Origin of the sequence: Vibrio sp. B1FIG11 (genome assembly GCF_905175335.1) — a bacterium.
GTDB classification, from domain to species: Bacteria; Pseudomonadota; Gammaproteobacteria; order Enterobacterales; family Vibrionaceae; genus Vibrio; species Vibrio campbellii.
In genome coordinates this window covers 1,845,069-1,902,739 of record NZ_HG992752.1, presented here as the reverse complement: position 1 = coordinate 1,902,739, position 57,671 = coordinate 1,845,069, and the positions used below count along the sequence as shown (strand labels likewise).

Sequence of the window (57,671 nt, the reverse complement as noted above, 5' to 3'; positions counted from 1 at the left end):
TATGGCGAGGCTTGGTTTAGTTAGTTTTAGAAGCATCATATCCTCACCTTTAAAACCGCTTCTGACGTAAGTTCACCCAATCGATATCCTCGTAGGTTTGCTTGCATTGATTTATCGCTTCGAACACGTTCCGTTTTAAATTCAGCAAGATATAAAAACCAGCTATCTCTGAATAAGCGTAGTCAGATAAATCCAACTCACTAAAGAAATCTTCCAGTTTATTTTCAAAGGATTGGTAATCCTGGCTGTATTTTTCGAACACAGAATCGAGTTCGTCGGTCGCCTGATGGCTTGCGAGTGCGCCTGCCATCAGAGGTAATATGGAATCGGTATGTTTGCTACGTAACTGTTTGATAAGTGGGTTACTTAATAGCTTTTGCTCGGCGGCAATCAAGATGTTTACGTGGTTGCTTAAGGCGTCACAAGACTTGCTGAATGCACCAATTGCTTCTGGCGGTGTCTTGTCGAACAGCTTGTGGTTGATCTTCGACCCCCACACTTTGAGCTTTTTAGAGGAAACGTTCAGCGTCACCAAGTGCAGTGAGCGTTTCATCTTATTAAATGTGGATTCAGACTGTTCATGGTAGCTGGTAAATAGGTCGCCAACGTGCCTGAAATAGCGCTCTTTCAGTGTTAAGAACAAGTGTTCTGGACGAGAACTGAAAGGGAAGTAGTGCGCGAAGATGATCATGAACACCACCATGTAGAACAAAGTCATGATCGTCATCAGAATACCAAAGTGATAGGTCATGTTGTTGTCCAGACCGAGGACAAACAAGCCAATCATGTAGAAGATGGTCACTGGCCCTTTAAACAGGTAGAAACCGATAAAGGTGTAGATGAAGATGAACAAGCCGAGTTCGCCTCCGAGTTCCAATCCCGGCAGTATGAAGACGTATGAAGGCACCGCAAACAAGAAGCCAAACGTAAACAAGATCAGCAACATAAATGGGTGAACCGGAACAAACGACAGCAGTGACATGAAGATGGTGGAGAAGGTAACAAACGAGTAGCCACCGGGTGGATTGAAGTAAATCCAAATCAATCCTGCTACCCAATAGGTGGTGAAGGTTTTTACTGCGGTTTTGAAGTTCTCTGCATCCCACCAAAGGAACTTACTCTTCTGCTTCGGCAGATCTTGTTTGAACGAGACATTATTGGTGACCGAATCAATACAGCTGATGCTCTCCGCAAGGCGAGATAAGCTCTGATGCATTAGCTTGAGTAAGTGACCCAGTGTCAGGGCAGAGCCTTTGACTAGATGGGGAGCGTCTGACAAAGCTTGTTGGTTGTAATCAACCTTAAATTCCTGAGCACGGTAAGCTGGCCCTTCGTTGTCCCACATTTCTTGGCAGGTTTTGAATAGCGCTTGAATTTCTTCGATGGCTTGATCGAAGTTATTGATGCAGCCTCGGTCTTGCTGGTGGCTAAAGTGGCTGTGTGCTGCCACGCTGAGTTCTTGGGTAATTTGCTTGTTGAAGTGAACAGCGAGTTGCCATTCTTTCATGTAGGCCGACACGTCACTGCACTCGACACTTACGGCTGCGAAGCGTTGCTCTAACGCGTTTTGTGCGGCGAATACTTTGTCTAATAGGTCTTCTATGGTGGGTTGAGGCTCTTCATCCTCCTCTTCAGTATCTTGTTTACCTGAAGCTGGGACTAACCCTTGTTGCTGAGCTTGCCTCTCTTCGAAGTTCTGTAAGATTGCCGCGAACAGCGCTTGCTGAGCTTGGTTGAGCTGTTCAATTAGCTGACGAAGATTTTGTTCTGTCTTCGTCGGCCATAAGAAAGTACCCACCAAAGTGTAAAGCACTACGCCAAAGATGGTCATGTAAGCGCGGTCAACCCCATACATGAAGGCACCTTCTGCATCGCCACCGTTTGACATCATCAAGGTCATCACACCGGTTAGCGCCAGCAAGGTTGGGTCTTTTTGATAGGCGTTACGGAAATAAAAGATAAAGGACACGACCACAGAAACGCTGAGCATGTACATAATGCGGTCTTGAGCGAACATGCCCACGAGCAATAAACCAATAACAGCCCCAACCAGGGTGCCAAGCACACGCAAAGTACCTTTAGCTAAAGACTCACGTCGGCTGCCTGTTGAAGCGATCAGCATAACAGTGGTCGCCGCCGTAGACGCTTGTGGCCAACCCATTGAAAACGGGATAAGATAAGCCAGAGTCAGGCTAAGCGCTACTTTTGTGGCGAATTTGCTTTTATCGTTCATAGTGTCACAGTTAGCTCAGGCTTATGGTTATAAGTCGATGAATTTATTCAATCAATAATCAGAATTTCGTTCTGAATAAATCGCGGAGGCGGAATATAGCGATTGAAAAGAAGTGGTTTGTAAATCCTTTGTCAAAACCAAATGAGGTAAAAGTGCCCAAATCACCGTTCACTCCCCACCGCTTATGGCATGAGGGAAAAATGAGCAAGAAAACGTTTAACTAGAAAATCTCATTACTGATACATATTTGCAGGAATTACCACACCAAATTTCAAATCAATATAAGTCGCCAGCGTCTTAGGTATTGAACACTTCCAACATTTTGTGAAAACAAATACCTAATAAAAGCATAGATGATGCTCTTGAAGTTTAGAGGAAAGTTTCGATTTTTTATTGGCTTGTCTGAGTGTTAAGCACTTTTTTGAGAGCGAGATAAAAATACCAAACTGATACCGCCAAGAATGACTGAGCTGGTAGTGATGGAATGTACAGTCAGCACTTCACCCAACAGAAAGCTTCCTAGCACTAAAGCAATAACTGGCACGGAAAGTTGGCTTACCGCCGCTTGCAATAATGTTAGTTTCTTCATCACTTGATACCAAAGCACGTAACCGCAACCAGAAGCGATGGCTCCTGATGCCACTGCTAACAGTATGCCTTTCGGCGTAAATTGCATCGTTCCAAGTAAGAAAGGTGAGAGCAAAAGCCCTAAGATAGAAGCAGTAATGAATCCCCAAGTAATGCCGCTGGTTGGTGTTGGCGCTTGCTTACCTAAGGCGGTAAACCCTGCCCAACAGATACCAGAAACCACCATTAATAGGGCAGACCAAACATCTGGGCGTGTTGCAGATGGCAACATTAGCCACGCAAACCCAATCAAAGAAACGGCAATACCGATCACTTCGAGGGGTTTAAAGCGCTCTCCTTGCCACCAGTAAATCACGAGTAGAGTCAGTTGTACGGCACCAAAAAGTAGCAGTGCGCCCGTTCCGGCTGCTAGTTTTACATAAGCAAAAGAGAACAGTGCAGCATAGCCAAATAAGGTCATCCCAGCGAATAAACTGAATCGACGAGAAGGGATCTGGCTGCGCCAGTTTCCGCGCAGAAGTATGATGACCATTAAAGTGACTGCGCCAGAGAACAAACGGATAAGAGTGAAACTGCCCGCGTCAATCAAATCGGCTGCCAGTGCCAAACGGCAGAGCAACGAGTTAGCAGCAAACGCCAACATAGCAATTGCGGTCAGTAAAAATGTCGACATTCCTTATCCTCACGTTCGGTCAGAGCTGCAGTGTAGCGTTAAACAGAAAGCGTTAATTAGTTGATAAAGCGATTAGTTATAGCTGAAAACATAGTGCAGCATTGAGTCAAAAAGTCATCATTTTGCGAAATTGAGTAACAACGGCAAGTGTTATAGTATAACAATTTGATTTTAATGCTCGATATAGAATGAGGAATTCAGATTGAATCTATTTGTTAACGATCTCACGGTTATTGATGCTTCATACCTGTGTCAAACACGAGGCATGGTGGGTGAGAGTTGGATTCTGGACGTAGTAATGCATGGTGATCTCAATGAGATGAGCATGGTGCTGGATTTCTCTAAAGTGAAAAAACAAATCAAGCAATTGGTGGATCAATATGTTGATCACCGTTTGCTTATACCCGTAAAGAACGAGGCGGTGGAGATTACCAATGCCAAAGTGGGCTATTCTCAAGTCGATCTCATGCGCGGAGAAAAGAGTATTCACCTGAATTGCCCAGATGAAGCGTTTTGTTTTGTGAACGCGGAAGACATCTCAATAGAGAGCGTAACGCAACACATCCACGACATCCTGCAAGGTCATCTGCCAAGTAATGTCGCATCGATTGATCTGACCTTGCGTCATGAAAAATTTGATGGTGCGTATTATCACTACACCCACGGTTTGAAAAAACACGACGGTAACTGCCAGCGCATTGCGCACGGGCATCGTTCACCGATCCACATTCTGGTTGATGGTCAGCGAGATACCGCTCGTGAGCACGCTTTTGCACAGCGTTGGCAAGATATCTACCTCGCATCCATCGAAGACCTAGTCGAGATTGGCCACCTGGAGCTAAGCGAACATGCAAGCCTCATCAACTGTGACACGCATTTTGGCTTCCGATACACCACTTCACAAGGTGACTTCCAACTTGCTATCGCGCACAGCGAAACCGAGGTATTGAACACCGATACGACGGTAGAGTTGTTGGCTGTGTTTATCGCCAATGAAATCGCTCCTTCATTGGATGAAGGACAGTCGTTACAAATCATTGCTTATGAAGGCGTAGGGAAAGGAGCAATGGCGTTTCGCTAAGAAGGCGCCGCCGAATCTCAATCTAGACTCACTTTTACTCAATATTTGGAATATCACTTTTATGGACAAACTTAATCGTGTTCTGCTCGTAGCAGGTACGCATGGTAATGAGCTTTCTGGCATTTATCTTCAAAAGCTCATCAAAGATCGTCTTTACGATGCTGAACGCTCAACGTTCAGCACTCACTGTGTGCTTGGCAACCCGGAAGCGGTAAAGCAAAACGTTCGTTATGTTGAGACGGATTTAAACCGCGAGTTTGCGCTTGCGAATTCATCAGCCTCTTCTCATGGTGAAGGCGGGAGCCTGCAAGAGACAGAATTGGCAAAGCAATTTACCCAAACTCATGCCGCTGAAGAAAAGCAACTTATTGTCGACCTACATAACACCACCAGTAACATGGGCGCGACCTTGATTTTGGTTTCTAACGACGTGTTCTATCGCAAGATGGGGGCTTATGTGAAGCAACGCATGCCAGAAGCCAACATCTTGTTTGAAGACAGAAAAGCGTGGGATGACCAACCTTACTTGTGCACCACAGGGCAGCATGGCGTGATGATCGAAGTTGGAGCTCAAGCGCATGGCTCACTGAAGTACGACACTCTAGAGTTAATGAAGAAGATGCTGACCATGGTATTGGATTACTTTGAGCAGCATAACCTTGGTCAAGTTGGTGAGTTGAACGACTACGACGCGTATTTTTACACCGAAGAAGTGATGATCCCTGTCGACCACGATGGTATGCGTGCCGCGATAGTGCACCCTATGATCTGTGGACGAGATTTCGAAGTGGTGAAACCCGGAGAGCCCTTGCTTGCGACTTTCTTTGGTTACGACATTTTTTGGGAAGGCAAACAGGATATCTATCCGCATTTCATTAACGAGAGTGCGTACAGCAAAGCCAATATCGCTATGGCACTTGCTGAGAAAAAATGCGTTCGTACGAGTGATTGAAACCGAGCTTAGCTTGAATGTTCGCCCTCAATTCTGAACTGTTTATAGTGCTCTTCGAATCGTTCGCTTATCCAGTCCATAAGCATTTTGACTCTTGGTAGTTGATATTTGACTGGCGGACAGACGAGCGAAAGTAAGGTTTTTTCTGACCATTCAGGGAGTACTTCGATAAGTCTCCCTGATGCCAAATCAGCATGGCAGTACACATCGGTTAGTCGCGTTACCCCTAGTCCAGAAACCGCCGCATGCCGCATGGTTCTGCCAGTTGCCGCTTTAATGCCTTGCCCTACGTTGATGATGCGCTGCTCATTGTGATTCTTCATGATCCAATGTTCCACACTGCCATGAATCAAAGGTAAGGCTTTAAGATCTTCTGGCACGAGGGGGGGCGGGTGTCGTTCAAGAAAATCTGGGCTTGCGACATAGTGCGTGCGAAGTGTGGTGAGTCGGCGCGCGATGAGAGTGGAGTCTGGCATTTCACCAACTCGGAGGACTAAGTCGTAGCTATCTTCAATAAGATCAACGCGATGTTTTGAGAAATCGAGCTCTACTTCTACGTTCGGGTAGGCGGATTGAAAACTCATTACCAATGGTGCAATGAGCTCTTCGCCAATCGGACCTCCGACAGAATTCATGTGGATCCGACCCTTAATTTCGCTGGTGGTTTGCTGTGCCCACTCTGCGGCGGCATCCAGTTGTAGCATTGCTTCTTTGCACTTGCGAAAGTAACCATCGCCAATTTCAGTAAGGCGAAGCTGACGTGTGGTTCTATAAAGCAATTGAACACCTAGCGAGGACTCTAATTCACTCACGAGCTGACTCACGTTTGCCTTTGATGCGCCCATCGCTTCGGCTGCGGAGGTAAAGCTTCCACATTCCGCCACATAAATAAACGCTCGAATACCTCGCCAAGATAGATTGTTCATGTAAACCTAACAGTGTTTTCATAATGCCTATATATATCCGAATAATAGCGCTCCTTATACTGGTTTTAAAGAGAGGAGCAGAGTCCAAATGTTTGTGAATGCTCGTCTCTATTGTCTAAAAAACCGTTAACCATAGAGAGTGAATCGAGTGACAGTAACAAGATATGAGGCTTCATTTTTCAGCAATGGCAACCGACTTGCAGCGGAAATTCATCGTCCATCCGTAGTGGAGAATCCTTTACCCGCGGTTTTGATTGCAGCGCCACAGGCGGGTGTGAAAGAGCAGACGGTAAGAATCTACGCCGAGAAAATTGCGGCCAAGGGATTTGTGGTATTAACGTTTGATCATGCCAGTTTTGGCGCGAGTGAAGGTGCACCAAGATTTCATGAGAATCCATACAATAAAGCGGAAGATTGCCGCAATGGGGTCACTTATTTACGTTCTTTAACGTATGTGAACAACGAGCAAATCCATGGGTTAGGTGTTTGTTCTGGCGGCGGGTATTTAGCTCATGCCGTTGCGACAGATAGACGCGTAAAATCACTTGCGACCGTGAGTGCTTACTTTGACCACCGAGGTTTTTATCATAGCGTGATTGGTCGAGAGGGGTTGTTAGATATACTGCTTAAAGGTAATGAAGCGAGAGAACGTTATCTTGCTACTGGGCAGATTGATTTTCTGCCTCATGCACCAACTGAAGACAGTGAGGGAATGCCGCGTCTGTTTAGAGAGTTCTACCAGTACTACATGACAGAGCGCGGAGCAAAAGGCTTATACGAAAGCAAGTTTTTGCCTTGGTCTTATGAGACGTTGGCTAACTTTTCTGCGTTGGATATTGCTGCAAACCTGACACCGACACCACTGCTGATGATTGTCGGTACAGAAGCGGATTCCGCATACGAAAGTGAGCAAATGTTTGATGCGGCTTCGCAGCCTAAACAATTGATTAGAATTGAAGGTGCGAATCACATTGGGCTCTATGACGAAGACGAATACGTTGATCAAGCTGTTGAGCAGATCATCGAGTTTTTTAGCTCATCACACCATTAGAAGAAAAAAGGGGCGAGAATATCGCCCCTTTTGCTATTAATCGATGTCACAGGAACAACCATAAAGTGACTTAATGGTATTTCGTAACCACACCAGCTTTGGGTTGTAAGCATTACGTTTGTGCCAAATCATGGTGAATGGGATCAGCAGTTTATCTTGTTGAGTTTGTTCCAATGGAATGGGTAAGCACACCAAATCTGGATGTAGCTTCTTGGTGTAACTCTCGCAGTACTGCGGCGCTGTGGTCAGCATATTGTGGTGTGGTTGCGCGGCCATAAACAGAGACTGCTCGAAGCTCGACATGGTTAAGCCAATAGAGCGCTGTAGGCCAAGTTCACTCAACACTTCATCCAGTGCCCACGTTTCACTCTTTTCCCAAACAATGTTGATGTGTTGATAGCTCAAAAAGGTCTCAAGATTCCATTCCTGCTCCAAAGCAGGGTGATTCTTGTGCAAGTAGACCATAGGTAGGTCTGAGAACAGCACTTCAAAATCAAGGAAGTAAGGGAGCAGGTCGAGTGACTCTTTCGAGCGAGGATGGCTCTCTCTTCCGGTAAAGCCGATATCAGCCTCTCCACGCACAATCGCATCGAGTGAATCGTAATCCCAGTTACTGGTTTTGACTTTGGCGTCTGGGTAACGCTGGTGGATTGCAACAAGAAGATCATCAAGAATCGTCAGCACTAACGGGGATTCAATGGTCAGATCAAAGCGCACGCCTTTTGGTGCGATATCGCTGCGCTTCTCAACAATTTGGCTGCCAATTTGTAGCCATTCCGCCAGATCTTGCTCCATGCTTTGCGCTAATGGAGTGGGTGCTAATCCCTTTGGTGTTTTGACGAACAGAGGATCATCAAACCAGTCACGAAGCTTATTAAGCGATTTACTCACCGTTGACGGCGTGACGTTTAATTTCTTCGACGCTTTAGAAACACTCTGCTCTTGCAGCAGCAATTGCAGAGTGAACAACAAGTTGAGATCAAGACGGGCTAGAGATTTCTTCATAGTGGCTTTCATAAGCATGCTTAGGAGTAAATAGTATTAGAGCCAGGCTGATTGCGCCACCTGTAGCTAACACAAACACCAACATATTCAGCGCATTAACGCCGATAAAACCCATAAACCAGATGTAGAGGGCAGAGCAACATACTTGAGCGATGCCCAGCAGTGAGCTTGCTAAACCAGCACGCAGAGAGAAAGGGTTGAGCGCTTGACTCATGGCCACGCCAAAGCCAATCGAGAAGCCAGCGCAAATTAGCCCAAATCCGAATAAGTAAAATGGGATCCCCATTGGTTTAGATGTGCAAAACCAATCACCATCGCAGCACTGACAAGCAAGGTTTGCGAAATCAGCATCAGAGTACGTTGCTTAAAGTAAGACAAAGCCAATGGCGCAGAGAAAGAAGTGATCATACTGACTAATGCCGTGCCTGCCATGATCGAAGAGTAGCCACCACGATCAAAACCAAGTTCGCCCATCACCAGCATTGGAGAGACATTCACGTAGGTAAGAATGGTGGTCACGCCAATAGCAGTAATGATGAGTCGGCTGATAAAAAAGCGTTCACAGAAGGTTTCTTGGTTAGAAGCTGAAGCGGTGTTTTGTTGTGGGATGACGCTAGGTTTTGATTCTTTCAGCACCAAGACTGAAAGCAAACAAACCACCACACCCATGCCTGCCATAGTGGTAAACAGACTTTGCCAAGGGAATTTAAGCATGATCAAGTGCCCAATCACTGGCGCGATGACCGGAATGATGCAGGTAATGCCGTTGAGCATAGATAGCACTTTAGCGCGGCGTTTGTCATCCAACGTGTCTCGTAGAATGGCAAAAGCAACCACATAGCAAGAGCCTGCTCCAATACCCTGGGCAAAACGTGCGATTAAAAATGCAGTGGATTGCTCAGCCATGCTACCAAGCAGTGATGCCGCAATGAAGATCGCAGCGCCAGCCATAGCCACGGGTTTGCGGCCAATGGAATCGGCGATCTTGCCTGCAAATAGCATAGTGGCTGCCATTCCCGCGAGATAGATAGAGAACGCGATATGTAATTGTGACTCGTTGGCGTGTAAATCGGCTGCAATTTGTGGCAAACCTACAAGGTAAAGATCAATCGCGGTAGGATAGAGTAATACAAGGGAAAAACTACAAAGCAGAAAACGGAACATAATAACCTCACTGACAATTGGCGAGGATAATAAAATGTGAAACGTTTGCCTGCGAGTGGGAATTACGACCGTAGGTATTTCCATTTACGACATACCCTGTATGAATCGAATGTAAATTAAACAAGGATGACCATGATTACTGTTGAAAAGTATACGCCATGTCGACACGCCCAAACCATTGAGCTGCAAGTCTTAGAAGATCAAGCTCAGTTTACGGTTGAGAATATTGGTAAGCGGTTGGAAAGTCTTAAACCGACAGAGCTGCCTCATTTGATCCTTGAAGATGCTCGTGTGGTCGGGTTCTTTTTATTTGATGCTGCGTACAGTGAAGATTATGACTTTTGCCCTCAAAGAAGTTTAGGTGTTCGCTCATTACTGGTGGATCATCGCCATCAAGGCAAAGGTATTGCGAAGCAAGCAATCGGACTGTTTGGGGATTTTGTTAAGTTGCATTATCCAACGTTTGAATTTCTCTACCTAACGGTTAATTGTCGAAACGTCCCCGCCTATCAGTGTTACCTCAAAGCTGGTTTTGAAGATACTAACGAGCTGTATCATGGGGGGCCAGTTGGCCCCCAACACATCATGCGACAAGCCTTGTAATTATTTTTCCAGATACTAAAAAGCCGCCAGTTCCACACTGTGCGGCTTTGCTTTAGGCATATTGTTGGATTAGCGAATGAAGGCTTTGCGGCCAGCAAACATCGCCATTGAGCCTAACTCGTCTTCAATGCGCATGAGCTGGTTGTATTTTTCGACACGTTCACCACGGCATGGTGCGCCTGTTTTGAGGTGACCTGTGCGAAGAGCAACGGTCATATCAGCAATGAAGCTGTCTGTGGTTTCGCCCGAGCGGTGAGATACAAACGCGCCCCATGCAGCGTGGTGACACATTTGAATCGCTTCAATGGTTTCGGTTAAAGAGCCAATCTGATTCAGTTTGATCAATGCTGAGTTGGCTGCATTCATCTCAATCGCTTTCTGTATGTACTTGGTATTAGTAACGAGAAGATCGTCACCGACGATTTCGATCTTACCGCCAAGCTTCTCATTTAGTAGTGGCCAGTTGTCCCAATCGTCTTCTGCCAAGCCATCTTCAAGAAGGACGACCGGAAAATCTTCAACCAATTTCTCGTAGTATTCAATCATCTCTGTGGAGGTCAGTTCACGGTTCTCTGAGCGCAACATGTATTTACCATTCTCATAGAATTCACTAGAGGCTGGGTCCATACAGATACCGACATCGACACCTGGTTTCAGTCCAGCTCTCTCGATGCCTTTGACAATCAGCTCCAATGGCTCGCGGTTTGATTTCACTGCAGGAGCAAAGCCACCTTCATCACCGACACCAACAGAGTAATCTGACTCAAGCAGAACCTGACGTAGGGCATGATAGACTTCGCTGCCCCATTGCACAGCTTGTCTGAAGTTTTTAGCTCCATATGGCGCGATCATGTATTCCTGAAAATCCGGGCCTTGCCAGCGAGCATGTACACCACCGTTGAGGATGTTCATGCAAGGCACGGGTAGAAGGTTAGCGCCTACACCACCGAGATACTGGTAGAGTGGAATGTCTGCTGTCATCGCGGATGCGCGAGCTACGGCCAAAGAAACCCCAAGAATGCCGTTTGCGCCCAGACGAGACTTATTTTCGGTGCCGTCTAACTCGATCATAATGCGATCAATCAGTGCTTGATCTCGAGAGTCTAAACCAACAATAGCCTCAAGCACTTCAGTGTTGATCAGTTGAACGGCATTAAGTACACCTTTGCCACCAAAGCGGGCATCGTCACCATCACGTAACTCAACGGCCTCTCGTGAACCTGTACTTGCACCAGACGGAACAGAAGCTCTCGCGGTAATACCGCAACCTAGTGTTACTTCTACTTCAACTGTAGGATTTCCGCGTGAATCCAAAATCTCGCGCGCCAGAATATCCTCAATCAAGAAATCCATATTTTGTCCTTAATGATCATTTAGATGGAGAAACGATTTTAGAGTGTAGACTCCGATTTATAATGTGGGCGGCTTTTGATAGCTTTGATGTTCAAGGATGTTGTTTATGTGGCTGTTTTCACATAAATTTCATAAAGATTTACCCCTCGTCATCAAGGAAGACATGTGAAAATTGAAGTCGATAATTTAGAAAGAGCAGAGGTCATTGCGCTGCTAGAAGAGCATTTGCAAGATATGTATGCCACGTCGCCACCAGAGAGCGTACATGCGCTAGATTTGGATAAACTGAAAGCGCCAGAAGTGACATTTTGGACTGGATGGAAAGAGGAACAGCTACTTGGTTGTGCTGCGATTAAGGAATTGGACGAGCAACACGCAGAGCTGAAATCAATGCGCACTACGCCATCGGCAAGAGGCCAAGGTGTGGCGTCTCAATTATTGATTCATGTGATTGAGCAAGCGAAGCAAAAAGGGCTACGACGATTAAGTCTGGAAACGGGGTCGATGGAATTTTTTGAGCCTGCCCGTCTGCTGTATGAGAAACATGGCTTTGTCTACTGCGAGCCTTTCGGGGATTACGAACTCGATCCGAACAGCCAATTTATGACCCTAGAGCTGAGCTAGGGCCATGGATTTTTAGCAAACTAAATGCAGCGGTTTTAGAAGTTCAAATTGAAATTAATGGTTGGTGTGAGCAGTTGTGAGCGCTCATCTGCTAGCCTTTTTCTCTTTTCTTTTAATCGCTTAGCATTTTCTTTATCAGGATTGTTGTCTAGCTGATTGTCGATAACCGAGATTTCGGTATCGATTTTTTGGATACGCTGTTGGCGTTGATATTCCTGACGACCTAATTGGTAATTTTCAAGAAATTGCTTGTTGCTGCATACGCCATAATATTCTCTGCCCTCACTTCCCACGGTGTAACCGTTGTCTGGAGAGCAATAGATGATAGTGCCTTTATCGAAGCCTTCTTTCCACTGAGCGCGATTTGGAGTCACCCCGGCCTCGTTACAATCTTCGGTATAACTATTAATAATGCTTGGCGCGTTGCCGTTTAAGCCATTTTGGTAGCCGACGTTGTACCAGTCCGCGGTTTTACATTCTTCGGGAGACATGCTGGCACAGCCAGAGAGCAAAGTGATTAACGTTAAGGGGAGTAGTGCTCTTTTCATCCGTTATTGTCCTTTAAACTGATTCCAGCCAAAGAGTGTAAAATGAACACTGTTCATATCAATGGGTGAAATCATTGTATTCGCAAATGTAGTGAGTCATCAGTGCGGGTGATAAGTTCCATTATTTGAATGAATTTTGTTTTATTAATATCTCTCGCGGATTTTGCCATTGCTGTATCAATCCGATAGCCTTTGCATCAAAGTAAGGGATAACCCCAACACAAAAATAAATATCGTCAACGAGGTTAAGACAATGAGCGACCAATCAACCGTCGTTATTATTGAGGATGAATCTGCCATTGCAGAAAACCTCATTCATGTATTAGAGATGGATGGCTATCATGCAGTGTGGTTTGCAACGGCTGGCGAGGGTTTAGCCTTTTTGCAGCAAAACCCAGCAGCGTTACTTGTGTTGGATGTTGGTTTACCTGACGGTAACGGCTTTGAGCTTTGCAAAACCATCCGTGAGTTTTCTGATATTCCCATTATCTTTCTCACCGCAAGAAGTGATGAAATTGACCGTGTAGTGGGCTTAGAGATTGGTGCGGATGATTACGTGACTAAGCCTTTTAGTCCGCGCGAAATGTTGGCTCGCATTAAACTTAGAATCAAAGCCAAAGCGCCGATGATGGAGCACAAACCGGAGTCTGTGGCTGTTCCAGAACAACCTCAATTGAACCATGATTTGGTTGCGCAAAACTTCGACTATGGTATTGGCGGGCAAATGCTTGGGTTAACTGCGGTGGAGTTCAAGATCCTCAATAAACTGATTTCTGTCTCTTCCAATGTATTGAGTCGAGAGCAGCTTATGATCGCTGCTGATATGGCGCCAGAGGCTGCATATGAGCGTAATATCGATACCCATATCAAAGCGATTCGCCACAAGTTGAAGCCGTTTGAGATGTCTGAACGCATCTGTACCAAGCGTGGCTTTGGTTACTTTTATTGCATTAAAGGTGAATGATGAATCGCTGGCCGAAGATCCCACTTGGACTCAGACTGTTTTTTCTCTACTTCCTCTTAGTCGGAATGACGGCTTACATGGTGAGCAAAACTGTCGTCCAAGAACTCAAGCCAACTGTGCGTCAAACCACCGAAGAGACGCTGGTGGATATGGCGAACTTACTCGCGGTATTGGCTGAAGAAGACGTCGCGAACGACAAGTTATCTGAGAGTCGCTTTTCCAAACTGCTAGCGGCTTATGGGCAGCGAGAACCTCAAGCGCGCATTTGGGAAATCGGCAAAAAAGCGATTAACCATCGAATTTACATAACCGATAAACAAGGCATTGTGATTGCAGATTCTTGGCAGCAAGATGTAGGCAAAGACTACTCGCAATGGAATGATGTGTATCTCACGTTGCGTGGTCAATACGGCGCGCGCAGTACCATTGAAGACCCGAAAGATCCACTCTCAACCGTTATGCACGTTGCTGCGCCCATTTACCACAAAGGCGAAATCATTGGCAGCGTAACGGTGGCAAAATCCAATCGCTCAGTACAACCTTTCATCGATCTTTCTAAACGCAATGTGTTGTTTTGGATGGTGTGGATGAGTGGCTTAGTGCTACTGGCAGGGGCATTGTTTGCTTGGCGAATTCACTCGGCACTGAACAAGCTAGAAGACTACGCGACCAAAATGGGTGAGGGCGAAAAGGTCTCTAAGCCGACATTTCGTATCTTCTATGAGTACGGCACGCTAAGCGACGCATTGGAGAAAATGCGCAACCAACTCGACGGCAAACAATATGTGGAAGAGTACGTACAGACGCTGACTCATGAGCTGAAAAGTCCGTTATCAGCGATTAAAGGCGCGAGTGAAATATTGCAAATGCCGTTGCCTGAAGAAAAGGTCACGCGCTTTGCTGGCAACATTGAGCGAGAAAGCGACCGCATGCAGTCATTGATTGATAAGTTGCTCGAACTGGCTCGTCTTGAAAAGCGCCCCGAGTTAGAACAAGTCGACGCTATTTCGCTAAAACAAATGGTGAATGAAGTGGTTGAATCGGCGGATGCGCGCTTGAGTGCAAAATCGGTGACTGCCAACATCCAAATTGATGACCATCTCTCCATACTTGGTGATGCCTTCTTACTGAAACAAGCCGTTTTTAACTTGATGGACAACGCGCTGGATTTTGTCCACTCTGAGGGATGCATTGAATGGAAAGCGGAGGTTACGAAAGAGAAAGTGTGCCTGTCGATTGTCAACTCAGGTCCTCACATTCCCGACTACGCGATGTCGCGTTTGACGGAACGCTTCTACTCCCTCGCTCGGGAAAATGGCGTTAAGAGCACTGGGCTCGGGCTGAATTTTGTTGAGCAAGTGATCAAGCTGCACAAAGGTAAGTTGCAAGTAGAAAACGTCGATTCTGGCGTGAAAGTGACCTTGATTTTACCAACTCCATAGAAACTCCATATTAGCTCCATTCGTTCTCCAAATTGCTGATTTAGATTACTCCCATCAGCAAATGGAGAATGAAATATGAAAAAGATCCTCAATAACCAACTCGGCACGAAGTTCGCATTCGTGCTGTTTTTGTTTGTTTTACTGCAAATCCCACTTTCAATGGTCACAGGGCTGATCTCAGAACGCTCATATCGCCAAGATGAAGTCAGAAATGACATCGCACGCAGCAGCAGTGGCGAACAGCGCATCATTGGTCCATTCATCATGGTTAACTACACTGAAACCAGTTACCGAGATGACAAAGTACAGATTAAAGAGCGTCGTAAATTCCTCCTACCTAGCACTTTTGATATGAGCGCAAATCTGGACAGTTTTGAAAAGTACCGAGGTATTTACCGTGCGCGTTTATACAAAGCGCAAGTGTCGCTGAAAGGCGCTTTTGATGCAGACGATCTCGCGGCGTTGCAGGGACTTGATATTGAAAACATGAGCCTTGTCGTTGGCATTGAAGACAGCCGCGGATTGATTCGTTTGGATGACATGACCATGGCGAGTGCTGATATCGAAGTCGCACCGGGAACAGGGCTAGACCAGTTACCACAAGGCTTCCACAGTGCCCTGAGACTCGCAGAACTAAATGCAGAGCAACCTTTGGCTTTCGATCTTAACTTCTTACTGCAAGGGATGGGGCAGCTTCAAGTCACACCAATCGGCAGTCAAACAACGGTTGAGCTCTCTTCAACATGGGCGCATCCAAGCTTTATTGGTGATTACTTACCGGTGTCGTCCGAGGTATCTGAAGATGGATTTAACGCACAATGGGCGAGCAACAATTTCTCAACCAATATCGCGCAGCTGTTCCAAAGCTGTTTGTCATCGCATCACGCTTGTCACGAGCTTGAACAGCGACAAATGGGCGTAGATTTGATTGATCCCGTGGACCACTATTTGAAATCTCACCGGGCTGTGAACTATTCACTGTTGGTTATCACATTAGTATTTGCGAGTTTCTTCTTACTGGAGCTGTTCCAAGCGCGTCCGGTTCACCCGGTGCAATACGGCTTTATTGGTCTGGCTTTAGCGCTTTTTTATCTATTGCTGATTTCGATGAGTGAACATCTGGGCTTTAACTGGGCGTATGTGGTGTCGGCAGTCGCATCGACAGGCCTTTTAAGTGTGTACGTGAGCGGTATGTTGAGCAACACCAAACACGGCGCGATATTCGGAGCGTGTTTACTTACTCTCTACGGATTACTGTTTGGATTGCTACAAGCAGAAAGCTACGCATTGGTTATGGGGACATTGCTGTGTTTCGCGATTTTGAGCTTCACTATGGTTATTACACGCAACATCGACTGGTACGCACGAAATAAGAAAGCAGAAGAAAGTTCAAAGGCGAATCATGAAGATGTTTAAGCGAGCAATTCTCACTGCTAAGCCAAGTGATATGGTGGAAGAGACGTCCGCTATCCACCTGCGATTTTCGGTAAAAAATGGACTGAAAAGCTTGGTGTGTTTTATCGCATTGGTCGTTATTGCGCTCTATGTTTGAGACAGCTTTATTCGTCCGACAGTTGGTGATGTTCTCGTTGTGGTTTGGCTCTACTACTTTCTCGCAAGCTTGTTTTCCATGCCCGTTAACTGGCTGGTTTCATTGGTGGTGTTGATTGCGTTTGCCGTCGAGTTGGGGCAATTGTTACAGGTTGCTGCTTGGCTTGGTATCGAACCTTCATCGCCTCTGGCTGTAATTTTGGGCGCCACATTTGATTGGAAAGATCTGCTAGCTTACTGCATCGGAGGTTTACTGTGTTGGTGGATGGAAAAGAAATGAAAACCGAGCTGAAAGCCATTACTTTGCCAAGCCGACTCCGCTATTCCAAACGAGGTATTCGTAAGAGGTTCAAAATCAGTTTACTCAAGCGCGTGTACCTTTGGTCACTGACCAATAGAGAGCTGCTGTAGCGCTACTTCTTTATCTGAAACACAAAAGGGAATCTTAAACTCACCGGCGCACAGGGTGAGTTAAGATTCCCTTATTAATAGACCCTAACTAAGACGTCTAGCTGCTACTTTTAATTAGCTTTCAAATGAAAGCTTCTCGCCGAACGTCCCTTTCCAGTCTTTATCGAACTGCTCAACCGCAGGTTTGACTGCTGGATGGGCGAACATTTGTGCCGCCACATCGGTTGGTAATGTAATGGCTTCGATACCAAGTTTCATCACTTCCATCGCTTGTTGAGTGTTCTTGAAGCTGGCTGCCAAAATCTTCGCTGGTAGTTGGTTTTGATCGAGCAACAATTGAAGATCCGCAACCACTTCAATACCGTTGCCGTTCATCGTATCAATGCGGTTTACGTAAGGTGCTAGGTAGTCTGCACCGCACAGTGCCGCTAGGAAACCTTGTTGAGCTGAATAGATAGCAGTAGCAAGAACCTGAATTCCCTCTTTTTTCATTAGCTTAATTGCCGATAAGCCGGTTTCTGTTGCTGGCACTTTTACCACCATATCGTAAGGCAATTCATTCAGTTGGCGCGCTTCTGCCACCATGCCTTCGACGGTTGAACTCACGACTTGAGCGTGAAAGCGAGGTTTACCGCCAAGTGCTTCTTGCATGCCTGCTAGGGTTTCATTCAGTCCCTGTTTTGACTTCGCCAAAATGCTTGGGTTTGTCGTCACGCCTTTTAGCGGTAGGCATTGGTTAAAGCGTTTTACTTCTGCCACATCAGCAGTATCTAAATAAAGTTCAATCATGGTTTCTACCTTAAACAAAATCTTCGCTTTGATGATGGGATCACTATAGATCTGACAATCGAACGAGATCTTGATTTTGATCAATTGAAATTTCATTTGAAACTATAATAATTTCATTAAATGAAAGTTAAGTGAAACTTGTAAACGCTCAAATGAAGCTTTCAGTTAGAAAACAGAAAAGCTGTTCATAAGACTTAACAAGCAAAAGAAACGAATCAGGTACACAGCGGTAGCACAGACCAAGAGGCAAGCAGAGATGTATTTCAATATCCAACGATTCTCTACCCATGATGGCGATGGCATTCGTTCCATTCTTTTTCTTAAAGGATGCAGCTTGTCTTGCCTTTGGTGTCAAAATCCAGAAAGCCGCAGCGAAAAACATTCACTGTTGTTTGATCAGCGAAGCTGCATGGAAGATTGCCAGCTGTGCGTTTCTGCTTATCAAGCCACAACTCAATCTACTGCGGGTAGTGAAACGGTGGGTGATGGTATTCAACGCATCGACAACCAGATCATCATCAATCGAAAAGCAATCAAAGAAGACCAACTGATCGCGCTGCGCAATGTCTGTCCGACGCAAGCACTGACCGTCTGCGGTGAAGAAGCGAAATCAGACATGTTGTTCGACACCTTAATGAAGGACAAACCTTTCTACGACCAAAGCCAAGGTGGTGTGACCTTCTCCGGTGGTGAGCCACTCATGCAAGCGGATTTGGTGGCAGAACTCGCACAGCGTCTGCATGACAACCAAGTCTCTACCGCTATTGAATCGTGCATGCATGTGCCGTGGAAGAACGTCGAAAAAGCCGCGCCGCATATTGATTGTTGGTTGGCGGATTTAAAACACACTGATGAAGAAAAGTTTCTTAGTTGGGCGAAAGGTTCACTAAAACGCATCAAAGACAATTTCCGAAAACTGGCACCTATCGCGAAACGCATTGTGATTCGCGTTCCCGTTGTGCCGGGGTTCAATGACACCATCGAAGAGTTGAAAGACATCATCGATTTTGCGGCTTCACTAGAAAGCTGCCAAGAACTTCACTTGCTGCCGTACCACACGCTCGGCATCAATAAATACCGTTTGCTCGATATGCCTTACGAGTGTTCTGACAAGCCACTAAACAAACCAGAACTGCTAGAAAGCGCCATGCAATACGCAAGCGAAAACACCCAACTTAACGTGATTGTAAGAGGTTAACTATGGATCTGAATTACCTTCCTGAGCGTATCAAAGCGCACAAATCGGCACTGGTAAACATCGTAACGCCACCTGTCTGCACCGAGCGTGCAGAGGCATACACTCGTGCTTATCAAGCAAACGAAGACAAACCTGTGATTGTGCAACGTGCGCTAGCACTGCAAGAGCACTTACGCACTCGTACGATTTGGATTAAACATGATGAGTTGATCGTCGGTAACCAAGCGAGCAAAGTGCGCGCTGCGCCTATTTTCCCAGAATATACAGTGCGTTGGATTGAAGCGGAAATTGATGAGCTAGCCGACCGTCCTGGTGCAGGCTTTGCTGTTACTGAAGAAGATAAGCAAAGCATCCACAGCATCACACCGTATTGGCGTGGTAAAACCGTTCAAGACCGTTGTTATGGCTTGTTTACTGATGAGCAGCAAGAAATCTTAGCCAGCACCATCATTAAAGCCGAAGGCAACATGACTTCGGGTGACGCGCACCTTGCGGTGGATAACGAGAAAATCTTGAAGCTAGGCATGAACAGCTTGCTAGAGGATGTTCGTCAGCACCGTGCTAACAATGATGTTTCGACCTTTGAAGGCTTGAAGAAAGAGCAGTTCTACAAATCGGTCGAAATCGTACTGCTTGCGATTCAAGATCACATGGTGAGCTACGCTGAATTGGCGGCAAAAATGGCGTTAGAAGAGACACGCCCGCTGCGCAAAGCTGAGTTAGAAAGTATTGCGGCAAACTGTCGTCATGTAGCAAGCCACGCACCAGAAAACTTCTGGCAAGCACTGCAATTGAGCTACTTCGTTCAGTTGATGTTACAAATCGAATCGAACGGTCACTCGGTTTCTTTCGGTCGTATGGACCAATTCCTCAACGAGTTTTATGTTCGTGATATCGAAAACGGCACGCTTGAAAAAGGCTTCGCACTTGAGCTTTTACAAAGCTGCTGGTTGAAGCTGCTTGAAGTAAACAAGATTCGCTCTGGTGCGCACTCTAAAGCCTCCGCAGGTTCTCCGCTGTATCAAAACGTGTGTATCGGCGGTCAGAGGTTGAATGAAAAGGGTGAGCCAGAAGACGCAGTAAATCCACTTTCTTGGGCGATTCTGGAATCTTGTGGTCAGTTACGTTCGACGCAACCTAACTTGAGTGTGCGTTACCATGAAGGTTTGAACCAAGAGTTCTTAATGGGCTGTATCGAAGTGATTAAATGCGGCTTCGGTATGCCTGCGTTTAACAACGATGAGATTGTTATTCCTGAATTCATCAAACTTGGCGTAGAGAAAGAAGACGCGTACAACTACGCATCTATCGGCTGTATCGAAACAGCGGTTCCCGGCAAATGGGGTTACCGTTGTACGGGCATGAGCTTCATTAACTTCGCTCGTATCTTGCTTGCTTCATTGAACGAAGGTGTGGATGCAACAACGGGTAAAGCTTTCTTGCCGCACGATAAGTCATTAGCAAAAGGCAACTTTGAGAACTTTGAGCAAGTGACGGCTTCTTGGGCAGAGCAAATCCGCTACTACACTCGTAAATCGATTGAGATTGATACGGTAGTCGACAGCGTGCTTGAGCAGCAGGCACAAGACATCTTCTGTTCAACGCTGGTGGATGACTGTTTGGCTCGCGGTAAAACCGTGAAAGAAGGTGGCGCGAAATACGACTGGGTGTCTGGCTTGCAAGTCGGTATCGCAAACTTGGGTAACAGCCTAGCTGCAATCAAACACCTTGTTTTCGATGACGCGCAGATCACCCAGCCTCTTATCTCACAACAACAGCTGGCAAAAGCACTAGCAGAAGATTTCGACGGCATGGAGAACGAGCAGCTTCGCCAACGTCTTATCAACTTTGCACCAAAATACGGTAATGATGATGACGCAGTAGACCAACTACTGGCAGACGCTTACCAAGTGTACATTGATGAGCTAGAGCAGTTCGTTAATACGCGTCATGGGCGTGGTCCAATTGGTGGCGGTTACTACGCAGGTACATCAAGTATCTCGGCAAACGTCCCATTTGGCGCCTCAACTATGGCAACGCCGGACGGTCGTAAAGCGAAAACGCCATTGGCAGAAGGTGCAAGCCCGTCATCTGGCTCAGACCGTTTAGGCCCAACGGCAGTGTACAACTCGGTCGGTAAGATCCAAGCGAATAAAATCCTTGGTGGCGTGCTGCTTAACCAGAAGTTAAGCCCGGCCGCGGTTGAGTCTGAAGGGGACAAGCTCAAGCTATCTATGTTGATTCGTACCTTCTTCAACCACCATAAAGGTTGGCACGTGCAGTACAACATCGTTTCTCGTGAGACCTTGCTAGCTGCGAAGAAGAACCCTGAACAATATCGTGATCTTGTCGTGCGAGTTGCAGGCTACTCGGCCTTCTTCACTGCGCTATCACCAGATGCGCAAGACGACATCATCGCACGTACTGAGCACGAGTTGTAAGTACACTCATTAAGTAAAACAAAAGGCACCGACTGGTGCCTTTTTTCATTGTTAAATTAGTCATTTAGTATGAAATTGACTCAAGTGGAATCTAAACAACAGTTTGTGTTTATAAAATATGGTGACGGTCGCATCGTGAGTGATTAATTTCATATAAATTAGTGTGATATCACCAGTCAGATAAATATTGTGATCGCGATAACTTGTTGATAGGTCTCCAATAACTAAAAGGGCACCTTGATGTGAGAAGCGAACGGAAAAATACCAACAGAGAATCATGATGGAACTTGTACAAAAGAAAGGATCGAACAAACATACGTTTACTTTCCATGACGATTATTTTAACTATGCCGTTAAAGATAAAAACGGTTCTTTAGACGAAAACTTTCGATACATCGACTTTCCTAACAAATCATCGGTCGTTATTGAACGTAATGAATGGCTCAGGAATGTCGGTGCGCTATGGATTGTTATTGGCCTTTTTCAGCTTGGGAGCGCTATGTATGCTGGCGACCCTTTAAGCGGTAAAGGTTTTTGGATGGTGATCGGTATTCTGTGTATTGGTTGGTCGTATTTCTCCACGATAAAATACAGCGTGTTTGCAATGGACCCAGTTAAAGTTTACGTCATTCAAGAAAGATATCACGACGTTATCGTTGAGGAGATTAAGGGCAGACGCATTCAACAACTGCGCAAGTATTATGGTGACGTAGACCCGGAAAATGACCCAGAAAATGAGATCGAAAAATTCCGTTGGTTACAAAAGGAAGGCGTAATCAGCGAAGAAGAACTGAAGCAAAAAATAGCTGAAATTGAGTTTCTTAAGCATGATGTGCAAGCCCAGTATGTCAATTAATACCGCATGCATTTGAGTGTAAATGGCGAATAGGCTCAAATCTAAATCGAAACAAAAGGCACCAGGTGGTGCCTTTGTTACTTGTTACGTATGAAACTACAGTACCTACAATGGACGAGGAGTTCCGACGATAGATTGTGCGTGATTGAATAGGTTTTGTGGATCCCAATCGTTTTTGATGTATTGCATTTTGATAAATGAATCTCTTGTGGCATCTGGTGCGATATCATTGATAGCACCACCATACACGACGGGTGATATCCATATGTATTCCTCTAGTTGTTAGTGGTAAAACCGTAATTAACATAGAGGGTTATTTATGTGCTTCTTATGATGCATGTATCACCGTGTGTTGTTGTGTATATTTTTGTTTGGAAAGTGGCATTCTTATTCTCACCAACAGAATAATCGTGTTCTTTGTTTCAATTATTATGAGAGTCTCTGTCCGGTACCTTTGTTAACTGACCCATTTTGAAATCATGTTGAGTAAATCGGTCTTTTGAACAGGTTTGGTTAAATAATCATTCATTCCTACTTCAGTGCTTCTGCCTTGTTCTTCCTCTAGTGCATGAGCTGAGAACGCGATGATGGGGCACCAAGGGTAGTCCTGACTTTGTTGCAGATTGCGAATGTCTTCCGTCACGCTGAAGCCATCTTTATTCGGCATCGATATATCGGTAATCACCATGTCAGGTTTGATCTTTTGGTAGTGTTCTACGGCGATGACTCCATCTTCGGCAATGGTCAGATCGATCCCAGTCTTTGACAGCATTTTAGAGATAAGAATTCGATTGACGGAACTGTCTTCAGCCACAAGTAATTTCACGCCACGTAAATCTTTTTGTGGCTTTGACTGGTTGGCACTGCTACTCAAAGGATCTGAATACAAAAGATTAAATAGCTTCCGGTGTGTAATGGGTTGATGGAGTACCTCGCTTTTTTCATCTCGGTTGCTCTCAGTACCATCGAGTAGATATGGAGCCATAAAGAGAATATGCATTTCACTGCTCGTAAGGCTAGGCTTAAGTTTGAAAATGAGTGCTCTGTCTTCTTCTGTTTGAATATTTGCAATAATGCGCTCGAAGTTAGTTTCCTGAAAGTTCGCCTCTTCCAGTGCTTTCACATTTGGAACATGTGTGACATTGAAATGCATGGCTTGTGCGATGGACTTGAAAAGCGTAACGCGTGGCAAATAACTATCAATGAGTAAGACGTTGATGCCAGCCAGATCGTAATCGGTGTCATGATCTGGTGTTTGTTGACAAAGTTTCAAAGAGAAACTGAAACATGAACCACTGCCTAAAGTAGAGGTGACGCTCAGGTCGCCACCATACATTTGAACTAAGCGCTTAGATATTGCTAATCCAAGTCCGGTGCCTTCGTACTTACGCGTGATTGAATTATCGACCTGTTCGAACTTGTCCATTATGTGCGGTAAGCGCTCTTCGGGAATACCAATGCCTGTATCAATAACATCAAAACAGTATACATTGCCTTGTGGGGTTCGTTTTTCTGTTATCTTGATTAAAATGTGCCCTCCTTCGGTGAATTTGACGGCATTTCCTATCAAGTTCAGCAAAATTTGATTTATTCGTCCACGATCTCCAATGACGTGAGCATGAATATCCAAAGGCATATCCACCAATAACTTTAGGTCTTTTTTGTTTGCTTGATAGGCACACAAAGCGGTACTACTTTCCACAAGCTCCCTTAAGTCGAAAGGCTCTTCAATCAAAGTCAGCTTGCCTGCTTCTACTTTACTGTAATCAAGAATGTCGTTGATGAGCGTGATGAGGTTACCGGCCGACTTGTGCAGTAAATGAAGTAAGCTTCTTTGTTCATTTCTCTTCTCACTTTCCAGAAGGATTTCACTAAATCCCATAATGGCATTCATCGGCGTCCTGATTTCATGACTCATGTTGGCCAAAAATTCAGATTTTGCTTTGGTTGCTCTGGCTGATTTTTTGACCTCATCTGATAATTTTTTTTTCAATCTCGATGCGTTCTGAAATATCTCGCTCAACCACAATAAAGCGCTGGACTTGGCCATGCTCGTTCATTACCGGGGAGAGGTCTCTTTCCCCCCAATAAGGCTGATTAGATTTGGTATAGTTAAGGACTTCGGTGCGCACAGGCTGGTGGTTTTGAATACTGTCAGAAAATTTTTGCAGTTGAACGTTTTGAGTATTGGGTCCCTGTAATAATTCACTTAGTGTTTTATCTCTTGCTTCAGCAAGGCTGTATTCTGTCAGTGTTTCAAAGGCGGGGTTAACCCATGTAATTTTACCCACAGGGTCGGTGATGATAATGGCATCTCTCGCATGTTCTGCAACTTGAGCAAGCTGAGATACTTTCTCTGATAGTGCTTTTTGTGATTGGTATTGTTCTTTAATACTGTTCTGCGCTTTAGCAAGCGAAGAGGACATTCGATTAAAGGCTTCTCCTACACGAGTCACTTCATCATTGCCGGATATTTCGATTTGCGATCCGGGACCTTGCTGAGTAACTTTAACGACGCCTTGCCTCAGTAAGTCGAGGCGCTTCATCAAATAGCTACCTAACGCAAATGAGAACAATGCCACAAGCGTCATCTCCAATATGGCAATCATGATGCTTGCCTGTGTGGCTAAGTCTAAAATTTGATGAATACTATCGACTCTGACGCCCATTTCGACAGAGCCAAAAGATTGAGAGTTAAGCGTGATCGGGCTTATGACGTCATAAACCCCGTCGGGTGAGTCAAAGGGTTTTAACGAGGCATCCACATTCGTGTATTCGCCTTGTTTGGTAAGTTCAGTGCCATCGCGGTCCACAATGCGTATATAAGCGAGGTTGTGTTCACTGACAACAGATTGCGCAAAGCTATCTAAATAGGCCAAATCGGTGGCGATAACCGCATCTCTTGAGGCTTTGGCAAACACACTCACTAGCTGTTTACTGCCCACCTCTAGGCTCTTTTCATTGGAGCTTTTTAACCAATTCAGACCACTGACAATCAATATGCCGAGAGCAAGTGCTTCAATGAGGGCAATAGCGATTATCGTCTTCGTTCTAAGAGTCATCGCGCTTCTCTCATAACGAAATGCCTAATTGAACAACGTCATTCCAATCTTTGTCTTCGGCGTGCTGAAGGCCTTTGATGTTCAATAGATGGAAACTACCTTGTGCCTTTGCATCTCGATTAAGAGTCTCAATGCTATTCTGCAATGCTTCGCGAGTTTCTGTCACGACGGAGTGTGAAACCGCGATAGCATGGGGTGTATAGGGAGCTGTCTTGTAAAGTATCTTAAGCTGATTTCTTACGCTCTCATCTAAACTATGAAATGTTCTCGAAACCCCTCCTCCTGCTTGATATAAACCTTTGGCTACACCTAGATAGACGGAGTCATGCGAACCGACGTATTTGGTATCGAAGACAATGCCTTTTTGGGTCAATTCAGACTGATTAATGATAGAGGCAGCAAAGGCACGCGGAGCGGGGAAGGCTATGGTTTGTTGTTGCAGATCTTGTAAGTCACCTTTCCAGTCGGCTTTGGTGACCAAAATACCAGTTATCTTTTTGTCTTTGGCATGCGCAATTGCGGTGTATCCCGGCGTTTGATTCACCAAAGTAAAATGATAAGGATTCATGTAAGCCACATCATACTCACCCGCGGCTAAACGTTTTTCAAAAGTAGGGATATCGCGTGCAGTAGCAAATTTGAGTTCAACACCCGCCAATTCCCCCCATCGGTCAAGCAAGGGTTGCCATTGCTCGGCGAGTTTGGCTGCTGATTGTTGTGGCACGACACCAAATATTAGCTGCGGTTTAGCCATCAGCTTAGGTGGCAACATGAGCACAAGTAGACAGATAACCATTGGAAAAACGCTCAAAACTCTACACATTTTGTGGCGATAGATATTTGATACCATCAAGCCCCCTAAAAATAATGCCAGTCATTAAGCCTGTACTTTTTGTTATTTAATAAGGATAGGCAACAATGCGATTAGTGACTCATTTTCTTGTTAGAGAAAGGCCGGTGGAGCGGCAAACCACCCTTTATCTTCTATTTGAACTCTCTGTTCATATGTGTGATTTATATCGAGTTTAGATTTATAACTAATTGAATAAGTTGGTTATTTGAATAGTCTTGCAAGACTTAAATTGCATAGTAGAAGAACGGATGTTTTTACTTATCTCAATATTGGCTGGGTTAGCAGCACTGGTTTGGTTTTACCGAGAAGGGCAGGTTATCGGTTTAAACCGAATTCTCGGTATGCTTTATTTCATTGCGTACACTGTGGTGTATTTGTACGTCCCACCATTCCTTGAGGCTGGTCATCAATATATAGGTAAAACCTACGAGCTTGTCCCAATCGTTTGCTTTTACTTTATTTTGCAACCTGATCCTGAAGAGGCATCGGTAGAGCAAAAGGCCATGACCTTCTTCGCATGGTGTGGATTGCTATTCATCACCTGCTTCTTGTTGTATTTCAAAATGAATGTTTGGTAAAAAGTATATTCAAGGATGAAAGATGAGTGCCAGTCACTATGTAAAAGAGCTACGCAGCAAAGTTGGGAATCAAGTATTAATGATTCCGGGCGTTGCAGCCGTGATCCTTAATGAAAGTAATAAACTGCTTTTGCAAAAGAAAGCGGATGGCAGTTGGAGTTTACCTGCAGGCATGATTGAGCCAGCCGAATCACCTTCGCAAGCCGTGATTCGAGAAGTCAGAGAAGAGACCGGACTCAAGATTAAAGTTGAACGTGTGCTCGGTGTTTTCGGTGGAGAGGGGTTTGGTTTTACTTATCCAAACGGCGACCAAGTTGAATACACAGTTATCTTGTTAAAGTGTCTGCAAACGGGACACTTTGACGAACAGCTAGATGACGAGACTATCGAGCTGGCTTGGTTCTCTAAAACAGATATGCCGACACTTGCTTTGCCTTATCCCCTTGAGTGCTTATTTGCAGAAAACATCGAACCATTGGTTTCGTAGCGAATGCTCACTCAAACTAAACAAGGAAGAAAATGCAAATAGTTAAAGCCAACCTCAGTCATTTAGAAGCGTTTGAGCAGTATGTAGAAAAGTGTGCTCAGGCGGGAATGGAAATGTACGTCGCCGCCCAAAGCGATAGTGAAGCGCTTTTGAAAAAACGAATTAGATACTCAAAGGGCGAAGGTTTACCGGAAGGTTGGACGCCGTCTTCGACATACTTCTGTATCGAAGAAGGGGTGATACTTGGTTCGATTCGAGTTCGTGAAGGGAACAACGATTACCTTGAAAATGTGATAGGGCATATTGGTTACGAAACTGCGCCAGATGCTCAAGGTAAAGGCATCGCCACATTGATGTTGAATTGGGTGAAAACCGAGGTCGTTGAGGAATCTGCAATCGTAACTTGTGATGTGGGCAATATCGCATCAAGACGCGTGATCGAAAAAGCGGGTGGCGAGTTCCTCAATACGTTTTATTCAGAACAAGATAAATACGAAGTGCGCCGCTATCGATTGTCGGCAGAGTAAATCATTGAGATGAACAAACGCCCTCGTGATTGAGGGCGTTTGTTATTGAGAATGTTCCATTCTGAAGTGAGAACCTAGAACTCTTCCTCTTCAAAGCGTCCTTTGTTCTCTAGCCATAAACCATTGATGACACCAAAGGCGCAGGCGAGTAATACGCCAAGTACCCAACACATGTACCACATACTTGCCTCCTTAATAGAGCGATGAACTGTTGCTGCGGATGTAGTTGTTATCCAAACGTCCGAACATTTTGTAGTAACACCATGCGGTGTAGCCCAGAATCACAGGTACAACGATGATGGCAACGATAGAGATAATGCCGAGCGTTTTCTCACTCGATGTCGCATCCCATAATGTTAAGCTGTGCGATGGGTTGATGCTTGATGGCATGATCATCGGGAACAAGGTGACGCCTGCAGTTAAGATGATGCAAGCAATCGCGATGCTCGACATAGTGAACGCCACCCCAGCACGGCGAGAGACTGTTGCCCAAAAGCACACCAGTAAACTCGTTACCGCAGTGAATGGAATCAACCAAAGTTGCGGCATTTCGCTGAAGTTATGCAATAAATCACCCGCGATGCTCACCACTTGTTTGTTGAGTGGATTAGAAACACCATCTTTTAGCATTGAGCCGATGATGATGTAACCCGATTGCGATGCCGCGAACAAACCGCCAAACATAAACAACAACATGGTTGCCCCCGCGCCCCACAGCGTGATGTTTTGTGCTCGTGTGCGTAGCTCATGTTTAGTTTTCATTTGAAGGAAAGCAGCACCTTGTGTCACGACCATGGTCAAACTCACTAAGCCACACAGAATTGGGAATGGAGTGAGCAAGTCAAAGAACCCACCTTGATAATCGAGCATTAGCAAGTTGTTTAACTCGAACGGTACGCCGACCAACAAGTTACCGAAACCAACCCCAAAGATAATCGGTGGAATCACACCGCTGATGAACAAGGCGATATCACATGCGTTGCGCCATTGCGGATTATCGATTTTAGCTCGGTAATCCATACCGATAGGACGCAACCAAAGGGATGCGAGCACCAATAGCATGGCAATGTAAAAGCCGGAGAACGCTGCGGCGTATACCAAGGGCCATATTGCGAAGATGGCACCGCCAGCGGTAATTAGCCAAACTTGGTTGCCGTCCCAGTGTGGCGCGATAGCGTTAAGCATTACGCGACGTTCTAGGTTCTTTTTCCCCATTACCGGGAGCAGCGCGGCCACCCCCATATCGAATCCGTCAGTGATGGTGAAACCGATCAACAGCACACCAACGATCGCCCAAGTAAATAGGCGTAGGTTTTCGTAATCAAACATAGTGCCTCCTTAGTGCTGATCAATCAGTTTGAATGTGTCGGATTGTTTGTCTTTTTCGTTGTTTCCTTCATGGTGATAGCGACCCGTTTTGAGTACGCTTGGTCCACATTTGGCAAACTTCACCATCAAGAACATTTCTACAATCAAGAACGCTGTGTAGAGCACATAAACAAAGCCGAGCGAAATCCAAATGTCACTTGGTGCGAGGTTAGATACTGCCATATTGACCGGAAGGACCTCGCCAATTGCCCATGGCTGACGTCCATATTCGGCAACGAACCAACCCGCTTCACAAGCTATGAAAGGCAATGGAATCGCCCATAGTGCTGCTCTCAATAGCCAAGGGCTCGAACCCAACTTTCTGCGGCAGACTTGGACGAAAGACAAACCGATAATGGCGAACATTAATACCCCACACGCCACCATGATTCGGAAGCTCCAGAACAGTGGTGCCACTTGAGGAATCGTGTCTTGCGCCGCTTGCTTGATTTGGCTTTCGGTCGCGTCGGTGACGTTCTCGGTGTATTTCTTCAAGAGCAGACCGTAGCCGAGATCTTTCTTCATCTCATCGAATTGAGCGATGTTTTCAGGACTGTCGTTACCTGCGCGAAGTTCCTCTAGCATGTCGTAAGCTTGGATACCATCGCGGATACGATCTTCGTTCTGCGCCATGAGATCGCGTAAGCCCATCACTGGTTCATCCAGCGAGCGAGTCGCGATGATCCCCATTAGATATGGAATCTTAATGGCGTAGTCAGTTTCCATGGTTTCTTGGTTTGGTAAGCCAAATAGCGTGAACGAGGCGGGCGCTTCTTCGGTGTGCCACTCGGACTCAATCGCCGCCAGTTTTACCTGTTGCACGTCACCAAGCTCGTAACCCGATTCATCACCCAGCATCAATGTCGACACAATCGCCGCCATGCCAAATGCAGACGCCACCGCAAACGAACGGCGAGCGAAAGAGATATCTCTGCCTTTGAGTAAGTAGTAAGCACTGATGCCCATTACAAACAAAGCACCTGTGGTGTAACCGGCAGCCACGGTATGAACAAACTTCACTTGCGTGACGGGGTTAAACACCACATCAGCAAAGTTGATCATTTCCATTCTCATGGTTTGGTAATTGAATTCTGCGCCGACAGGGTTTTGCATCCAGCCGTTTGCCATCAAAATCCACAACCCAGAGAAGTTAGAACCCAGAGCCGTCAGCCAAGTGACCGACAAGTGTTGGCGTTTTGACAATCGATCCCAACCGAAGAAGAACATACCGACTAAGGTGGATTCGAGGAAGAAGGCAATTAAGGCTTCGATGGCGAGCGGCGCTCCGAAAATATCGCCCACATAGTGAGAGTAATACGCCCAGTTGGTACCAAATTGAAACTCCATGGTAAGACCGGTCGCCACGCCCACGGCGAAGTTAATCCCAAATAACTTACCCCAGAACTTGGTCATGTCTTTGTAGATGGTTTTTCCCGTCATGACGTACAAAGACTCCATAACGGCCAGCAAGAAAGACAAACCTATGGTCAGTGGGACGAATATAAAGTGGTAGAGTGCGGTACTAGCGAACTGAAACCGCGACAGATCAACGACATCTGCAAACATAAGGACTCCTTCCCGCTACCAGAGTAGCGGGTTAGATAAGGTTATTATTAGTCTGTTTAATTAAGCGTTAAAGCTTGGGCGCTTGAGTTACGCTTTTGCTGGTGTGCGAGAGAAAGGTTTTCTCAACCAGTAATCCAAGCTTACGTAGCGACCACCGCCGTAGAAGAGCAGCACCAGCAACATCACAAAGTAGGTGGCTGCGAACTCCATACCGTTGTTGAGCATCACTGGGTCACCCAATTCGGTGATGTAGTTGTATCGACCTGGGAAGTTGGTTGCTAACCATTCAATAAAGCCGTTTAAACGTACCGTTGCTTCCATGCCGCTGGTGGCGATGGCATCCCAACCGTGTTTCCAGTGCACCATCGCGCTCGCAACACTCATCAAGAAAATCATCGGAATCGACATCACTCGGGTAAACAACCCCAAAGCGATACAAATACAGCCAAGAACTTCCGTACCTGCGGCAAGAAACGCTAACAACTCGGGAAATGGTAAGTTCAAACCACCATCTGCGGTGGACGCGCCAAACCACGCGACGGTGCCAGAGAAGCCCAGCACCTTAGAGCGAGCGCCAACAAAAATGACCGGAATGAGGTAGAGACGAATCGCAAGTAACGCTAAGTAATCGTATCTTTTGCATTTCTCGACGAGACCGTCGAACCAATTGAGGGCTGACTTAATCATAATTTTTCTCCTGAAGGGCGGACGTTGACGAGTCCTAGTTCACTGAAGTGTTGAGCCCACTCCATGAAACTGAATCTGGCGAGTTGCTGAGCAATCATTTGTTGTAGTTGAGCCAGAGTCAGGTTTGGTTGCTGTTGTAATAGCTGAATCAATGCGACATCCACTTCTCTGAGCTTTTGCGATATCACATGATGCTGTGAGTTCCGAAACACGCCATAAAACACAGGGTGACGCCTGTCAGTTAAGAAGGTCACGGAGTCTTGATGCAGCAAGAAAGGCACTTCGACCAGCTTTAATGTTGGGTTGAGTTGCAGCACTTGATTCTCTTCGAATATCGGATTCGAGGGTGAATTGAATGCCGCTACTAAGGTGTCAATTTCTACATTGAACGCCACCCATTCATATTCCAATAACGCCTTCTGATCGGCAGAGATGGAGCTGGAATCTTGATGCGCTTTCTGCTGCAAAAACTGAACAAACTCGGTGGCAATATGATGAAACTCAGGTTCGGACGCGCCATGCATCACCACAAAGTCATCCACCATGCGTTCAAGTTGTTCATCAGCGAACTGCGAAGAAAATAGAGGGAACGTATTCGCAACGACACCCAAGATGTTGTCGCGGATAAATTCGCTATATCGACACAGCGCATGCTGATTCATAGGCGTGCGAATCAGAGCCGTTAGGGACTCGATTTGCGCGCGCATTTTGCTCGGAGGATTAAGCATTGAGCACCTCCTTACACAACACTTCGAGTGTTTGACTGAAATCCAAGATCTCGCCATGAATGCTGCGAAGCTCTTCAGCCAGAACAAGCAACGACGGCACATTGTGGTCGCGCTCAAGCAGTAAAGGTTTGCTGCCATGCACCGAGTAGGTGTAACGAGCCAGATCAATCACTTCATCAGGTACTGGCTTTCCATGGGTATCGAGCAAGAAGTCATCACGCTCTTTCAAGTGACCCGCAATGTGGTAATAACGAATCGCGTCGCTTGGTAAAGTACTCAGCATGTCGTAAGGGCAGAAATGATGATTTCGGCTGTTGACGAACACATTGTTGATGTCGATAAGCAGCTCACATCCACTGCGGTCACTCACTTCAGCGATGAACTCGCCCTCTGGCATTTCATGTCCGTAATCGTGGTAGTAAGAGATATTCTCTAACGCCAATGGACGCTGAATAATGTCTTGCACGCGTTGAATGCGTTCGACCAAATACGGAATGTTCTCTTTATGTCGAGGGATCGGAAGCAGTTCATACAAATAGCCCTGATTGTCTCTAGAGAAACTCAGATGTTCGCTATAGATGTCGATATTAAATTCATCGAGAAAGCGTGCGACGTCTCGTACAAAAGACTCGTTTAACGGTTGGCAATCACCAATCGATAAGCTCAAGCCATGAGCGACAAGTGGATAATATTGAGCAATGTCTTGCAGTTGTTCACGTTTCAAGCCGCCAATATTCATCCAGTTTTCCGGTGCCAATTCGAGGAAATCGATATCTGGGTGCTCGGGCAACTGACACAGCAAATCAACGTGTTCGCTGCGCAGCCCAATCCCTTTTGATGTATCGGTTATTGTCCGCATACCCCACCTGTGATTTTGCTTTTGGTTAATTTGATGGTTTCAGCCGAAGGGTTAATACCTTCACCTGTCACGCCACATTTACCGTCTCGGGCGCGTACCAAACGGCCTTGCGGATCATCTTTTAACTCTTGTTTCTCGAAGCGTTTCTCTGTTCCACATTTACCAGCCGCACACTTACCGCCATGTTGAGAGCTGGATTGAGCCTCTACGGGAGCTTCGGAGGGTGCATCGGCAAACGCCATGCCTGAGTTCAAAGTAATGACAGACGTCATCGCGATAGATAGAGCGAGTTTATTGTTCATGAGACATCTCCTTCGCTGCGCTCATTGGGTAGCTAGATAAGTCGTGACCAGCGATAACTTGACCGTGGTAGTACTCTTTAACGATCTTGATGGAAGCGGGTTTGAGTTTTAGACCTAAGCCCATCCAGTGGTTAAGCACCAAGAGTTTTGGATTCACTTCTGCGGCGATCTTGCCGACAACCGATGGCTTAGCGTGCATAAATGACGAGACTTCGTCGGCTTCTTCATGAATAGCTAATGGCATCAATAAAATGTCTGCACCTTTAGCGAAGTCGATGAAGTCAGGGTTACTGCCGTTTTGGTCGGCGGAAATCACCATCACGCCTTCGGCACTTTCGATTCGGAAAGCGAGACAAGGTACGTCACCGTGTGGAATGCCGAGAGCGTAAATGGTCAACCCATCTTGCTCGTACACCTTGGTGCCTTGGGAAGTTTTGTATGGCACATCAGTAATGGTGACTGGGAACAAGCCATCGCTGCCATCAAATAAACCGTTCAGATATGCGTAAGCACCTTCATCACCGTCGAAAAGCGCTTTCATGTAACCGGTTAAGCTAGGAAATGCAGAGCCTGCTTCAGGGCCTGCGATATCAAGGGGATCTTGACGGTCAAAGAAGTAGCCACCTTTTAATAAGGCAGGAACGTCGGCGACGTGGTCGGTGTGAAAGTGGCTTAAACCAAGGAAGTCTAAGTCTTCCAGTTTGCCACCCGCTTGGCCAAAACGCAGATAAACACCACCACCGGCATCGATCATCACGCGCGATTTTCCTTTCCACCAAATCAGTTCACCAGACGATGCACGAAGGTCATCAGAGATAGGTCCACCGGATCCGAGTAGCTGCAAAGTAAAATCTTTTTCGAGCGGTTCGACAGTTAATGCGTAACAGTTGGCTGCGCCTAAGGATAACCCTAGAGCCAGCACTAACGCTTTTAAAGGCTGTTTCATATTGAATACCTATGAGTTTGAATTTTCTTATTTATTTTCTTTGGGTGAGCATCCAAAGAAGTGTTGAAGAGGCAGGAAAAACGATTTGTTTTTGATGTCCGTCAAAGCACGGGAATAAGATATCCAATATGAATGGTTAATTATATCTAGTAATTTTAAAGTTTCGTTCAGGTAAATTGAACGTTATTGGTTTGAGCTGAACAAGCATCAGAATGTAAAAAGGCACCGCGAAGGGTGCCTTTTGTTTGTGTTTTGCAAGAACAATCAGAGCATGCATTGTCGCTTTACCATGAAACCGATAAGCTGTTTGGCATCTTGCCAAAATAGCAGTATTAGGAAGCGCATCATGGATCTCGATATCTACCAAGTGGACTCTTTCACCACCGAACCTTTCAAAGGAAACCCTGCAGGAGTCTGCCTCTCACAAGAACCGTTACCAGAGGCATTGATGTTCTCTATCGCTGAAGAAATGGCGGTATCAGAAACCGCTTTTCTCTGTTTGAAAGACATGCGACTACGTTGGTTTACACCTAAGGTAGAAGTGGCGCTATGTGGTCATGGCACATTAGCCACAGCGCAAATCTTAAAAGAACAAGGATTAGCGAAGGTTGGCGATACCATTGCATTTCAAACCCTCTCTGGTGAGCTTCACGCAAAAGTGAACGAGTCGACGATTGAGCTCGACTTTCCTTCGACTCAGCTTGAAATGGATGTTGAACAAGACGCTGTGTTGCTAGCGGCGCTTGGATTGAAAGCGGAGCAAGTGCTTTCTTACGTTCAGTTTGACAGCAAAGGCTTTATTGAAGTCGACAATGAACAAACCGTGTTGGAACTCGCGCCTAACTTTGACGCATTAAAGAATATTCAAGGCCGCGGCGTGGTGGTAACTGCTCAATCGAATTCCCCGGATCTCGACTTCATCTCACGTTACTTCGCTCCTTGGGTGGGCGTGAATGAAGATCCTGTTACAGGCTCGGCCCATTGCGCACTGACTCAGTTTTGGTCGCAAAAACTCGGTCAAAATAAGTTCCGCGCTTATCAAGCATCAGCCCGCGGTGGTCATTTACAAACCGAACTGCTTGAAAACGGACGCATTAAACTGATTGGCTCCGCAAAGACGGTAATCAGCGGAAAACTAAAGGTATAACGCGATGAAACAATCCATTATCCATATTGCTTTGGTCGTAAGAGATTACGATGAAGCGATAGACTTTTATGTGAATAAGCTGAAGTTTGAGCTGGTGGAAGATACTTACCAACCAGAGCAAGATAAGCGCTGGGTTGTGGTTTCTCCGCAGGGTTCTAATGGTGTGACACTATTGCTAGCCAAAGCATCTAAGCCAGAGCAGCATGATTTTATCGGTAACCAAACCGGTGGACGTGTGTTCCTATTTTTAAACACGGATGATTTCTGGCGTGACTACAACCGAATGGTAGAGCTGGGCATTAAGTTTGTTCGCCCGCCAGCGGAGCAAGACTACGGCACAGTCGCTGTATTTGAAGATCTCTATGGCAACCTGTGGGACTTGCTAGAGATGAGTCCAAGCCACCCAATGGCTTCGCGTTCATAGATTCATACTAATTGATATTAACAGCGTCTTTCGGGGCGCTTTTTTTTGATAAAAATCCTTCGCAACATTAGCGTGATCTATATCACCTATTGAGCGAATCAGATAGAATGGCGGCCACTTTCAATATGCCCTTGTCTCACCGTATCTCGAAAGTGAATTAACAAACTGTTATTAAAAGAAATTTCCTTCGAGGACGCCGCTATCATTAGTACAAACAATATCACCATGCAATTTGGTGCCGAGCCACTGTTCGAAAATATCTCTGCTAAATTTGGCAACGGTAACCGTTATGGTCTGATTGGCGCAAACGGCTGTGGTAAGTCGACATTTATGAAAATCCTGAGCGGAGCACTAACGCCAAGCTCGGGCAATGTGTCTATTACTCCAGGGCTGAAACTGGGCGTATTGAGCCAAGATCAGTTTGCGTTCGAGCAATACAGCGTGATTGACGCTGTGATCATGGGCGACCGCAAGCTTTGGGAAGTGAAGCAGGAACGTGACCGCATCTACTCATTGCCTGAAATGAGCGAAGAAGATGGTATGAAAGTCGCTGAGCTTGAGAGTGAGTTCGCAGAAATGGATGGCTACACAGCAGAAAGCCGTGCTGGCGATATTTTGCTTCAAGCGGGTATTGAAGAAGAACTGCATTTTGGTTTGATGCAACAAGTTGCTCCGGGCTGGAAACTGCGTGTGCTTTTGGCGCAAGCCCTGTTTGCAAACCCTGATATCTTGTTGCTCGACGAACCAACCAACAACTTGGACATTCACACCATCAACTGGTTGGCAGAAGAGTTGAACCAACGTAAATGTACGATGATCATCATCTCGCACGACCGTCACTTCTTAAACTCTGTGTGTACTCACATGGCAGATATCGATTACGGCGAACTGCGCATTTACCCTGGCAACTATGAATACTTCCTTGAGGCATCTGGTCTTCGTCGTGAGCAGTTACTGGCTTCTAACGCGAAGAAAACCGCTGAAATCAATGAACTTCAAGAATTCGTAAACCGTTTTGGTGCGAATGCATCGAAAGCAAAACAAGCCAGTTCTCGCGCGAAGAAGATGGAAAAAATCCAACTCGATGAAGTGAAAGCAAGTAGCCGTGTTAGCCCATCGATTGATTTCGGTGAGGGTAAAAAACTGCATCGCTTAGCGTTGGAACTGCAAGACCTTGGTCACTCGTTTGGTGATGAATTGTTGTTTGAAAAAGGCAATTTGTTACTTGAAGCGGGCACTCGCCTTGCGATCATTGGTGAAAACGGTGTGGGTAAAACGACCTTGCTGCGTTGTCTAGTGAACGAACTCGAGCAAACTCAAGGCGTAGTAAAATGGTCTGAAAACGCTTCGATTGGTTACTGCCCACAGGACAGCAGTGCAGATTTTGATAATGATCTGACCATCTTTGAGTGGATCTCGCAGTGGCGTACCGTGAAGCACAATGACCTAATGGTGCGTGGCATTCTAGGTCGCTTGCTTTTTACTGCTGACGATGCCAACAAAAAGGCGAAAAACTGCTCGGGTGGTGAGAAGAACCGCCTGCTGTTTGGTAAGCTAATGATGCAAGACATCAACGTGCTGATTATGGATGAGCCAACCAACCACATGGATATGGAAGCTATCGAAGCACTTAACAGCGCATTAAAAGACTTCACTGGTACTTTGATCTTCGTTAGTCATGACCGTGAGTTCGTATCGTCTTTGGCGACGTCGATCATTGATGTGAAAGACAAACAGTTAGTGAGTTTCCAAGGTACGTTCGAAGAGTACATGGCACATCAGCAAAAAATGTTGAGTGCCGCGTAACCAACGTAGCTAAGCCATATAATTGTGAACAAGCCAAGAAGGTATACCTGTTAAACAGAACTTTGATGGCTTGTTCACTATGATGAATTAATCTAAACCTAATAGAGGTAAGGTAGTGAGTACCATGCTCGCTACCCATAATTAAGGAGCCGTTCATGAGCCATGAATTTATGACCGACGAAGAACGTATTGAACTGCAGAAGAACAACCCGCTACACGGTCTTAAATTAGAAGACATGTTGCAACAGCTTGTTGACCATTACGGTTGGGAAATCCTCGACACAGCAATGCGTATGAACTGTTTCAACACCAAGCCAAGCATCGCAAGCAGTGTTAAATACCTGAAGAAAACTGAATGGGCTCGTGAGCGTGTAGAAAACTTCTACCTATACCGTTACAAGCGCATGCCAAAGGCGTCTGAATACGAGTACAACCTGCCACCACGTGCACGTACTTTCCGTCATGGATTGGAGCCGCGTGAACCAATGGAACTGACGGTTGAGTCAATTCTGGCTTCACAAGCGAAGGCAGCATCTGCCCACAAAGAGCGTTCAGCAAAGCAACGCTCAGATCGTGCTCGCTTTAACAACCGCCGTCGATAAACTTTCAGCTCTCTTGTTCTGTAGGCTTGATGCCTAGGTACAAGAATGATTTTGATGAAAAGCCAAACTACCCAGTTTGGCTTTTTTGTTGTGTCTCTGAGGCGACATTGCTAGCTCGATTTCCTATTAAGAACCATTTGGTTAGGGAACAAGGAAGCTGAGCTCTATGTGTTAGCGATACAAGCTGAACTTCTTGGTCAATTCTCGAAGGGTTTCAGTCTCGCTGAACAAACAAATACCCAAGTATTCTAATTCAGCTTCCAGCGTGTTTTTGGTAGTTTGCTGTTGAACCTCAGAGCCGCCTTCTACCATTGTGTGAGTAAAATCGGAGAAGGGGATACTTTTGTCGAGTGCTTCTTGGCGAAGTTTTCTGATTTTGTTGGAGTTATCCGATCTCAAGACGATAAACGGATAGTGCGAGATATTTGGATGAACATTGCCGTCGAGGTCGTGGTAGTCGGTGTAGACTGCGTCGCCATCAGAAAGTTGATTCGCAAGGCTTACACTCAAGTGTCCTACTACGTTAACGGCGCGTCCCACTTCGACTTTTTTACTGATTACGGCAACAAATCGTTTTTGGTTTTCGTCGGGAAGTTGATTCATGGAGGACCTCGTTTCTCTAATGATCTGGCTATTGTTTAACTGTCTCCATTGTATTTCTTCGCGCGCGCAATTTTGTTTCTAACATTGCTGTCGAAAAGCCAAGTTTGCAATAAACGAATGATTTAATCGTTTTTCATGCAATAAGATTTCCCGAGTTTGCAAATAGACAAGGCACCAACGGAGTGTCGGTGCCTTAGGTCGAGGATGAACCAAGTTCTATTGTTTGTTTAGCTCAGCCGCGGTATCCACAAAGATGCCTTGGATGTCTTTCGCTTCACGTTCTGTTTGACCACCGTGTTTTAGGAGCGCGTCGATGATCGCCGCGGTTTTTTGCGCTTTTACGGCGACTTAGTCGTTACTTCGATTTTTGCATCTCAACTAAGCCACCCGCGTTATGAAGGTTGGTAAACCCTTGTGATTGTAGGTACTGATACGCTTGCCCTGAGCGATTACCACTTCGGCAGTAAAGCACGATTTGCGTATCTTTATCGACATTAGCAAAGTGTTTATCTAACTCTGAAAGCGGAAAGTTAACCGCATTGTCTAAGTGACCATCGGCAAACTCTTGTGGTGTGCGTACATCGACAATCATTGCGCCTTGCTCAATCCATTGCCAACCCTGCTCAGCACGTTCAGAAGCCAATACCGATGGTGCGGTGAAAGCTAAGCTCAAACAAGTGAATACAATCGGAAGTAGTTTTTTCATTGAGTTCCTTTCCTCAAGGTCAATTGCCCTTAATCGTTCTGATGAAGATTATACGTGCGATTATCAAACTTCGATGTGGCATCAGTCGAAATGTCGTAACTCAGCGTGTTATGACTTTAACCCTAACATGGCACCAAACACCAGTAAGCCAGCGCCACAAGCTTGATTCAACTTATGTTTCACGCGCAGTAATAAACTCTGCAATCGCGGTGAAGTAAACAAGATGGCAACCATAGAAAACCAAATCCCGTGTAGCGCAATCATGTAGACACCGTAACCTAAAGCTAGGTGCTGCGATTCTGTATTCGGATCGATGACTTGGCTAAAGATACTCAAGAAGAACAACATGGTTTTTGGGTTAAGTACATTGCACAAAAAGCCTTGGAAAAAGAACTGCCAAATGGAGATGCTTTCTTGTGTTTCCCCCTCTATTTTCTGTTGAGAATCAGCCCCAAAAATCCCTTTCAATCCGAGATAGATCAGATAAGCCGCGCCTAGGTAGCGAATCAAACTGAACAACCATTCGTTCTGTGAGATTAAGTAACTGATACCAAGCAATGAATAGGTAATGTGCACCGAAATCGCAAGACTAATGCCCACGGCACTCCAAATTCCCGCTTGTCTGCCATTGTTGAGGCTGTTTCTAAGAACCAATACAAAATCAGCTCCAGGACTGATGACAATGAGTATGCCTAATAAGGCAAGGCTGAAAAGCTCCATGGTGTTTCCTGTTTCTTCGTTGTTATGAATGGGGCAATTGTAGGTCGAGAGTTCGGAGACTATAACCGAAACAAATTTCGCTAAGTGTGAGAAAAAGTCACAGATGAGGCATCTTAAATCCTTTCATGTTTTCCATGTCGCAGCATCGTCTGCGAGTTTTAGTGAGGCAGCAAATAAGCTCAATATTACGCATGGCGCAGTGAGTAAGCAGATCAAAGTGTTGGAGACCTATCTGGCTCAGCCTCTGTTCTACAAACAGGGGCGTAATATGCTGCTCACTAAAGAGGGTGAGATGCTGAAAAGCTATACCGAGCAAGCATTCCAAGCGTTGGAGACTGGCGTGAACAAGCTGGTGCAGGAAAAGCATCAATACCTTGAAGTCTCTTGTGAGCCAACGTTAACCATGCGTTGGTTGATGCCGAGGCTTTCCACGTTTAATGATGGTTGTGACGCAGACGTTCGGCTTTCGACTGCGGGAGGACCTGTAACGCTCGGCTCGACAGGGCTTGCTATGGCAATTCGTCGAGATGACTTTGAGCCTTTGTATCACTACCCCAAAACCAAGCTGGTGGAAGAGTGGGTGGGTCCAGTGTTTTCACCAGACTACTGGCAGCAAGTGAAAAGTGATTTGAACTCCGTGAAGCTATTACACAGCCAAACCAGACCTGAAGCTTGGCACGAATGGATGCAGCGATCTGGTAAAGCGTCGATAAACGGAAAAGCAGAACAGTCTTTCGCGCATTTCTATTTCTGCATTCAAGCTGCAGTCGACGGTTTAGGTGCGGCGATGGGCTCTTATCCTCTGGTGATGGACGATCTCAAACGTGGCAACCTTGTCGCGCCATTTGGTTTTGTGCCGTCAGGGCATGATTATGTCTTATTGACTCAAGACAAAGCACGTTCTGAACTGGAACAAAAATTTGTGCTTTGGCTGCAAACCCAAATGGCGGAGTGTGTGCCCAATAACTAAGCATTTTTTTGAAAACAAAAGGCCAGCTCTCGCGAACTGACCTTTGAAGAGGGAAGAGTGATAGAGGTTTATTGAGGCGCTTTCATTGCTTCAGATTGATCGCCTGTCATCACGAAGTGCAACTCGCCACCCGGTTTGAACTCGGAATGGTCGAAGAAGAAACCATTATCTAAAGCTTTGCCATTGATGGTGACAGACTTGATGTACATGTTGTCATCGGCGTTGTTCTCTGTGGTGATGGTGAACGTGCCGCCTTTCACCGGAATCACCGCTTTGTCGAATAGTGGACGACCCACAGTGTAGATAGGTTCTGCCGCATTCACTTGGTAGAAGCCTAATGCAGACATCACATACCAAGCGGACATTGCGCCAACGTCTTCGTTACCAATGACGCCTTCTGGCGCAGCGAAATACATGTCATCCAGAATGTGGTCGACGACTTGTTGTGTCTTCCATGGTTCTGCGGTCCAGTTGAATAGATAAGGAATGTGGTGTGAAGGCTCATTACCAAACGCAACTTGACCAATCAAACCAGACATATCCGGTGTTTCTGTGCCTTGGCTTTCTGCGGTGAAGGTTGTTTCTAGGTTTTTCTGGAACTCAGCATCGCCACCCATAATGGTCTTCAAGCCTGCGATGTCATGCGGTACAAACCAAGTCCACTGCCACGCGTTACCTTCGGTGTAGTTGCCTGTCTCGTGTTCCGTACCGTATGGGTCGAATGGGGTCATGAAGGTTTCATCAATCATCACTGGGCGCATAAAGCCCGTCACGCCGTGTTCTGCGTATTCTGTTGGGTTGTAATCGAAGTATTTTTTGTAGTCTTTTGAGCGTTCAAGGTATTGCTCTTCCGCTTGAGTATCACCGGCTGCTTTGGCGATTTGCGCGATAGCCCAATCATAGAACGCATTTTCCAGACCGTAAGAAACAGACTCAACCGTGTAGTCTTCAAATACTGGCTCACCATCGACACGTTGGATAGCTGGCGTGAAGCCGTTTTTCTCAATGTAATCGATGTGCTTGGTTAAAGTACGATCCAATACGCCTTGATCCCAATCGGCTTGCAGTGCTGGGTAGTTCTCATAAGTTGAAGAGTCGATCGCGGCTTTCAGCGCCAGCTCTTTCTCTTGTTGAGTAAACTCTTCTGGGAACTTGGTCATCGCATCCGCAATCACTGCTACCGCTGGGTAACCGACCATGGTGCCTGTCTCGTCACCTAAGTGCTCCCATTTCGGCAGCAAGCCGCTTTCAGTGTACTTCTGAACTAGGTTCTTCGCGTATTGCACCGCGCGAGTTGGCTCTGTGATGGTTTTTAGTGGGTGTAATGCACGTTGGGTATCCCATAGAGAGTAAACCGAGAAGTTTGGCTGTTCTTCCGTTGCTTGACCGTAAGCGATGGAGTATTCCCCTTCGCCTTCACGAATCGAGCCTTTGCCCATGCCACGGAATCGACCGTCTACATCTTGATGCACCATAGGTGCAATTTTGGTGTGGTAAAGCGCAGTGTAGAAGATCTCTTTCTGATCTTCTGTGCCCCCTTCAATTGAGAAGTTGAGTGCTTTTGCCCATTTCTCACGCGCGTTGTTGCGCGCAGTATCGAAAGAGACATTCGCTTCGGCATCGTAGTTGTTTTCTGCACCTTGAGGGTCAACCGCAGATAACGCCACTTGCGCATTCAACTCTTGTGAGCCTTCCTCTTCAAATTCGATGTAGGCAGTGACGTCCGCTTTGACACGCTTAACTGGATTACCTTGGTCATCGTAAATCAATTCAGAAACGTGCTCTGCCGTTAGGCCGTCAACAGGCTTACCATTAGCAAGGATGTAGACGTCTTTGATCTTCTTATCGAAAGTCGCATAGAAGAAGATTTTTTGGTTTTTCGCCCAACCAGAGAAGTGCGCTGCATCGCGCTCGCCCGTGATGGTATGACCGTCTTCGCTCACCGTCAGTTTGTTGCGTAGAGAGGTCGAACCCCAGTCGCTGTTAAGGATGGAGTTGAGGTCTATCTTCAGACGTTGTGGTTGACCTTGCGGGTAGGTGTAACGATGGAACCCGACACGTTCAGAAGCCGTAAGCTCAGCTTTGATACCGTTCTCTGCAATTTTCACCGAGTAGTAACCCGCTTCTGCCACTTCTGAGGTTTTGTCCATCTTGACCGAAATCGCTTCGCGGTAATCGTCGCTGTCTTCGATGTATTTGGCTTTGTCTTCGGTAAACGGCAGGAACAGAATGTCACCTAAGCCGCCCATACCCGTGCCAGATAGGTGAGTGTGGGAGAAGCCAAATAGGGTCTTTTTATCGAAGTGGTAACCTGATGAAGAGTGCCAGCCGATCAGCTCGGTATCTGGAGAAAGTTGCACCATGCCTTCTGGCACAACAGGACCCGGGAAGGTGTGTCCGTTAAAGCCGGTACCAATGAATGGGTCGACGTATTTTAGGTTGGAAGTATCGACGCTTGGTGAGGTGTTATCGTCGTCATCGTTGCAGCCAGCCAAACCAATAACACTTGCAATTACTGCGGTGGCGATAGCGGTTTTCGTAAAGTTCATAATCTTGATTCCTTAGGCAGGAAGCGCGTCACTTCCTGCCACTGAGTTAATCTATCTGTGTATTCTTTAAACACGAATTACATAAAACGTTACTGAGCTTGAAGCGCTTCTTGCTTGTCACCCGTCATGACGAAGTGAAGCTCGCCACCCGCTTTGATTTCGCTGTGTTTGAAGGTGAAGTTGGCATCCAGCGGTTTGCCGTTGATGGTTACGGACTTCACGTACTTGTTGTGTGGACTGTTGTTGTCTGCGATGACGGTGAACTTGCCGCCTTCCACTGGAATGGTGATTTCATCAAACATAGGGCGACCGATGGTGTACACCGGATCTGCAGGCGTCACTTGGTAGAAGCCCATTGCCGACATCAAGTACCAAGAGCTCATCTGACCTACGTCTTCGTTACCAATCAAACCAGTTGGCTCGCTGGTGTACATCTCTGACATGATGCGGTCTAGGTACTCTTGCGCTTTCCATGGCTCATCCGTTAGCGCGTATAGGTAAGGAATGTGGTGCGATGGCTCGTTACCGTGCATGTACTGACCGATGTAACCCGTTAGGTCTGGCAGCTCTTCACCTGTGTTTGAAGAACGCGCATTGAATAGCTCGTCCAAGTCTTCACGGAAGGCTTTCTCTGGCGTGGTGTCTTTGCCTTGTGCCAAGTCTGCTTGGTAGATTTCTTGTTTCAGACGGTTGAAATCGTGCATTGGTTGGAACTTCCATTGCCACGCGTTCCCTTCGGTGTAGGCAAACTCGTCCACATAATAAGGGTCGAATGGTAGCAGTGGGCATTTCTCTTTCATCACGCCTGAGCCTTCTGGCCACTCAACCATTTCACACTCATCCAAACGTTCTTCATCAATTGGTTGGTTGAACTCCAAAGGCGGTTTGTTTGGTGATGAGCTCAGCGGGTGGTTTTTTGGACGTAAGAAGCCCGTCTCGGCATCCCAATGGTTAAGCCAGTTGTCGGCACGAGTCATAAACTCTTCTTGTAGTTTTACATCGCCAGCCATGCGCGCGATTTCTGCCATTGCCCAGTCGCCGTAAGCAAACTCAAGCGTGTAAGACGCACTGTTCCAGTAGCCGTGGTGAACAAAGCCGTTTTCTTCGTACACCTTCACTTGCACAACGTTTGCTGCGCCGATGTTGTTGTCTTCTGTCCAATCTGGGAATTCAGACGCCTCGTGGTAACGCACCGTAAACTCAGCCGCTTCTTTAGCCAGTTGTGGGTCGATGTCTAAACCTTTCGCCATCGCGTCAGCAATGATAGAAACCGCAGGGAAGCCGATCATAGTGCCCGTGTAATGGCTGTGCAGTTCCCATTTCGGCAAGATGCCACCGTCTTCGTATTTACGAATCAGGTCGTTGGCAAACTCTTCGGCACGTTCTGGGTCGATGATGGTTTTCAGTGGGTGCGCTGCACGGAAGGTATCCCACATGGAGTACACAGAGTAGTTTGGTGTGTCGCCCGCGTCTTTTTGAATGCGAGTACGCATCGCAGGGTATTGACCGTCGACATCTTGGAAGATCATTGGCGCGATAGAAGCGTGGTAAAGCGCGGTGTAGAAGATCTCTTTCTGATCTTCCGTGCCGCCAGATACCATCATTCGGCTAAGCTCTTGGTGCCATGCGTCGTTGGCTTGAGCGCGCGCAGTATCAAATGACACATCTTTCGCTTCTGCTTCTAGGTTTTTCTCCGCCCCTTCTGTGCCTGTTGGTGACAAGCCTACTTGGATTTCTAGCGGTGTTGATGATGGTGCGAATTCTAGGTAAGCGATGGTTTTCACTGCGTCGATGTTGTCGTTGTTTACATCGATTTCCGTTTCTGCGCCGTCAACTAAAGCAATGGCTTTGACGATAGGTTGGTTGAAGGTGGCGTAGAAGTACACGTGCTGGTTGTTCGCCCATCCGTTTGAGCTACGTAAACCGCGAATGGTGTAAGCGTCGATGAACTCTAAATCCCCCTTCATGGTGCGGTTGTTGAAGTGACCTTTGTTGAGAGTGTGGTCTAAATCGAACTTGATGTGTGGCGTAGTGCCTTCTTTGAAGGTGTAGCGGTGGAAGCCAACACGTTGCGTGGTGGTTAGCTCGGCTTTGATTTCGCCTTTGTTCAGTTCAACCGCGTAGTAGCCCGCTTCTGCGGTTTCGTTGTCTTTATCGAAGGTGTTGAAAACGGCGTTTTCTTTTTTGGTAAAAGGCAGAACTAAGATATCACCAAGGTCGGTAATGCCTGTGCCAGAAAGGTGAGTGTGGGAGAAACCATACACTGGGATTTCAGTCAGCTTGCCGTGGTCGAAGTAACCGGCGGCAGAGCCCCAACCTTCCATTTCGGTATCAGGAGAAAGTTGTACCAAACCGTAAGGCACAACCGCCCCAGGGAAGGTGTGACCATCTGCGCCTGTACCAATCAATGGATTGACGTATTGGGTTAGCGTGGTGTCGAGGGATGGTGTTCCAGATTTGCTGTTGTCGTCATCACTGTTACAACCAGCAAGACCAAACATGGCAGCGAGTATAGCGGTAGAGATAAGGGTTCTTTTTAGTTTCATTTTTATGGTTCCACTGAAGTGAAGTTTTTTAGGGGGCTAGATGCCCCCTTTCGTTATTTGGATAGGTATCGGTTATTGCGCTTTCATCGCTTCAGATTTGTCTGAAGTCATCACGAAATGCAGCTCACCACCGTCTTTCAAATCGCTGTGCGCGAAGCTGAAGTTGTCACTCAATTGTTTGCCATTGATGGTCACCGACTTCACGTAGATGCTCTCTTGGCTGTTGTTTTCTGAGGTGATGGTGAATTTACCGTCCGCGACTGGAATCACGGCTTTGTCGAACAGAGGACGACCGATGGTGTAACTTGCTTCGCCCGGTGTGACTTGGTAGAAGCCCAATGCAGACATCACGTACCACGCAGACATTTGACCGACGTCTTCGTTACCAATCAGACCTTCATGTGTTGGGTGGTAGAACTCGTTCATCGCTTGGTCGACAATTTCTTGTGTCTTCCAAGGTTCCGCCGTCCAGTTGTAGAGGTAAGGAACGTGGTGATCAGGCTCGTTACCCATCACGAACTGACCGATGTAACCCGACATGTCGTGTGATTGGCTCGTATCGGCGTTGGAGTCCGCATTAAACAGCGCATTTAAGTTAGCGAGGAATGCCGCTTTGCCTTGTTCGGTTACGTCTTCAGGAAGAGAGAAGTCAGTACGGTCGATGTGCTCGCCACCCATCACGTTAGCCAGACCGTTCAAGTTGTGCGGTGCAAACCATGTCCATTGCCATGTATTGCCTTCGGTGAAGTCTTCACCACGGTGCTCGGCGCGGTAAGGCCAGAACACGTCACTTTCGTTGAGTGCTTTGCGGTCTTTACACGCGTTGTAGTCCATACCGTCTGGGATAGACAGCGCCATGTTCTCGTCCAAACATTCGGCTTTCAGGTTGTTTGCCCAAATCTTGCTGCCGCTGTTCATGTAAGCCGGACGCATAAAGCCCGTCGCACCCAATGCGTTGCCTTTGGTGTCTTGCAGTTTGCCGTATTGCTCTGGGTTGTAATCGAAGTAGCTCTTGAACGATTCAGAACGTGCCATGTAGCGGTCGTACTGTTGGTCGTTGCCCGCAAGTTTAGCGATCTGAGCGATACACCAGTCGTAGTAAGCATTCTCAAGGCCGTAAGACACCGACTCGTTCACGAGCTCGTCGTATTTATCGACTTTTAAGCCTTCTACGTAACCCGGCTTATCACCAGAATCCGGCGCCCATTTGGTGTTAGCTGGAATAAAGCCGACGTCTTCTTGGTAGTCGTTATGACGCGTCATTACTGTGAAGCGTTTGTCACCGTTCCAGGCATCTTGGTAAGGCACCCAGCTTTCGGTTTTATCAAGGTTGAAGTTGACCGTTTCGTCAGCCGCTTTCAGTGCCAAATCAAACTCGGCAGCAGTAAAGGCTTCTGGGTGTTTAACCATGATATCGGCGATAACCGAAACCGCAGGATGACCGACCATTTCACCAGTGTAATCCGAGTGCAGTTCCCATTTTGGCAGCACGCCGCCCGTTTGGTATTTGTTCAATAGATCGCGTGCGTGTTCAATCGCGCGGTCTTTATCGATGATGGTTTTCAGTGGGTGTGCGGCGCGGAAAGTATCCCACATTGAGTACACTGAGTAGTTCACTAAGCCATCTTCTGCTTGGTGCACTTTGCCATCCATGCCACGGTATTTGCCATCCACGTCTTGGTATAGGAATGGGGCAACAAACGTACGGTAGAGCGAGGTGTAGAACATGGTCTTGTCAGCTTTGTTACCGCCTTCTAGTTCAAACTCGCCAAGGATGTTTTCCCAAGCCACGCGGTTTTGTTGTACGACGTTGTCGAAATCCCAGCCGTTGGTGTCTGCTTCTAGGTTTTTCAGTGCGCCGTCAACGCCAGTGCCAGAAATCGCTACTTTGACCACCAATGGCTCATCGCTCTTACCAAAGTTCAAGTGAGTCAGGACATCGTTTGCGCGTTTTGCCAAACGTTCAGGGTCAGGTTCTGGTTCGCCCGGCATTGGTTTGTGCTCTGCGTAACCACGGTAATCTTCTAAGCCGACTTCAGTAGCGTCAGTTGGAGTGAGTTTGCTTTCAGAAGCCAGCTTGGTGTACAGATTCTCTTCAATGATTGGATCAGAGAACTCTGCCGCGAAGAACACGGTTTGCCATTGACCCCATTCATTTGAGGTACGCGCGCCTACAACTGTGGTGTCATTAACGCGTTTGTAGTAGATGCTGCGAGAGTGGTTGCCGTATTGTTCTAACAGTTCGTGTTGCAGGTCGATACGCACTTTGCGATCTTCACCCGGCTTAAAGGTGTAACGTTGGAATGCCACGCGGTCGGTCGCCGACAGCTCAGCTTTTACGCCGGTTTCTACAAGATCAACCGAGTAGTAACCAACCTCCGCTACTTCCGAGCTTTTATCCATGGTCACGGCATCAGTATTGAAACCTGTGTATGGCAAGAAAGCGAAGTCGTTTAGGTCGCCTTTACCTGCGCCAGAAATGTGGGTCATTGAGAAGCCAGAAAGCAGGCTGTGCACAGGATCGTATTCAACAGGTGAGCCTTTGCCATTCCAACCGTTTGGATCGAAGTTATCTGGTGAAGGTTGAATCATACCTTCTGGCATGACTGGAGAAGGGTTAACGTTGCCAAGACCTTTAGTGCCGATCAAGGTATCAACGAATTCCAAAGTAGGGGGAGAGATAACTGGAGTTTCTGGATCAGAGTCGCTGCCACAACCAGCAAGACCAAGCATGGCTGTTAACACTGCGGTAGAGAGTAGGGTTCTTTTTAGTTTCATTGTTTTTATTCCACGAGAAAAGGGGACACGAGGTCCCCTCAAAATCATTATTCGCCTAGGTTGGCTTGCATTGCTTCAGACTTGTCAGCCGTCATCACGAAGTGCAGTTCGCCGCCTGCTTTGAATTCGCTGTGCTGGAAGGTGTTGTACACATCCAGAGGCTTACCGTTGATGGTCACTTCTTTGATGTACATGTTGTCTGGACCGTTGTTCTCAGCCGTTACCGTGAAGGTGCCAGAGCCAATGTCTACCGTCGCTTTGTCGAAGATTGGACGACCGATGCTGTAGGTTGGATCGGTTGGCGAGATTTGGTAGAAGCCCAGTGCTGACATCAAGTACCACGCCGACATTTGACCTACGTCTTCGTTACCGATGATGCCGTCTGGCGTCGGTTTGTAGAACTGGTCGTAAACTTGGTCTAGGTATTCCTGCGCCTTGTAAGACTCTTCAGTACGGTTGTACAAATAGATGACGTGGTGCGAAGGCTCGTTACCGTGAATGTACTGACCGATGTAGCCTGTCATGTCTTGGTGTGCTTCGCCGCCATTTGGATCGGCAGTAAATAGGTTGTTCAGCTTGTCGTTCAGACCTTGCGTGCCGCCCATGATTTCAGTCAGCTTGTCTAAGTCTTGCATGAACGCCCATTGCCACTGCCACGCGTTGCCTTCTGTGTAGTAGAACGCGTCAGACTTGTAAGGGTCGAAGTCAGTTGAAGCGTATTTCAGTGCACATGGGTCGCCTTCTTTCAGTTCTGTCGGAACGAAGAAGCCTGTGCCGTCTGCGTTACCTGCTTTCGCATCCCAGTGTTTCAAAGAGTTGTAAGAGCGTGCTTTGAACTCTTCATACGCGTCCATATCGCCAGCAGCTTTCGCCATTTCTGCGATCGTCCAGTCGTAGAATGAGAATTCCAACGAGTACGACACTGAGTTCCAGTTAGGGTAACGAACACACTGTTCTTTCTCGTGGTAGTTCAACTGACCAGCCATGAGTGAGCTTAGGATGTCGTCATGAATCTGTGGGTACTCATGCGGTGTGTAGCGAGCTGATTTTACTGATGCGGTGTAAGCCTGCTCGGCATCAATCAAGCCTTTGGTCACTGCATCGCCCAGAATCGCTGCCGATGGGTAGCCGATCATGGTGCCGGTTTCTGAGCCGTGACCTTCCCATTTCGGCAATAGACCAAACTCGTCGCTAGATTTACGAATCAAGTCTTTCACGTAAAGCGTTGCTTGGTCTGGGTCGATGATGGTCCACATTGGGTGAACGGCGCGGAACGTATCCCACGTTGAGTAAATCGAGTAGTTTGGTGTGTCGCCATCTTTCAGTGTGCGCACCGTGCCAAGCATATCGACGTATTGACCATCCACATCGTAGAACTCGATTGGTGCGATCATCATGTGGTACATGCCAGTGTAGAAGTTGGTTTTCTCTGCGTCTGTGCCGCCTTCGACTTTGATTTTTGCTAGTTTCTCAGCCCACGCGTATTCCGCATCTTCTTTCACTTTTGCTAGGTCGAAACTTGGTGCTTCCGCTTCTAAGTTTTTCTGTGCACCTTGCCAGTTAACTGGAGAGATACCGACGCGGATTTCAATTGGCTCTTCGCCTGAGCCGAAGTTTAGGTAAGCGGTCAGATCATCGCCTGAGTAAACCGCACCATTACGCATTTCGCGCGTTGGTTCTAGATCTTGTTCGCCCAACAGTGCTTTGGCGATTGGTTGGTTGAATTTCGCGTAGAAGAAGATGTCCTGACCTTGGTGATCTTGCCCTTGGAACCAGCCTGTTGAGGTTTTACGACCGCGAATGGTGTATTCGTCCACCACTTCTACTTTGTTCTTCAAAGACTTGCCGTTGTTGTTCATTAGGGTATGACCCAAATCGAACTTCACGTTGCGGTCTGCGCCATTAGCAAAGGTGTATTTGTGCAAGCCAACGCGTTTGGTTGCACTCAGTTCTACTTCGATTTGACCTTGGTTCAGCTTGGTTTTGTAGTAGCCTGCGCTTGCTTCTTCATTGGCTTTGTCGAAAGAGTTCAGTTGTGTGTTCGCCATGTCTGCGTATGGCAGAACCAAGATGTCGCCTAAGTCCGTTGCGCCTGTACCTGAAAGGTGAGTATGGGAGAAGCCGTACAGCGGAACGTCAGTGTTAACTACTTCGCCAGTTTCGTAGTTGGATGAATCCCAGTAGCCAGATGCCGAGTGCCAAGGGTTAAGTCCTGATTCATGGTCTGTGTTAGAACCGATGAAAGTATCTGGAGACAGTTGAACCATACCTGCCGGTACCGTCGCGCCCGGGAATGTATGACCAGAAGCTGCTGTGCCGATCATAGGATCGACGTATTTCAACACCGCGAGATCAACAATTGGATCGCCCGGCAGTGAAGAGGAAGAATCGTTGTCGCTGTTACAGCCAGCCAAGCCACCCGTCAGACCAACCAGGATAGCCAAAGAGATAAGATTACGTTTAAACATGTGCATACCGTTTTGTCGTTATTCGTATATAAAAAGTGTTTATAAGAGACAGTTTATAAAGGACTGCTTATAAAATTTGCTTGTAGGGGTAGCCGGGAGATGCGCTCTCCCGGCTGAGTTGTCACTATTGAGATTAACGAGAACCTGCTGGCATCTCGTCTTCATGCAAGAACTCACCGATGCCTTGTGCTGGTGGAAGATCTTGCTCTAGAGAGCCCCAACGTTGATTTGGTTTGTCGCCCATCACGAACTCCAGCTCACCGCCGTACATGATTTCGTCATGAGTCAGGTAAGTGCGGTTGAAGTCTTTGCCGTTGTAGCGAGCCGATTGAATGAAGATGTTTTCGCGGCTAACGTTCTTCGCGGTAACCGTGAACTTCTGGTTGTTGCCAACATCGATAGACGCACTTTCAAACAGCGGAGTACCGATTTCGTAGATGCCAGAAGAAGCGTTCACTGGGTAGAAGCCAAGCGCACGGAACACAAACCACGCAGAGAGCGTGCCGAAGTCGTCGTTACCACAAATGCCGTCAGCGGTGTTCTTGTAGCAAATGTTGGTGGCCGCGGCGATGGCTGCCTGACCTTTCCAAGGTTGACCTACGTAGTTGTACAAGTACGGCACGTGGATATCTGGTTCGTTACCTTGAACGTGCTGACCAACGTTACCTGTGTTGAACACTGGGAATTGGTTGTCGCCTGCGTTGCGGTCTGGGTAGGTTGACCAGTACTCATCCAAGCGCGCTGCGAACAAGTCACCGCGTTCTGCTTCAGGGTTTTGTGTCTTGTCGAAGCGTGTCATCAGGTCAATCAAGCCATGAATGTCGTGCTGAACACTGAACGAGTATTGCCAGCCGTTCGATTCAGAGAATGCCCAGTTAAACATGTCTGGACGCCAGTCTTTACCAACCGCACGACCGGTGATTGGGTCTACCCAACCTGCATCGATAAACTCGCCATCATAGTCACGTGCTTTAAACCAACCTTGGTATTGCTTACCGCCGAAGTCGAATTGCGCTTGCCAATTTTTAGAACGGTTAGCGAACTCGGTGTAGCGTGGATCTTCTTCACCAAATACTTCTTTGATCGATTGCGCGATTGCCCAGTCGTTCATTGAGTATTCAAGCGAGTAAGATGCTGTCCAAGAGTCTTTAAATGGTGAGTGACCGCCGTAAGAATCTGGTGGAGTGTCGTGCAATTGCGCTGGCACGTAACCTTGTTCTTCGTACTCTTTGATCCATGCTACGCCTTGGCTCGTTGCGGCGCGCGCGTCAGTGATCATTGCTTCAACTAAACGTTCTTTTACGTCTTTGCGCTCTGCTTCTGTGAAGCCAAGATCGATCATGCGTTTTTCTAGTGAGCCTTTCGACAACACATCATGAATCACAGGCGTTGAGTGCATGCCCATCATCATGCCGGTTTCGTTGCCTTTGAATGTCCACTCAGGCAGGCGACCTTTGCGCACGTTGCCTTTGTCATCCACCCATTCTTCTTCGGCGTAAGACAGCATAGACAGCACTACGTCGGCTAGACGGTCTGGCTCAAGAATCGAAGACAGCGGTTGAACTGCGCGGTAGGTATCCCACAACGAGAAAGTGTCGTAACGCGTGAAGTCTGCTTTGCCATCTTTGTTGGCATCGGCAGTGCGGATCGACTCTTTCAGCGTATCAATCTTATCGCCCCAAGGTGTGTTGCCATCAGGGTATGCGTTACGACCTTGGTGAACTTGGCGGTAGCGACCATCTAAGTCAGAGTGAATGGTTTGACCTAGGTACGAGTGGTACATCGCGGTGTAGAACGTCTGTTTGTAATCTTCGTCGCCAGAGACTTGGATCTTGCCGAGTTCGTCTTCCCATTTCTTCGTTGCCGCTTCGCGTACTTGGTCGAAGTTCATGCCCGCAACTTCTGTCATGTTAAGAGAAGCACCAGACTTGCCATTCTCGCCGATCTCAACGTTTGATAGCGCCAATTTCGCTTCAACCGTTAAGCCGTCTTTGGATGTGTCGAACTCAACGTAAGCGCGTGCGTACTGATACTTGCCGCGAGTCTCGTTACCGATTTCCGTAATGCCTTCTGGCACGTCCATGTAACGACCTTGCTCTTTATCGTAGTAAGCAAAGCGAACGTTTTTGATTGGTTGGTCGAATTCCATCACGAAGAATTCTTTTTGGCTTGGTGCCCAGCCGTCAGAGAAACGGTGACCTTCAAGACGGTTATTGTCTTTGTCCCATTTCAAGTAAGAATCTGAGGTGTAGTCCCAGTTAATTTTGAAGCCAGTGTTCACGATGATTTCTGACTTCTCATCACGAGGGAAGGTGTAGCGGTGCACACCAACGCGATCCGACGCCGTCAACTCGGCTTTGATGTCGTAATCCAATAGATCGACTTTGTAGTAGCCTGCCGTAGCTTGCTCGTCACGATGTTGGAAGCGAGACGCTTCTAGGTTTAGCGTTGCCGAACCTTCATCAATCATGTAATCCGAACGCGAGTTGATTGGCATGACGAGAATGTCGTTCAAGTCGCCAGCACCAGCTCCGGAAAGGTGGGTATGAGAGAAACCGGAAGTACGTGCGTCGTGGTAGTAGTAGCCTGAAATGTATTCCCAGCCGTTAGAACCGTTGTTTGGAGAAAGCTGCACCATGCCGTGTGGTGTGGTTGCACCAGGGTAGGTGTTGCCTAGGTTACCTGTGCCGATGAATGGGTTGACGTAGCGTGTTACGTCCATATCGGCGAAATCTACCGGGATGTGAACGCCCATGTCGATTTCAGGTGTTTCTGGGTTTGGCTTGTCATCACAGTCGCCATCGCCAACTGGAGGACATACTGGCTTGCCGCCGTCAGGAACATCCGGCAGTGCAGGGTTGGTGTCACCACCTTCATAAATGTTGGTTGTGTCGTCGTTACAGCCAGTCAGACCGACTAGACCACTGAGAACTGCGCAAGCGAGTAGGGAAGGTTTGAATTTCATTTTTAAAGCCTTGTAAATTGTAGGGTTATATAATTAAAAAAATCAGGGGTATTACTAAAACTTAAAAACTTGAAATAGAGCCCTTTGGGGGAAAGGGCTCTTAGGGGGAGGAGCTTAAGGTTTAAGCTTTCACAAGAGTCGCTGCGTTACGCATCGCTTCTTTCGTTGAACACTCAACAACGTTTGCTTTTGCAAAGCGGTGAGCGTCTTTTACTTGGATATCGTGAGCTAGAATAACCAGCTTCGCGTTTGCTACATCTAGGTCAGTGATGCGGTTCTGGATACCGTTTTGACCTTGAGTTTCTACTTTGATTTTCAGCCCCGCTGCCGCACCTGCTTTCTCTAGTGCTTTTGCTGCCATGAATGTGTGTGCTACGCCAGATGGGCAACATGTTACTGCTACGATGTCGTACTCGCCTTCGCCTGCTGCTGGAGCCGCTTGAGCTTGTGCAGGTGCTGCTTCAACGATTTCGTCTTCTGCTTCTTCTTCAGCAACAGGTTTCCAGAAGCCAACGATAACTGCTGTTGTTAGTGAGCCTAGTGCGATACCCACAACGTACATTGGGATGTTGCTTGATACAGGTGCTGTGATTAGACCGCCCCACGGTGCGTGTAGTAGTACGTCTGTTAGGAAGCCGAACACACAGCCAACGATACCACCAGCAACGATTGAAGGAAGAACGCGTACAGGGTCGTTTGCAGCGAATGGGATAGCACCTTCAGAGATACCGATAGAACCCATGATTGCTGCTGCTTTACCTGCTTCTTGTTCTTGCTTAGTGAACTTCTTCTTGAATAGGAATGTTGCTAGTGCCATACCTAGAGGAGGCGTACAGATTGCGATACCAACACCACCCATTAGCCATGGTTGAGTATCAACTTGAGTTTGAGCGAATAGCGTTGCTACTTTGTTGATTGGACCGCCCATATCGAATGCAGTCATACCACCAAGAATCGTACCTAGAACCACTTTAGAAGCGCCAGCCATAGAAGCTAGGAATTCGTTCATAGACGCCATGAAGATCTTGATTGGCTCACCGATACCCCATAGAACGATACCTGCAGAGATAAGCGTACCTAGTAGAGGGTAGATGAAGTAAGCGCCCAACGCAGTCATGTTAGCAGAAAGAGGGATCTTCTTAAGTTGGAATACCACACCACCTGCGATGAAACCCGCTACGATACAACCAAGGAAGCCGCCGCCCATGTCAGCCATGATGCCAGAAGAGATCATCGCTGGTGCTAGAGCAGGTTTGTCTGCAATTGAGTAACCGATGAAGCCACCAAGAATAATTGGGAACAGCACCAGACCTTTAATACCGATATTAGAAATATCAGCCAATAAACCGTCCGCAGGAACCGCACCTTTACCTGATGCCATTACCGCTAGCGCTAGTAGTACACCACCCGCAACGATAAATGGAAGCATGTGAGAAGTACCGAATAAAAGGTGACCTTTCATGGTACTTAGGATTTTTTTGAAATCGCTATTATTACTAGCTTGAGCTGTGATTGTACTCATAATTTCACGCCTTATGAATTAATTAAAATATTTAGTATTTGGTTTTCGTCTTTTGCGTTATGAATATCTTCAATAAACTCTTCGCTAAATTTACCGAACAACTCTTGAAGAACATAAATATGGTGGTCGGCACCGTTATCTGGTGAAGCAATCATGAAGAATACGGTCGGTTTGACTCCCTCTTCGTCGCCATACTCGATGCCTTCGCGCTTTACGCCAACAGCGATTGCAGGCTCTGTCACCGCTTTGCTTTTTGCGTGTGGGTAAGCGATGCCGTCCATTGAAGTTACGCTTAATGCTTCACGTGCTTCGATGTCGGGTAAAAAAGCCTCTTTGCTGCTGATTCGATTATTTTCGAATAGCATTTGTGCTAGCTCTTCAAAGACTTCTTTTTTATTATTTGCTTGAAGGTTGTCTTTAATTAAATTGACGTTTGTTAGTTCTGTAATCATTTTTTGACTCATTGGTACTGAAGTAATGAGGCAAATTTAATTAATGTTACGATTTTCTGAAATAGTAAAAAAAATCCAATAACTATACTTTTGTATCACTGAGAGCTAAGTGTGATAGAAGTCATTAATATCAATGAGCTAGGAGGGGATTAGTATTGTGACTTATATTCCATTTATTTTGAAATTAATAATGAAGCTTAAAAATAAACGAGAAGGGAATCAAATATGGTTCAATTTTGCTATAAAAAAGAGGCTTTGTGCTAAAGGCACTCTAATAACCCTTTTAATAGCTTCATTTTCTATCTCTATGAGAAAAGACATAAAGCGAGCAGGAGAGCGGATAGTGGACTGAGCTAGTTCCTCCCCTTGATACGCATTGGCCAATGTGAGCTCTGAATTTGAAGCCAAGGGGAAGTTAGGAGAGGTTGTTACGCTGGATTTGAATAGCCTATTAAGACTGATTCTTGTACTTGTGCAGCAAACCTAACGGGATATGGCAGTAGTCGTTTGGAAAGCGCGTGAGTCTGTCTTGGTGCTCATCATCACTTGGTACATAGTTTGTAAGCGGCAGCACTTCTACGGCGATCTTTTCGGCATCTGGTCTTGCTGCGATAAATGCTTTGGCGATGGCTAGGTGTTGTTCGTTTTGGCTGTAGACACCAGTACGATACTTCTCACCTACGTCTTCACCTTGCTTGTTAACGCTGTGCGGGTCGATGATCTCAAACAGATACCCCATTAAAGTTTCAACCGAAACTTGTTCAGGATCGAACTGGGTTTTCACGCATTCGGCGTAGCCATCGTATTCGGATTGAGTGTTGTCCGTCGTGCCATTTGCTCGTCCTGCTTGGGTGCTGATTACGCCCGGAAGGTGGCGCATAAATTCTTGAACGCCCCAAAGGCAGCCGCCTGCGAAGTAAATTTCTTCCATCATTCTGTCCTGAAAAACTTTGCGTCATTATGGGCATCACTTTCACTCAAACACAACTCCAACCAT

Annotated in this window: 49 protein-coding genes and 3 pseudogenes (1 of these 52 only partly in view); 20 read left to right on the top strand and 32 right to left on the bottom strand. The window is 46.6% G+C overall.

Annotated features, from left to right (window positions below):
* From KHO06_RS25160 to KHO06_RS25150, 3 genes are all read right to left on the bottom strand, one after another.
* On the bottom strand, positions 1–39 hold the start of the coding sequence (locus tag KHO06_RS25160) for a TolC family protein (protein WP_212582816.1). It extends 1,632 nt beyond the left edge of the window; 39 of the gene's 1,671 nt are visible here — the first part of the coding sequence; it begins with the start codon at positions 37–39; the stop codon falls past the left edge of the window.
* A 10-nt stretch (positions 40–49) separates the two neighbouring features.
* Positions 50–2,233 carry an FUSC family protein gene (locus KHO06_RS25155; RefSeq protein ID WP_077262733.1) on the bottom strand — a complete coding sequence of 728 codons (2,184 nt, stop codon included), beginning with the start codon at positions 2,231–2,233 and terminating at the stop codon, positions 50–52.
* Between the two features lie 409 nt (positions 2,234–2,642).
* On the bottom strand, positions 2,643–3,494 hold the full coding sequence (locus KHO06_RS25150) for a DMT family transporter (protein ID WP_162092494.1): 852 nt from the start codon (positions 3,492–3,494) through the stop codon (positions 2,643–2,645).
* Between the two features lie 202 nt (positions 3,495–3,696).
* Between KHO06_RS25150 and KHO06_RS25145 the strand changes: the two genes are divergently transcribed.
* On the top strand, positions 3,697–4,575 hold the full coding sequence (locus tag KHO06_RS25145) for a 6-carboxytetrahydropterin synthase (RefSeq protein ID WP_212582815.1): 879 nt from the start codon (positions 3,697–3,699) through the stop codon (positions 4,573–4,575).
* Between the two features lie 61 nt (positions 4,576–4,636).
* The gene (locus KHO06_RS25140) at positions 4,637–5,527 is read left to right on the top strand and encodes an aspartoacylase (protein ID WP_212582814.1); all 891 of its coding nucleotides are present in this window, start codon (positions 4,637–4,639) and stop codon (positions 5,525–5,527) included.
* A gap of 8 nt (positions 5,528–5,535) precedes the next feature.
* Here KHO06_RS25140 and KHO06_RS25135 read toward each other — a convergent pair whose 3' ends face one another.
* On the bottom strand, positions 5,536–6,453 hold the full coding sequence (locus KHO06_RS25135) for a LysR family transcriptional regulator (protein ID WP_212582813.1): 918 nt from the start codon (positions 6,451–6,453) through the stop codon (positions 5,536–5,538).
* A gap of 148 nt (positions 6,454–6,601) precedes the next feature.
* Between KHO06_RS25135 and KHO06_RS25130 the strand changes: the two genes are divergently transcribed.
* Entirely contained in the window at positions 6,602–7,504 is a 903-nt protein-coding gene (locus KHO06_RS25130) for an alpha/beta hydrolase (protein ID WP_212582812.1), read from the top strand.
* A gap of 36 nt (positions 7,505–7,540) precedes the next feature.
* Here the strand turns inward: KHO06_RS25130 and yidZ are convergent, their stop codons facing one another.
* Together yidZ and KHO06_RS25120 are read right to left on the bottom strand one after the other, a co-directional pair.
* Positions 7,541–8,509: an HTH-type transcriptional regulator YidZ gene (yidZ, locus tag KHO06_RS25125; protein ID WP_212582811.1), complete on the bottom strand. Its 969-nt coding sequence runs from the start codon at positions 8,507–8,509 to the stop codon at positions 7,541–7,543.
* A pseudogene (locus tag KHO06_RS25120) lies at positions 8,484–9,673 on the bottom strand (MFS transporter). The gene yidZ and the pseudogene KHO06_RS25120 overlap by 26 nt, the downstream one beginning before the upstream one ends.
* A 132-nt stretch (positions 9,674–9,805) precedes the next feature.
* Here KHO06_RS25120 and KHO06_RS25115 point away from each other — a divergent pair.
* The gene (locus tag KHO06_RS25115; RefSeq protein ID WP_212582810.1) at positions 9,806–10,276 is read left to right on the top strand and encodes a GNAT family N-acetyltransferase; all 471 of its coding nucleotides are present in this window, start codon (positions 9,806–9,808) and stop codon (positions 10,274–10,276) included.
* Between the two features lie 69 nt (positions 10,277–10,345).
* Here the strand turns inward: KHO06_RS25115 and eno are convergent, their stop codons facing one another.
* Positions 10,346–11,629, bottom strand: a complete 1,284-nt coding sequence (gene eno / locus KHO06_RS25110; RefSeq protein ID WP_212582809.1) for a phosphopyruvate hydratase — start codon at positions 11,627–11,629, stop codon at positions 10,346–10,348.
* A 165-nt stretch (positions 11,630–11,794) separates the two neighbouring features.
* Here eno and KHO06_RS25105 point away from each other — a divergent pair, with 165 nt between their 5' ends.
* A complete protein-coding gene (locus KHO06_RS25105) occupies positions 11,795–12,253 on the top strand; it encodes a GNAT family N-acetyltransferase (RefSeq protein ID WP_212582808.1) in 459 nt (152 codons plus the stop codon).
* 35 nt (positions 12,254–12,288) lie between these two features.
* On the opposite strand, the gene KHO06_RS25100 is transcribed toward KHO06_RS25105, so the two are convergent.
* Positions 12,289–12,801, bottom strand: a complete 513-nt coding sequence (locus KHO06_RS25100; RefSeq protein WP_212582807.1) for a DUF2799 domain-containing protein — start codon at positions 12,799–12,801, stop codon at positions 12,289–12,291.
* A gap of 253 nt (positions 12,802–13,054) precedes the next feature.
* Between KHO06_RS25100 and KHO06_RS25095 the strand changes: the two genes are divergently transcribed.
* The 4 genes and pseudogenes from KHO06_RS25095 to KHO06_RS25080 all read left to right on the top strand — a co-directional run bounded on the left by KHO06_RS25095 (position 13,055) and on the right by KHO06_RS25080 (position 17,038).
* Complete coding sequence (locus KHO06_RS25095) at positions 13,055–13,765, top strand: response regulator (RefSeq protein WP_212582806.1); 711 nt, start codon at positions 13,055–13,057, stop codon at positions 13,763–13,765.
* Positions 13,765–15,207 (top strand): two-component system sensor histidine kinase CreC, encoded by a 1,443-nt coding sequence (creC, locus tag KHO06_RS25090; protein WP_212583439.1) that lies wholly within the window; start codon positions 13,765–13,767, stop codon positions 15,205–15,207. The genes KHO06_RS25095 and creC overlap by 1 nt, the downstream gene beginning before the upstream one ends.
* A gap of 75 nt (positions 15,208–15,282) precedes the next feature.
* Positions 15,283–16,623: a cell envelope integrity protein CreD gene (gene creD, locus KHO06_RS25085; protein ID WP_212582805.1), complete on the top strand. Its 1,341-nt coding sequence runs from the start codon at positions 15,283–15,285 to the stop codon at positions 16,621–16,623.
* Positions 16,610–17,038, top strand: a pseudogene (locus tag KHO06_RS25080) (DUF2809 domain-containing protein). Before creD ends, KHO06_RS25080 begins: the two are co-directional and overlap by 14 nt.
* Positions 17,039–17,283: 245 nt before the next feature.
* Here the strand turns inward: KHO06_RS25080 and KHO06_RS25075 are convergent.
* Positions 17,284–17,958 carry a fructose-6-phosphate aldolase gene (locus KHO06_RS25075; protein ID WP_212583438.1) on the bottom strand — a complete coding sequence of 225 codons (675 nt, stop codon included), beginning with the start codon at positions 17,956–17,958 and terminating at the stop codon, positions 17,284–17,286.
* A 256-nt stretch (positions 17,959–18,214) separates the two neighbouring features.
* On the opposite strand from KHO06_RS25075, the gene KHO06_RS25070 reads away from it, so the two are divergent.
* The 3 genes from KHO06_RS25070 (at position 18,215) to KHO06_RS25060 (ending at position 22,453) form a co-directional block, all read left to right on the top strand.
* A complete protein-coding gene (locus KHO06_RS25070) occupies positions 18,215–19,156 on the top strand; it encodes a glycyl-radical enzyme activating protein (protein WP_212582804.1) in 942 nt (313 codons plus the stop codon).
* 2 nt (positions 19,157–19,158) lie between these two features.
* Positions 19,159–21,597 (top strand): formate C-acetyltransferase/glycerol dehydratase family glycyl radical enzyme, encoded by a 2,439-nt coding sequence (locus tag KHO06_RS25065; protein ID WP_212582803.1) that lies wholly within the window; start codon positions 19,159–19,161, stop codon positions 21,595–21,597.
* 277 nt (positions 21,598–21,874) lie between these two features.
* The gene (locus tag KHO06_RS25060; protein WP_230624593.1) at positions 21,875–22,453 is read left to right on the top strand and encodes a hypothetical protein; all 579 of its coding nucleotides are present in this window, start codon (positions 21,875–21,877) and stop codon (positions 22,451–22,453) included.
* A 457-nt stretch (positions 22,454–22,910) separates the two neighbouring features.
* On the opposite strand, the gene KHO06_RS26680 is transcribed toward KHO06_RS25060, so the two are convergent.
* From KHO06_RS26680 to KHO06_RS25045, 3 genes are read right to left on the bottom strand one after another with little or no spacing between them, the layout of a single operon-like run.
* Entirely contained in the window at positions 22,911–24,503 is a 1,593-nt protein-coding gene (locus KHO06_RS26680) for an ATP-binding protein (protein WP_244858430.1), read from the bottom strand.
* Positions 24,424–25,515 carry a PAS domain-containing protein gene (locus KHO06_RS26675; protein ID WP_244858429.1) on the bottom strand — a complete coding sequence of 364 codons (1,092 nt, stop codon included), beginning with the start codon at positions 25,513–25,515 and terminating at the stop codon, positions 24,424–24,426. Before KHO06_RS26675 ends, KHO06_RS26680 begins: the two co-directional genes overlap by 80 nt.
* A gap of 10 nt (positions 25,516–25,525) precedes the next feature.
* Positions 25,526–26,365, bottom strand: coding sequence for a phosphate/phosphite/phosphonate ABC transporter substrate-binding protein (locus tag KHO06_RS25045; protein WP_244858428.1), 840 nt, complete (start codon positions 26,363–26,365; stop codon positions 25,526–25,528).
* A gap of 251 nt (positions 26,366–26,616) precedes the next feature.
* Here KHO06_RS25045 and KHO06_RS25040 point away from each other — a divergent pair, with 251 nt between their 5' ends.
* From KHO06_RS25040 to KHO06_RS25030, 3 genes are read left to right on the top strand one after another with little or no spacing between them, the layout of a single operon-like run.
* On the top strand, positions 26,617–26,946 hold the full coding sequence (locus KHO06_RS25040) for a hypothetical protein (RefSeq protein ID WP_045383804.1): 330 nt from the start codon (positions 26,617–26,619) through the stop codon (positions 26,944–26,946).
* A gap of 22 nt (positions 26,947–26,968) precedes the next feature.
* Complete coding sequence (locus KHO06_RS25035) at positions 26,969–27,433, top strand: NUDIX domain-containing protein (protein WP_047476475.1); 465 nt, start codon at positions 26,969–26,971, stop codon at positions 27,431–27,433.
* Between the two features lie 32 nt (positions 27,434–27,465).
* A complete protein-coding gene (locus tag KHO06_RS25030) occupies positions 27,466–27,960 on the top strand; it encodes a GNAT family N-acetyltransferase (protein WP_162092536.1) in 495 nt (164 codons plus the stop codon).
* Positions 27,961–28,034: 74 nt separating this feature from the next.
* Here KHO06_RS25030 and cydX read toward each other — a convergent pair whose 3' ends face one another.
* The 8 genes from cydX to KHO06_RS24990 form a co-directional block, all read right to left on the bottom strand.
* Positions 28,035–28,142 carry a cytochrome bd-I oxidase subunit CydX gene (cydX, locus tag KHO06_RS25025; RefSeq protein WP_162092483.1) on the bottom strand — a complete coding sequence of 36 codons (108 nt, stop codon included), beginning with the start codon at positions 28,140–28,142 and terminating at the stop codon, positions 28,035–28,037.
* 10 nt (positions 28,143–28,152) lie between these two features.
* The gene (cydB, locus tag KHO06_RS25020) at positions 28,153–29,289 is read right to left on the bottom strand and encodes a cytochrome d ubiquinol oxidase subunit II (RefSeq protein WP_047476471.1); all 1,137 of its coding nucleotides are present in this window, start codon (positions 29,287–29,289) and stop codon (positions 28,153–28,155) included.
* A gap of 9 nt (positions 29,290–29,298) precedes the next feature.
* Positions 29,299–30,894 (bottom strand): cytochrome ubiquinol oxidase subunit I, encoded by a 1,596-nt coding sequence (locus tag KHO06_RS25015; RefSeq protein ID WP_212582802.1) that lies wholly within the window; start codon positions 30,892–30,894, stop codon positions 29,299–29,301.
* Positions 30,895–30,981: 87 nt separating this feature from the next.
* A complete protein-coding gene (locus tag KHO06_RS25010; protein WP_212582801.1) occupies positions 30,982–31,581 on the bottom strand; it encodes a DoxX family protein in 600 nt (199 codons plus the stop codon).
* Positions 31,578–32,309 carry a putative DNA-binding domain-containing protein gene (locus tag KHO06_RS25005; protein WP_212582800.1) on the bottom strand — a complete coding sequence of 244 codons (732 nt, stop codon included), beginning with the start codon at positions 32,307–32,309 and terminating at the stop codon, positions 31,578–31,580. The genes KHO06_RS25010 and KHO06_RS25005 overlap by 4 nt, the downstream gene beginning before the upstream one ends.
* A complete protein-coding gene (locus KHO06_RS25000; RefSeq protein WP_005453112.1) occupies positions 32,302–33,168 on the bottom strand; it encodes a DUF692 domain-containing protein in 867 nt (288 codons plus the stop codon). The genes KHO06_RS25005 and KHO06_RS25000 overlap by 8 nt, the downstream gene beginning before the upstream one ends.
* A complete protein-coding gene (locus KHO06_RS24995; protein WP_045374313.1) occupies positions 33,156–33,470 on the bottom strand; it encodes a hypothetical protein in 315 nt (104 codons plus the stop codon). The genes KHO06_RS25000 and KHO06_RS24995 overlap by 13 nt, the downstream gene beginning before the upstream one ends.
* On the bottom strand, positions 33,460–34,416 hold the full coding sequence (locus KHO06_RS24990; protein WP_005429413.1) for an MBL fold metallo-hydrolase: 957 nt from the start codon (positions 34,414–34,416) through the stop codon (positions 33,460–33,462). The genes KHO06_RS24995 and KHO06_RS24990 overlap by 11 nt, the downstream gene beginning before the upstream one ends.
* A gap of 346 nt (positions 34,417–34,762) precedes the next feature.
* On the opposite strand from KHO06_RS24990, the gene KHO06_RS24985 reads away from it, so the two are divergent.
* The 4 genes from KHO06_RS24985 to KHO06_RS24970 all read left to right on the top strand — a co-directional run bounded on the left by KHO06_RS24985 (position 34,763) and on the right by KHO06_RS24970 (position 38,395).
* The gene (locus tag KHO06_RS24985) at positions 34,763–35,563 is read left to right on the top strand and encodes a PhzF family phenazine biosynthesis protein (protein ID WP_212582799.1); all 801 of its coding nucleotides are present in this window, start codon (positions 34,763–34,765) and stop codon (positions 35,561–35,563) included.
* Between the two features lie 4 nt (positions 35,564–35,567).
* Positions 35,568–35,987, top strand: a complete 420-nt coding sequence (locus KHO06_RS24980; protein ID WP_212582798.1) for a VOC family protein — start codon at positions 35,568–35,570, stop codon at positions 35,985–35,987.
* 201 nt (positions 35,988–36,188) lie between these two features.
* Positions 36,189–37,793: an ABC-F family ATPase gene (locus KHO06_RS24975; RefSeq protein ID WP_080637544.1), complete on the top strand. Its 1,605-nt coding sequence runs from the start codon at positions 36,189–36,191 to the stop codon at positions 37,791–37,793.
* A 170-nt stretch (positions 37,794–37,963) separates the two neighbouring features.
* Positions 37,964–38,395 (top strand): VF530 family DNA-binding protein, encoded by a 432-nt coding sequence (locus tag KHO06_RS24970; RefSeq protein ID WP_005436283.1) that lies wholly within the window; start codon positions 37,964–37,966, stop codon positions 38,393–38,395.
* Between the two features lie 171 nt (positions 38,396–38,566).
* Here KHO06_RS24970 and KHO06_RS24965 read toward each other — a convergent pair whose 3' ends face one another.
* The 4 genes and pseudogenes from KHO06_RS24965 to KHO06_RS24950 all read right to left on the bottom strand — a co-directional run bounded on the left by KHO06_RS24965 (position 38,567) and on the right by KHO06_RS24950 (position 40,424).
* Positions 38,567–38,998 carry a DUF2000 domain-containing protein gene (locus KHO06_RS24965; protein WP_047476455.1) on the bottom strand — a complete coding sequence of 144 codons (432 nt, stop codon included), beginning with the start codon at positions 38,996–38,998 and terminating at the stop codon, positions 38,567–38,569.
* Between the two features lie 216 nt (positions 38,999–39,214).
* A pseudogene (locus KHO06_RS24960) lies at positions 39,215–39,337 on the bottom strand (enoyl-CoA hydratase/isomerase family protein); the annotation flags it as partial.
* 16 nt (positions 39,338–39,353) lie between these two features.
* A complete protein-coding gene (locus KHO06_RS24955; protein WP_212582797.1) occupies positions 39,354–39,704 on the bottom strand; it encodes a rhodanese-like domain-containing protein in 351 nt (116 codons plus the stop codon).
* 108 nt (positions 39,705–39,812) lie between these two features.
* Entirely contained in the window at positions 39,813–40,424 is a 612-nt protein-coding gene (locus KHO06_RS24950) for a LysE family transporter (RefSeq protein WP_212582796.1), read from the bottom strand.
* Positions 40,425–40,527: 103 nt separating this feature from the next.
* Between KHO06_RS24950 and KHO06_RS24945 the strand changes: the two genes are divergently transcribed.
* A complete protein-coding gene (locus KHO06_RS24945; protein WP_212582795.1) occupies positions 40,528–41,394 on the top strand; it encodes a LysR family transcriptional regulator in 867 nt (288 codons plus the stop codon).
* Between the two features lie 68 nt (positions 41,395–41,462).
* Here the strand turns inward: KHO06_RS24945 and KHO06_RS24940 are convergent, their stop codons facing one another.
* From KHO06_RS24940 to KHO06_RS24905, 8 genes are all read right to left on the bottom strand, one after another.
* Positions 41,463–43,943, bottom strand: coding sequence for a GH92 family glycosyl hydrolase (locus KHO06_RS24940; protein ID WP_212582794.1), 2,481 nt, complete (start codon positions 43,941–43,943; stop codon positions 41,463–41,465).
* Between the two features lie 89 nt (positions 43,944–44,032).
* Positions 44,033–46,489 carry a GH92 family glycosyl hydrolase gene (locus KHO06_RS24935; RefSeq protein ID WP_212582793.1) on the bottom strand — a complete coding sequence of 819 codons (2,457 nt, stop codon included), beginning with the start codon at positions 46,487–46,489 and terminating at the stop codon, positions 44,033–44,035.
* 72 nt (positions 46,490–46,561) lie between these two features.
* Positions 46,562–49,267 (bottom strand): GH92 family glycosyl hydrolase, encoded by a 2,706-nt coding sequence (locus KHO06_RS24930; RefSeq protein WP_212582792.1) that lies wholly within the window; start codon positions 49,265–49,267, stop codon positions 46,562–46,564.
* A 47-nt stretch (positions 49,268–49,314) separates the two neighbouring features.
* A complete protein-coding gene (locus KHO06_RS24925) occupies positions 49,315–51,735 on the bottom strand; it encodes a GH92 family glycosyl hydrolase (protein ID WP_212582791.1) in 2,421 nt (806 codons plus the stop codon).
* A 133-nt stretch (positions 51,736–51,868) separates the two neighbouring features.
* On the bottom strand, positions 51,869–54,700 hold the full coding sequence (locus tag KHO06_RS24920) for a GH92 family glycosyl hydrolase (RefSeq protein WP_212582790.1): 2,832 nt from the start codon (positions 54,698–54,700) through the stop codon (positions 51,869–51,871).
* Positions 54,701–54,821: 121 nt separating this feature from the next.
* Complete coding sequence (locus tag KHO06_RS24915; protein WP_005453038.1) at positions 54,822–56,222, bottom strand: fructose-specific PTS transporter subunit EIIC; 1,401 nt, start codon at positions 56,220–56,222, stop codon at positions 54,822–54,824.
* Positions 56,223–56,233: 11 nt separating this feature from the next.
* Complete coding sequence (locus KHO06_RS24910; RefSeq protein WP_212582789.1) at positions 56,234–56,674, bottom strand: PTS sugar transporter subunit IIA; 441 nt, start codon at positions 56,672–56,674, stop codon at positions 56,234–56,236.
* 451 nt (positions 56,675–57,125) lie between these two features.
* Positions 57,126–57,605: a peptide-methionine (S)-S-oxide reductase gene (locus tag KHO06_RS24905; RefSeq protein ID WP_212583436.1), complete on the bottom strand. Its 480-nt coding sequence runs from the start codon at positions 57,603–57,605 to the stop codon at positions 57,126–57,128.
* Positions 57,606–57,671: the final 66 nt, after the last annotated feature.

Bases quoted from the DNA above. Each gene is read 5' to 3' on its own strand.
- KHO06_RS25155 (WP_077262733.1), bottom strand. From the start codon at position 2,233: ATGAACGATAAAAGCAAATTCGCCACAAAAGTAGCGCTTAGCCTGACT.
- KHO06_RS25150 (WP_162092494.1), bottom strand. From the start codon at position 3,494: ATGTCGACATTTTTACTGACCGCAATTGCTATGTTGGCGTTTGCTGCT.
- KHO06_RS25140 (WP_212582814.1), top strand. From the start codon at position 4,637: ATGGACAAACTTAATCGTGTTCTGCTCGTAGCAGGTACGCATGGTAAT.
- KHO06_RS25135 (WP_212582813.1), bottom strand. From the start codon at position 6,453: ATGAACAATCTATCTTGGCGAGGTATTCGAGCGTTTATTTATGTGGCG.
- yidZ (WP_212582811.1), bottom strand. From the start codon at position 8,509: ATGAAGAAATCTCTAGCCCGTCTTGATCTCAACTTGTTGTTCACTCTG.
- KHO06_RS25115 (WP_212582810.1), top strand. From the start codon at position 9,806: ATGATTACTGTTGAAAAGTATACGCCATGTCGACACGCCCAAACCATT.
- eno (WP_212582809.1), bottom strand. From the start codon at position 11,629: ATGGATTTCTTGATTGAGGATATTCTGGCGCGCGAGATTTTGGATTCA.
- KHO06_RS25100 (WP_212582807.1), bottom strand. From the start codon at position 12,801: ATGAAAAGAGCACTACTCCCCTTAACGTTAATCACTTTGCTCTCTGGC.
- KHO06_RS25095 (WP_212582806.1), top strand. From the start codon at position 13,055: ATGAGCGACCAATCAACCGTCGTTATTATTGAGGATGAATCTGCCATT.
- creC (WP_212583439.1), top strand. From the start codon at position 13,765: ATGAATCGCTGGCCGAAGATCCCACTTGGACTCAGACTGTTTTTTCTC.
- creD (WP_212582805.1), top strand. From the start codon at position 15,283: ATGAAAAAGATCCTCAATAACCAACTCGGCACGAAGTTCGCATTCGTG.
- KHO06_RS25075 (WP_212583438.1), bottom strand. From the start codon at position 17,958: ATGATTGAACTTTATTTAGATACTGCTGATGTGGCAGAAGTAAAACGC.
- KHO06_RS25070 (WP_212582804.1), top strand. From the start codon at position 18,215: ATGTATTTCAATATCCAACGATTCTCTACCCATGATGGCGATGGCATT.
- KHO06_RS25065 (WP_212582803.1), top strand. From the start codon at position 19,159: ATGGATCTGAATTACCTTCCTGAGCGTATCAAAGCGCACAAATCGGCA.
- KHO06_RS25060 (WP_230624593.1), top strand. From the start codon at position 21,875: ATGATGGAACTTGTACAAAAGAAAGGATCGAACAAACATACGTTTACT.
- KHO06_RS26680 (WP_244858430.1), bottom strand. From the start codon at position 24,503: ATGGCCAAGTCCAGCGCTTTATTGTGGTTGAGCGAGATATTTCAGAAC.
- KHO06_RS26675 (WP_244858429.1), bottom strand. From the start codon at position 25,515: ATGACTCTTAGAACGAAGACGATAATCGCTATTGCCCTCATTGAAGCA.
- KHO06_RS25045 (WP_244858428.1), bottom strand. From the start codon at position 26,365: ATGGTATCAAATATCTATCGCCACAAAATGTGTAGAGTTTTGAGCGTT.
- KHO06_RS25040 (WP_045383804.1), top strand. From the start codon at position 26,617: ATGTTTTTACTTATCTCAATATTGGCTGGGTTAGCAGCACTGGTTTGG.
- KHO06_RS25035 (WP_047476475.1), top strand. From the start codon at position 26,969: ATGAGTGCCAGTCACTATGTAAAAGAGCTACGCAGCAAAGTTGGGAAT.
- KHO06_RS25030 (WP_162092536.1), top strand. From the start codon at position 27,466: ATGCAAATAGTTAAAGCCAACCTCAGTCATTTAGAAGCGTTTGAGCAG.
- cydX (WP_162092483.1), bottom strand. From the start codon at position 28,142: ATGTGGTACATGTGTTGGGTACTTGGCGTATTACTCGCCTGCGCCTTT.
- cydB (WP_047476471.1), bottom strand. From the start codon at position 29,289: ATGTTTGATTACGAAAACCTACGCCTATTTACTTGGGCGATCGTTGGT.
- KHO06_RS25015 (WP_212582802.1), bottom strand. From the start codon at position 30,894: ATGTTTGCAGATGTCGTTGATCTGTCGCGGTTTCAGTTCGCTAGTACC.
- KHO06_RS25010 (WP_212582801.1), bottom strand. From the start codon at position 31,581: ATGATTAAGTCAGCCCTCAATTGGTTCGACGGTCTCGTCGAGAAATGC.
- KHO06_RS25005 (WP_212582800.1), bottom strand. From the start codon at position 32,309: ATGCTTAATCCTCCGAGCAAAATGCGCGCGCAAATCGAGTCCCTAACG.
- KHO06_RS25000 (WP_005453112.1), bottom strand. From the start codon at position 33,168: ATGCGGACAATAACCGATACATCAAAAGGGATTGGGCTGCGCAGCGAA.
- KHO06_RS24995 (WP_045374313.1), bottom strand. From the start codon at position 33,470: ATGAACAATAAACTCGCTCTATCTATCGCGATGACGTCTGTCATTACT.
- KHO06_RS24990 (WP_005429413.1), bottom strand. From the start codon at position 34,416: ATGAAACAGCCTTTAAAAGCGTTAGTGCTGGCTCTAGGGTTATCCTTA.
- KHO06_RS24985 (WP_212582799.1), top strand. From the start codon at position 34,763: ATGGATCTCGATATCTACCAAGTGGACTCTTTCACCACCGAACCTTTC.
- KHO06_RS24980 (WP_212582798.1), top strand. From the start codon at position 35,568: ATGAAACAATCCATTATCCATATTGCTTTGGTCGTAAGAGATTACGAT.
- KHO06_RS24970 (WP_005436283.1), top strand. From the start codon at position 37,964: ATGACCGACGAAGAACGTATTGAACTGCAGAAGAACAACCCGCTACAC.
- KHO06_RS24965 (WP_047476455.1), bottom strand. From the start codon at position 38,998: ATGAATCAACTTCCCGACGAAAACCAAAAACGATTTGTTGCCGTAATC.
- KHO06_RS24955 (WP_212582797.1), bottom strand. From the start codon at position 39,704: ATGAAAAAACTACTTCCGATTGTATTCACTTGTTTGAGCTTAGCTTTC.
- KHO06_RS24950 (WP_212582796.1), bottom strand. From the start codon at position 40,424: ATGGAGCTTTTCAGCCTTGCCTTATTAGGCATACTCATTGTCATCAGT.
- KHO06_RS24945 (WP_212582795.1), top strand. From the start codon at position 40,528: ATGAGGCATCTTAAATCCTTTCATGTTTTCCATGTCGCAGCATCGTCT.
- KHO06_RS24940 (WP_212582794.1), bottom strand. From the start codon at position 43,943: ATGAACTTTACGAAAACCGCTATCGCCACCGCAGTAATTGCAAGTGTT.
- KHO06_RS24935 (WP_212582793.1), bottom strand. From the start codon at position 46,489: ATGAAACTAAAAAGAACCCTTATCTCTACCGCTATACTCGCTGCCATG.
- KHO06_RS24930 (WP_212582792.1), bottom strand. From the start codon at position 49,267: ATGAAACTAAAAAGAACCCTACTCTCTACCGCAGTGTTAACAGCCATG.
- KHO06_RS24925 (WP_212582791.1), bottom strand. From the start codon at position 51,735: ATGTTTAAACGTAATCTTATCTCTTTGGCTATCCTGGTTGGTCTGACG.
- KHO06_RS24920 (WP_212582790.1), bottom strand. From the start codon at position 54,700: ATGAAATTCAAACCTTCCCTACTCGCTTGCGCAGTTCTCAGTGGTCTA.
- KHO06_RS24915 (WP_005453038.1), bottom strand. From the start codon at position 56,222: ATGAGTACAATCACAGCTCAAGCTAGTAATAATAGCGATTTCAAAAAA.
- KHO06_RS24910 (WP_212582789.1), bottom strand. From the start codon at position 56,674: ATGATTACAGAACTAACAAACGTCAATTTAATTAAAGACAACCTTCAA.
- KHO06_RS24905 (WP_212583436.1), bottom strand. From the start codon at position 57,605: ATGGAAGAAATTTACTTCGCAGGCGGCTGCCTTTGGGGCGTTCAAGAA.